The following is a 56,358-nucleotide window of genomic DNA, read 5'->3' on the forward strand; positions in this document are numbered from 1 at the left end:
TCGGCCTGGCCAGTCTGCTGAGCTACTGGGCGGCGACCAGACTGTGGTCGACCGCTCATCAGCGGTACGAGGAAGGGCAACTCGGTGGCATGTGGGCTGCGATCTCCACGATCTTCGTGATCCGGGAATGCAAAAGGGAGAGTGCGATCGCGGCGATCGCTCGCATGTCGGCGACCCTCATCAGCTTCGTATTCTGCCTGGCATACCTCGCGTTCCTGCCCTTTCACGCCTGGGGCCTCGCCCTGCTCGTGGGCTTGAGCGTCCTGGTGCCCGGGCTGATCGGACGGCCCGGCGACGAAGCGACCGCGGCCATCACCACCACCGTCGTCATGGTCGTCGCAGGACTGAACCCGCACGGGGCCTGGAAACAGCCGCTGCTACGTCTGGCGGACACGGCCATCGGCGTAGCAGCAGGCTTGGTCACGCTGGTCATCGTGCATCAGATCGGCAAGTGGACAGGCAGAGGAAGCGGCCCTCCACCGGATCGATCACCCACGAGTCAGGCCGGCTGACTCCGCACACTCTCGCGACGTGGGCTGTCAGGACGGACGAGTCCCAGTGATTCACCCCAATTGTCCCGCCGAGGATCCGAGCCCGCGGCTCCGAAGTGCGCGACGGCAATGGCCCGCTTAGCGTGCGAAGTGCGCGGGGACTGCCCAGCCGTGGTCGCGCCTGCGCGCGAAGGTCGGGACGAAGGAGCATGGGGTATGGCGAAGGTACTGTTCATCGTCAGCGGTGCCAGCTACTGGGTGCTTAAGGACGGCACGAGGCATGCCACGGGTTACTGGGCGGAAGAGTTCGCGAACCCGTACAAGATCCTCACGGATGCCGGTCACCAAGTGATCATCGCCACTCCGGGCGGCGTGATTCCCACCGTCGACATGATGAGCCTGCGCCCGTCCTTCAACGGTGGTGAGGACGGGGCCCTGCAGCAGGAGAACATCATTCGCGACGCCGAGGGGATGCGGCGGCCGCTCAAGCTCTCGGACGTGCGGCTCGAGGACTACGACGCCGTCTACCTGCCGGGCGGTCACGGGCCGATGCAGGACCTGGCGTTCGACCCCGATACCGGGCGCCTGCTGACCGAGCAGCTGCAGTCGGGCAAGCCGCTGGCGATCGTGTGCCACGCCCCGGCCGCGATGCTGGCCACCCGGATCCACGGTGTCTCGCCGTTCAAGGGCTACAAGATCACGGCCTTCACCAATGACGAGGAGGAAGGCGTAGGGCTGGCCCCCCGAGCCCCGTGGCTGCTGGAGACCGACCTCAAGGAGAAGCTCGGGGTCGACTTCAGCCGGGGTCCGAACTGGGAGCCGTACATGGTCGAGGACCGCAACCTCATCACCGGCCAGAACCCGCACTCGGCCGGGGTCCTCGGCAAACGACTCCTCGAAGTCCTCGCCTGACGGCGTCGCGGCGGCTCAGCCCGCGACCGGGGTGCGACCACGGTCCCGGCACCACGGGGCGCGGCCGGGTCGTGGCCCGCGTGCCATCCGCGCGTCCAGGCTCCGGTAGCGCCGCGTTGGTGTCGTGCGCCCCTGCCGTCCTTGCCGGGGGCCGCCACGTTGATGCGATGCCGGTTCAGGCCGAGACCGGTGTCTCCGGCTTCATCTTGTAGGCGTTCTTGATGGCCTCATGCCGGGTACCGAGGCCATCGGTGACCTTGCGCTCCCACGGAACCCGCTGCAGCTGTTTGGTCTCGTCGATCATGGACTTCGGCTCCAGGTTCCGGAAGCTGTCGACCTCGCCGGCCGCCACGGCCGTCAGCGTGGCGAAGACGGCTTCAGGGTCGAACTGCGCCCGCGGGAAGGCGAGTTCGGAGTAGTCGAACAGTCGCTCCGCGGGGTCGTCCTCCCAGCTCTCCCACGTCTGGAACATCCGGTCGTTGAAGCCGGTCAGGAACGGCCCCGGATTCACCGTGGCGACCTCTATGTTGTACTCCTGCAGCTCGTACGCCATGGTCTCGGCGATCGCCTCGATCGCGTGCTTGGACGCCGAGTAGATACCCGTGAACGGATTGACGTTCAGGCCTTCCCGTGACGAGACCCAGACGATACGGCCCTCGCCGCGCTTGATCATCTGCTTGGCGATCCCCTGGGTGAGCAGAAGCGGCCCCGTGACGTTGACCTCGAACTGGTGCCGGATGTTCGCGCCGGGGATGTCGACCGTCGAGCCTCCTTCTCCGACGCCCGCGTTGTTCACGAGGATCTCCACGCCCCAGTCGAGAGCCTTGCGCCGGTCGCCGTCGTTGGTTACGTCGAGCTTCTCCACGTGCAGGTCGACCTTCCGCTCGGCCGCCTGCCACTTCAGGGTCTGCACCTGGGCGTAGATCTCGACGCTGGCGATGACGTCGAATCCCTTCTGGGCCAGCCGCATGGCCGCCTCGAAACCGAAGCCGGAACCGGCTCCCGTGATGAGAACCTTCTTCAGCGACGAATTCGACATGGTGACGCACTTCCTTTTCGTCTGTCCGGTTCGCGGTTATCGACTTGTCGATGGTGTTCTCGGAGCTGTTTTGCATTCAAACGGCGAGAGCGGTGCTGCCGCTTGCGACCGCGCCCCGCGGGGGGAAAGGCCAAGAACGGGATCGCGTGTCAGATGATGTCGAGGCGGTCGAGGAACGGCTCGGCGACAGCGGCGTCTCCGGTGATCTCGCAGTGCTCGCGCCACGGAGTGCGGGTGGTACCCCAGCAGATGAAGTCGGCCGCGCTGCTGTGGACCTGGGTCGAGCCGAGGGCGCCAGGCGCAACAGTCAGCCCGGCGGGCCCGCCCTCGGCGGGCAGTATCGTGACCGTCGTGGCACCGGGGCCGGTCAGGTCCAGCACGAGCGGCTCGGTGACCGCGGCGTCCAGGTCGTGACCTTGCATCTGCGGCACCCCGGCGAGCATGAACTCCACGGCCGGAGCCACCAGTTCGTCTGTCGGCGCCGGAACCGTGAACGGCAGCGGCCCCCGCGGGCCGAGCAGGTCGTAACGCAGATGGCAGAGCACATTGAACGCCATGGTGTCGGCCAGCAGATGCCGCGGATAGGTTCCCAAGCCCGGCACCGGTATCGGGTCGTCCGCTCGCGGCGTCTTCTGGCCCGCTTCCAGGAGCTCCAACTGCCGGGGGGTGTAGCGCCTCCACTCGTCGATCACCTCACGGTGATTCCAGCCGCGGCGCTCGTCGACCCGCATGTCGTGGTAGCGCTCGCGAACCTGCGGCCAGGACGGGTCCGGTGTGGGGGGTTCGACCGCTTCATGGGCGAGGGCCGCCAGGTGGGCGATCACATCGATGACCCGCCAGCCTTTGCAGGCGGAGGGCGACTCCCACTGCTCGTCGTCTACCCGTGGAACGATGTCCGCGAGCTGCGCGCTACTCGTCCGCGCCGACGCGACTCCTGCTCGTGTCATCAATGCCTCCTTTCGGCGGGCCCGAACCCGGACCGGTGTCCGGGAGACGGCCCGATCAGGCCGCCCGTCGCGACAGCCGGTACGTGGCCGCCACGTCCGCCCGCCCCTGACCGTGCGTGGCAGCCGACTGCAACCGGTCACGTACGACTTCCGCGATGCCCAGCCGCAGCCCGGCACCGTGAGCAGACTCGGTGATCAAAGCGGCGTCCTTCGCCGCCGCCTCCAGCGGGAAGGACGGTGTGTCGAGGTCGTCGCTGATCATCTTGGGGCCCTTGGACTGCACGTACTTGCTGTCCAGCGCACTGCCGCTGATGACGTTGATCAGCTGGTGGGGGTCGACACCCAGCGCCTCGGCCAGGGTGAGGGACTCGGCGATGCCTTCGACGGTCGTCAGCACCCACGCGTTGTAAGCGAGCTTGAGGCTGCTGGGCTGCCCGATGTGGTCCAGCCAGACGGTGCGCGTGCCCACCGCGTCCAGGACCGGCTGAACACGCTCGCCGGCACACAGGTGCGACGCGGCGGCCAGAATGGTCAGGGTGCCGGCGACGGCCGGCTCCCTCGTGCCCAGCACCGGCGCCTCGACGAAGGCGACGCCGAGTCCGTCGGCCTGCTCCGCCAGGCGCAGGCTGCCCTCGGGCGAGACGGTGCAGCACTGCAGCCACACGGCGTCCCGGTCCAGACCGTCACGGGCCTGGTCCATCACCTCGGACACCACCCGCTCGTTGGCGAGAACGGTCAGTACGACCTTGGCCCCGCGGCAGGCCTCAGCCGCCGTGTCGCACACCACCGCGCCGACCTCGGTCAGCGGCTCGGCCGCCGCCCGCCGGCGGTTCCACACCCGAAGCCCCAGCCCGGCCGCGGCGATGTTCCGCGCCATGGCGTCGCCCATGGTTCCGATCCCGAGGACCGCCACCTCCGGACGGCCCCGGGCCGTGTTGCTGCCGCTCATGCTCCCACCTCCGTGGGGACAGTCCCGCCCGCGCTCAGGCGGCGTCCTGCCCGATCCAGACGGTCTTGGCGTTCATGAACTCACGCATCCCGAGGTCGGACAGTTCGCGTCCGTAGCCGCTGCGCTTGACCCCGCCGAAGGGGATTTCGGGGTAGCTGGTGGTGTTGCCGTTGATGAAGGCCATACCGGACTGCACATCCCGGACGAACAGGTCCCGTTCCGCCTGGTCCTCGCTCCACAGGTTCGAACCCAGACCGTACGGGTGACCATTGGCGATCTCCAGGGCCTCCTCCAGGGACGCCACGGTCCACACCTGGGCGACCGGGCCGAAGACCTCCTCGTGGAACATCTTCATCTCGTCCGTGATGCCCGTCAGCACGGTCGGCGGGAAGAACCAGCCGGGCCGGTCCGGACGCCTCCCACCCGTCAACACCGTCGCGCCCTTGCCGACCGCGTCGTCCACGTACGCCTCGACGTCCGCCCGGCCGGACTCGGTCGCCAGCGGACCGACATCCGTGGCGTCCTCCATCGGGTCCCCCACCACCAGGGCCGCCATCTTCGCGGTGAACTCCTCCAGGAACGCCTCGGCGACGTCCTCATGGACGAAGAACCGCTTGCCGTTGATGCACGACTGCCCGTTGTTGAGCGTCCGCGCCCTGACCGCCACGTCGGTCGCCCGGTCCAGATCCGTGGACGGCATGACGATGAACGGGTCGGAGCCGCCGAGTTCGAGCACGACCTTCTTGATCACGTCACCGGCGATCCCGCCCACCGAACGTCCCGCCGGCTCACTGCCGGTGAGCGTCGCGGCCGCCACCCGGTCGTCGCGCAGGACCTCCTCGACCCGGCGCGCGGAGATCAGCAGCGTCTGGAACACGTCGTCCGGGAATCCCGCTTCACGGAAGAGCCGCTCCATGTACAGCGCGCACTGCGGCACGTTCGAGGCGTGCTTGAGCACCCCGACGTTCCCCGCCAGCAACGCGGGCGCGGCGAAGCGCATCGCCTGCCACAGCGGCAGGTTCCACGGCATCACCGCCAGTACCACGCCGATCGGCTGGTACGTCACGAAGGACTCCTTGGCGCCGACGTTCCCGGCGTCGTTCCGCAGATCCCGCAGGAAGTCCGGGCCGTGGGCGGCGTAGAAGCGCAGTCCGTGGACGCACTTGGCCACCTCCTCGCGGGCGGCCCGGAGCGTCTTGCCCATCTCCGTGGTGATCATCCGGCTGACGTCGTCGGCGTCCTTCTCCAGCACATCGGCTGCCTGGTTCAGCCATTGAGCGCGCTGCTCAACGCTCGTGAGGCGATAGGACCTTGCCGCGGCGGCGGCCCGCTCCAGCTTGTCGTCCAACTGCTCGGCGGTGAGTTCCTCGAAGGTCCTGATGACCTCGCCCGTCACAGGATTCGTGGTCGCGATAGCCATAAAATGAGGCTAGTTCCGTCGTTCATTTGTAGCAAAAGGTGTCACGTCGCCCTGCGTGAGACACCATGACCCCCTGTAGGCGAACGCCATTGGCGTCGCGCCGCAATCCGGGGCGGATCAACGCTGCGGGCGATAGCCGGTGACGGCAGAGAACAGGGTCGGGCCCGGATCGGTCAAAACGAGTGATGATCTGCTGGAAAAGGCTTCCTCAGCACGCGAAAACGGACTTCAACGATGCCGAGCGGCACTACAGCTGCGCCATTCTCCAGGCACCGTTCCCGGTGGACGGATATGGCTCGGCCCTGCGGGTGCATTCGCTGTGAACTTCTTACTCCCCCCTTCAGCAGTACGTCGACGTAATACCGCAGTCCCCCAGGAATCACGAAGCAGGTCTACGAGGCGGACAGGTGCCATAAGCCCGATACCCTCGGCTACGATCGTGACATAATGCCTTTCCCCCTTTCGTCTCGATAAATAACATCGATCGAAGAAATGTTGGCGTTCCAGCTCATACCGCCACGCCGACCCTCGGTCCGAACTCCTCTCCTTTTGAGGATCCGCACGATTCCCAACCCAAAGAACACCAACGCTGGCACATACACAAAGAAGATGCCCAAATCGGCACCTTTCGCGTCAATAGAGCTCTCGCTGTCAGCGGCAGCGGATCAAGGAATGGCGTATCGCGTGTCGCCGCGCGGATCAAGTGGTCGGTAGAGCCTTCGTGGGCGAGTCCAGTTCCGTCGAGCGCGATCAGTAGTCGAAGAAGTGACGTCAGCCCGAACCGACCTCGCGCCATCGACGTGGGCACAGCGCTGACCTGTGCTCGCGGGGTGGTCATTGGTTGTTGATGGTCGCTGTGGGCCACTCTTCGACGGCCCACAGACGGCCCAGCCCTCACCTCCCGGCGACGCGGCGCCGCGCATGCGGGGCAGATGCGTCGTTCGTACGCTGGTGGTGCTCGGGGCTACTGCGGAGGTTGGCCATGCCCCGAACCATCTGGTCCGGCGCGCTCGGTTTCGTCCACTCCGGCCACGAACTGTCTTTCGTCCTCGACATCGCCGACTTGTACAAGACGGAGATTGGCATCCCGCTCGCCTTCGACGTCGCAGCCGAGGACGACGAAGACGTCGGCCCGCGCACCCGCCGTGCTCTACGGGATCGCATCAACGAGACGTCCCTGCTGGACCGCTGCGTCAACGACATCAAACGCCTCCTGCTGCCGGAGGCTGCCTCGGCTAGGGCGACGAACGACGACCTCGACGTCGTCACCCTCCAGAGCGACAGCGGCCACACCGTCGCTGCGGGCCGCAACTACGGCGGCGGAGCCGATGAGCACGACGCCTACGGCGACGTGGAGCTCTCCTGGTGACCGTCATCGTCCTCACCAACTGCCCGCCGGGCCTGAGGGGCTTCCTCACCCGCTGGCTCCTTGAGATCTCCGCCGGCGTCTTCATCGGCAACCCGTCCGCCCGGATCCGTGACCTGCTCTGGAATGAGGTCCAGCAGTACGCCCACCAGGGCCGTGCCCTCCTTGCCCACACGACGAACAATGAACAGGGCTTCACCTTCCGCACCTACGACCATGCCTGGCACCCGGTCGACCACGAGGGCCTGACCCTGATCCGCCGCCCCAACACCCAGAGCTCCTCAAATGCCGTGAACGCTCGGCGGAAAGGCTGGAGTAACGCATCCAAGCGACGGCGCTACGGCAAGAACTGATGAGCGCAGTAATGCACCTTATTGGCGATTTGGCGGAATCAGTGAAACTGCTTCAGAGCGGCCCACCTCCGTTACAAAGCCGCAGATCACGAAGCGTGCTCCCCGCGCCCGCGGGGATGGTCCCGGCGGGCGGTCCGGCGGGCAGCGCGGGCGGCAGTGCTCCCCGCGCCCGCGGGGATGGTCCGAGGTCGACGCCAGCCGCCTTCAGCACGGTGTCGTGCTCCCCGCGCCCGCGGGGATGGTCCCGTGCGTGCCTAGTCTTCGCGGTAGCCCTGAGTAATCGGCGAGCGGTGTGACCGGGCTGGCCGTAGGAGCCTGCTGGTTGCAGTCCCGGTTGCAGTTCACCGTCGTACGTGGGCATCCGAAATCGAACACGCGGCAGGACACTCTTGGGGATGAACCTCGGTGAATCGAACGCCGTTACGCCCCAGGGGGCTCAAACCTCGCTGCCCCTTCGCGGGCGTGCCGGTTCAAGTCCGGCTCCGGGCACCAACCGCGCTCCTGTCGCAGGGGCGGACCTCGTAGCTCCTCACCCCTCGTACACCGTCAGTACCGCTCCGTCCACCTCGATGCTCCGGCCCGCCCGGAGCCCGTCCGTGCGCAGGGTGCGCAGGCAGGCGTGGAACAGCTCCAGCTCGTCCGCGTCCAGGATCGCCGCGGCCAGGTCCAGCAGCTCGGTCACCGCGGCCTCGGTGAGCACCTCGGGCAGCTCGCCGGAGAGCAGGACGACCGATTCACCGGCGGGGCCCCGCACCACCGCGGTGGTCGGCCCGCCATGCACGAACAACACGTTCCCCCCAAAGAGCCCGGGTGGTCGTACGGCTCTCGCTCCTCGGGCAGGACGAGAGACTAGCGGGGGACGAGGGCCAATTCGGGGGAAGTCGCATGATTTTTCCGGCGCGGTCCACGAGTGGGCCGCCGGATCACTTCTCCGGTGCCGGGCGAGCGGAGCGGCCGAGCAGGGACTCGACCAGGGCGGCGACATGCCGGCGGTCCTCGGCCGACAACTGCTGCACGCTGGCGATGAGCAGATCCACCTCGGGATCGGTGGTGCGGGCGGCCGTACCGTCGGCGTCCTCGGCGGCCGGGGTGCCGTAGACGTGGATGCCGCAGGCCTCGGCCGCGGCCCGGCGCACGGCGTCGAGTGACAGTTCGAGGCCCTTGGCCAGGCCTTCCAGCGTGCTGGCCTGGGGCATGCGGACAACCCGGTCGGCGGTGGCCAGGTGGTGGACGGTGGAGCGGGGCACACCGCCGCGCCGTGCCACGTCGCCGTAGGACCAGCCCTTGCGGTCGAGACGCTCACGGATCAACTGCTGCAGTGCGTTGGCCACCGAAGTCCACTTCCTGCTCGCCGCTCGACCTGACCGTGCCTGTCAGCGCCGATTCTACGGTCGGGTAGCGGGGGCGCCGAAAGGGTGATTCACCGGATCGGGGTTGCGGAGCGGTGTCACGGGGCCCTAGTGTCCAATCTCGTTGGACAGCTCGTCCGACCAAGTTGGACAGAGTGCGGGGGGAACCTGACTCTCTCCGACCGGAAGCGCCTGTTTCCCGAGGGGGAATCGACCATGTTGAACGCCCACGAGCTCGACGCCGAGTCCGCGGAGCTGCTGCCGGGCCGCGAGGCCCTGGGTCGGCTGAAGTTCAGCTTCGGCAAGACGGTCAACGTCACCAAGCACGTCGCGAACATCAGCGCGCACAACGAGTCCGCCGCACTGAACGACCACTCCTCGTGGTCCGTGGCCGACTCCGGCGCCGGCCAGACCATCAGCGTCAGCCAGTAGCCCGCGTACCCGACCCACCCACCACGAAAGGACAACCACCATGAGCATGGACATGCGCGAGCTGGACGGCGAGTCCGCGGAGCTGCTGCCGGGCCGTGAGGCCCTCGGCCGGCTGAAGTTCAGCTTCCACCGGACGGTCAACGTCACCAAGCACGTGGCGAACATCAACGCCCACAACGAGTCGGCGGCCCTGAACGACCACTCCTCGTGGTCGGACGCCGAGTCGTCGGCCCAGCAGACGATCAGCGTCACCCAGTAACGGCACCACGGCCGCGGGGACGGATCGCACCAGCCCGAAGGGGCGCCGAGCGCCCCGGAGGGCAACAAGGCACAGGGCGTGCGGGTGGTCCGTCCCCGCGGTCTTTTCCGGGGGGAACGTGGGGGGAGAACCACAGATGACGGTGCTCGACGACGGCACCAGCGCGCTGTACGACACCGGTCCGGTACCCGGACCCGGCGGCTGGCCGGTGACGTACGAACAGGTGACGACCGGCAGCCTGCCGGTCGTCGGAACGCCGGTCCGGCCGGCCCCGCGGCTCAGCGCGGGACTGCGACTGCACGGCGAGTACCAGGGTTCGGGCTTCACCGAACCGAAGTACATCGCCCGTCGGGGGGACGGGCAGGTCGTCCAGTTGTCGCGGCTGCTGTACCTGGTGGCGTCGTCCGTCGACGGCGTCCGTGACGTCGAGACGATCGCCCACCGGGTCAGCGCCCGCTACGGCCGCGAGGTCAGCGGCGAGAACATCCGCTACCTGGTGGAGAACAAGCTCGAACCGCTCGGCGTGTGCGTGCCCGAGGGCCAGGAGGACGACGAGGTCGACGCCCCGCGCTCCGACCTGCTGCTCGCCCTCAAGGGTCACCGGGTGATCTTCGACGAACGCCGTACGGCGCGGATCGCGCGGGCCCTGACCTGGCTGCACCGCCCGGCCGTGGTCGCCGCCGTCCTGCTCACGGCGCTCGCGATGGACGTCTGGCTGTTCGGCTTCTTCGGGGCGATCGAACCGGTGCTGGAGGTCCTGGACCAGCCGGTGCTGATCCTCATCGTCTTCGCCCTCACCGTGGCCTCGCTCGTCTTCCACGAGTTCGGCCACGCCTCGGCCTGCCGGTACGGCGGCGCCCGGCCCGGCTGCATCGGCTGCGGGCTGTTCCTCATCTGGCCGTCGATGTACACCGACGTCACCGACGTCTACCGGATCTCCCGCGCCGGCCGGCTCCGCACGGACCTCGGCGGGGTGTACTTCAACGTCGTCTTCATGCTGGCCATGGCCGGGGCCTACTTCGCCACCGGGGCGCAGTTCTTCCTGGCCGCCGTCTACCTCGGGCACTTCGAGATCCTCGAACAGCTGATGCCGGCCGTCCGCCTGGACGGCTACTACATCCTGGGCGACCTCGCCGGAGTGCCCGATCTCTACGGCAAGATCAAGCCGATCCTGCTCTCGCTCGTGCCGGGCGCCAAGGGCCGGGCGGCGCGCGCGGAGGTCGCCGGGCTGAAGAGGTCCGCGCGCACCATCGTGGCCGGCTGGGTGCTGACGATGGTGCCGCTGATCGTCGGCGAGATGGGCTACGCGCTGTGGAACCTGCCCCGGATCCTCACCACGATGGTCCGCTCGCTGACCGAGCAACTCCTCGGCACCGGCGGGGCGTTCGCGCACGGCCAGATCGTCGCCGGGCTCGTCGGGGTGATCGGTTGCGTGATGCTGCTGTGCCCGATGGCCGGTGTCGTCTATCTGTCGGTGAAGATCGGCGGCCGGCTCTTCCGGGCCGCGAAGCGCTCCACGGCCGGACGGCCCTGGCTGCGGCTCGCGCTGTGCGTGCTCGCCCTCGCCGGACTGACCGGGCTCTCCTACGCCTGGGTGTCCGGGGTGACCCCGAAGCCGCTGCCGAAGAAGCCGCCGATCGCGCCGATCCTGCAGCCCGGGGTGCCCACCGAGGAGCCCTCGCCGCGGGACGCCTCGACCCCGGGCCACGGCGGGCACGGCGGGTACGGCGCCGGCGGCGCCTCCGTGTCGCCTTCGGCGGTGCCGGGGGCGTCCGCGTCGGCGTCGGGCGACGGGCCGTCGCCGGGCACCTCGATGAGCGCGTCCGCCTCCGCGCCGCAGTCCTCGGCCTCGGCTCCGGCACCGGGCACGCCGACCGGCTCGAAGTCCCGTGAGCCGGACTCCTCCACCGGCGGTGGCACCGCGAGTACGCCCCCGCCCACCAGCCCGGACCCCGGAACCCCGACCTCCCCGACCCCGTCGGAGAGCATCCCCACGTCACCGACCGCAAGCCCCACACCCGCACCGTCCGGCGACTCGCCCGCGCCGGCGTCGTCCTGACCTCTCGAAGTCAATTTCCCGAAGTCCACTGCCCGAAGCCCGCTCTTCGCAGGCAGTCCTCATGACATCGCAGGAGAACCCATGAGCAGCCATCGCAAGGCACGCTCCAGCAACCACCCCCTCGCCCGCCGCGCCCTGGGCCTCGGCCTGTTCGCGGCCGGAATCGCCGGTGCGGCCACCGCCGTACCGGCCCAGGCGGCGACCGGCGCCTCGCACGCGGCCTTCGCCTCCGACCACGTCTTCAGCCACGCCGACCGGGCCCATCACACACGGGCCGAGGACTCCTTCACCGTCCGCCAGTTCGGCACCGTCAACGCGGCGGGGGTGCGCAACCAGGCCAACGCCGTCTCGGCCGGCTGCTCGGCCGACGACCACTGCCGGTCGGTCGCGCTGTCCTTCCAGATCGTCACGATCGCCGGTGAGCGCACACACCTGAACGCCGTGAACCTCAGCGACGCGGCCAACAAGGAGTGCACCGGCTGCCAGACCCTCGCCGGCGCCTACCAGTTCGTCGTCTCCACGCCGGCACCGCTCACCCTCGACGCCGACACCCGGCGGCGGCTCGCCGACATCCATCGCCGGCTGGACGCGCTGACCCGCTCCACGCTGCCCGCGGGCGAGCTGAAGACCCGGGTCGACGGCCTGGCGGGCGAGGTGAGCGCGGTCCTGCGCGATGCCGTCGCCCACGCGCCGAAGGCGGACGCGCAACCCACCGTCACCCTGCACCGCCATCTGGACGGCTGGCCGGGTCACTGAACGCCGCGCCGAGCGACGGCCCAATGGGGCGCGATGCGCCCCATTGACATCGGTCGGCTCCCGGCGCAGACTCTGCCGCAAGTTAGTGAAGAAAAGTTCACTGTGCGAACGCCGTAGAGTCGACCCGAAAGGACGAACCGATGCGCACCACCGTCGCCATCATCGGAGCCGGGCCGGCCGGACTGCTGCTCGCGCGGCTGCTGTACCGCGCCGGCATCGACTCGGTCGTCCTGGAGAGCCGCGACCGCGCCTACGTCGAACATCGGCAGCGCGCCGGAATCCTGGAGCAGGGCACCGTCGACGTGCTGCGCGCGGCCGGCGCCGGGGAGCGGATGGACCGGGTGGGCCTGCGGCACGACGGCATCGAGCTGCGCTTCGACCGGCGCCGCCACCGCGTCGACTTCCCCGGTCTGACCGCCGGGCGGTCGGTGATGGTGTACGCCCAGACCGAGGTCTGCAAGGACCTGATCGCCCTTCAGCTGAAGGAGGGCGGACCGCTGCTGTTCGAGGCGGAGGCGCTGGCGGTGGAGGGCGCCGACGGCGACCGGCCGCGCGTCCGGTTCCGGCACGAGGGCCGCGAGGACGTGCTGGAGTGCGACTACGCCGTCGGCTGCGACGGCTTCTGGGGCGTGGCCCGGGCGGCCTTCCCGGCCGCCCTGTCCCGGGTGTTCGAGCGGACGTACCCCTACGCCTGGCTCGGCATCCTCGCCGATGTCGCGCCCTCGCACGACGAACTCGTCTACGCCCGCCACGACCGCGGCTTCGCCCTCCTGTCCATGCGCTCCCCGTCCGTTTCCCGCCTCTATCTCCAGGTGCCCGCCGGCACGGACGCCGACGAGTGGACGGACGACGAGATCTGGTCGGAGCTGGAGCGCCGTTTCGAGACCGCGGACGGCTGGCGGCTGGAACGCGGCCTCATCACCCAGAAGTCGGTCACACCGATGCGCTCCTTCGTGCACGAGCCGATGCGTCACGGCCGGCTCTTCCTCGCCGGTGACGCCGCTCACATCGTGCCGCCGACCGGGGCCAAGGGGCTGAACCTCGCCGTCGGTGACGTCGTCACCCTCGCCCGCGCGCTCGTCCACGAGAAGGAGACCGGCTCGGCGGACCTCCTCGGCGCCTACTCCGCGACCTGTCTGCGCCGCGTCTGGCAGGCCGAGCGGTTCTCCTACGACATGACGACGATGCTCCATCCGGGCCCGGACGCCACACCCTTCGACGCCCGCCTCCAGCGGGCCCGGCTGGAGCGGATCGCCTCCTCCCGCGCGGCCGAGACCGACCTGGCCGAGGCGTACACCGGATTCCCGCTGGGTTAGCGGCGGGTCTCGGCGAGGTAGCAGGTTCGTCATGGAAGGCGATCACCCATGGCCGGGAATCACTCGTCCGCGTAGCGTGTTGGGCAGCACGGCAGGGGAAAGATCCTCCTCAAGTATCATGGTCAGTCCTTTGCCAATCCATTACTCTTGAGCCAAGGCTGTGCATGGCAGCCATGGAGGAGTGAAATGAGGAGCAGCAACCCGGTCTTCTCGCGACGGGGGTTCAGCCGCGACAACGGCTACGCCGGCTTCAACACCGCACCGCAGGCCGGGTACGCACAGGGCAACCCGTACGCGCAGAACCCCTACGCCCAGAACCCGTACGCCCAGCAGGGTGTCGGCGCCCCGCCGCAGGCCCCCGCCACCACCGACCGGATGACCATGGACGACGTCGTCGTCCGCTCGGCCATCACGCTCGGCACCGTCGCCGTCGGCGCCGTCCTCGCCTGGGCGCTGCTGCCGGTCACGGCGACCAGCTACGGCCTGGCCGTCGGCTCGGCGATCGTCGCGTTCGTCCTGGCGATGGTCCAGAACTTCAAGCGCACCCCGTCGCCCGCGCTGATCCTCGGATACGCCGCCTTCGAGGGCGTCTTCCTCGGTGTCATCAGCGAGATGTACAACAGCCGCTGGAGCGGCGCCCCCTTCCAGGCGGTGCTCGGCACCATGGCGGTCTCGGCCGCGACCCTGCTCGTCTACAAGGCCGGCTGGATCCGCGTCACCGCCCGCTACGCCCGCATCGGCATGGCCATCGCCATGGCGTTCCTGGTGGTCATGGCGGTCAACCTGCTGCTGGTCGTGTTCGGCGTCGCCGAGGACGGCGGTCTGCGCAGCTTCGGTCCGCTCGGCGCGCTCGTCGGCATCATCGCCGTCGTGCTCGGTGCGTTCTTCCTGACCCTCGACTTCAAGCAGATCGAGGACGGCATCGCCTACGGCGCCCCGCGCAACGAGTCCTGGCTCGCCGCGTTCGGTCTCACCGTGACCCTGGTGTGGATCTACCTGGAGATGCTGCGACTGGTGGCGATCTTCACCAACAACGACTAGCGCTGACGCCGGTCATGAGGAGGGCCCCGGGTTCCGACCCGGGGCCCTTCGCCGTCTTCGGCGGCGGCTAGAGCAGCTTGCGTGCCGCCCTCCTCAGGTCGTACTCGTGGACGATCGCCTTCGCGTGGCCGTAGGCGAGGTCGTACTCGTGCCGGAGCCAGCTGACCTTCTCCTCGAAGCGGAACAGGGCGGGGCCTTCTTCAACGGTGCGCAGCCAGTCGGACACTTCGCGACCGGTGCAGTGGGGGATGCGGGCGAGCAGATTGCGGTGGGTCTCCTCCGAGAAGAGCTGGGACATCGGCGCCTCCGAACGCAAAGGGGATGTAAGCCGGTCCTTCACGTCACCGTGCCTGAGCGTTCGCGTATTGGCAACAGTGCGGCACGTTACGCTCGGCGCGTGGTTGATACGACGCCCTTGACCCGAGCAGTGGATCACTTCGCCGACAAGTTGCGCGCGGCGCCGCAGAGCCGGCTTCAGCGGGGTGCCGCGGCCGAGGCTCTCGAGCTGGCCAGGGAGTTGGCCCGGCGGGCCCAGGCCGTCGAGGAGCCTGGGAGCGAGCCGCGGGAGATGCCGGACGCCGGGATGTTCGCCGCGGCTGATCAGATTCTCGTGGCCGCGCATGACTTGGCGGTGGTGTTGCGCAGTGACGACGAAGTCGCCGAGGCGGTGCGGGTGGTTGAGGAGGCGCGGCAGAGGGCGGGGGTCTGAGGCGCCCCTTCGGGGCGCGCGGTCCCTCGCCCCGTGTCAAAGGGCCCTCAGAGTGACGCGATGACCCTGTCCGCCAGGATGTAGACCATGTTCTCGTCGTCCTCGCCGTAGGCGAAGGTGAGCGAGTAGGCGCCGGAGACGCCGGAACCGCCGAGCAGATACGGGGCCTCGCCCGCGTCCACCGCTGCCGCCAGGCGTTCGGCGGTCTCGCGGTGGCCCGGGGTCATGCAGAGGGTGGTGCCGTCGGCGAAGACGTAGACGTCGAGGGTGCCGAGGGGGCCCGGGCGGACGTCGGAGAGCTCGACGCGCTCGGCGGCCAGCTGCTCCAGTGTGGTCACGGTGCGCTCGTGATCGTTCACCGCCGGCGACTGCACCGGGACGAAGTCGGGGTGCGAGGGGTGACGGCGGCGGGCCGCGGCCCGTTCCGGGGACTCCCCGGCGAACTCGTCGGCGTCGGCGGTCGGCTCGGACACCGGCTCCAGGCCGGCGAAATCGGTCTGCCGGGGCAGGAACAGCTCGGTGTCAGGCAGTCCGAGCAGGGTCGGGGTGTCGGAGGCGTCACGGGCCTCCTGCGCGGCCCAGAAGGCACGTGCCTCGGCCAGCTCGCGCTCCCGCTCCTCGGCGAGCGCCTCGGCCACGGCGGCGCGTATCTGGTCGGCGTCGGCGCTGCTGCGGGCGTGCGGCAGCAGCGCGCGCATGGCGGCCGACTGGCGCTCGGCGAGCTGGGCCTGCAGCTCTGCCAGCTGGCGGCGCAGCTTCAGGACGGTGCGCAGGACGGCGACGCCCACGGCGCCGGTGGCGGCCGTGGTGAGCAGCAGGGCGATGGGCATGGCGCTCACTGACGTACTCCCGGTTCAAAGTCGACCCCCGACTTCCTACATCAGCTTGAAGGGTGGACTAAGCAGCTGTCAGTGCGTAACGTCACGAAACGGACAGGACTTTGGCCTCGTGCTTTCGCTGCGAACCGCGCTGACCCGCGCTGACCTGCGCCGATGTGTCCGTCGAGCGAGATAGGTCACATCCTGGGGGAGATTGGATCACGAAAAGGCCCGGAACCGTGGAGTTTTCTCGGTTCCGGGCCGTTTCCTGACGTAAGGCGCCTGCCTCGCTACGGACGGTGGATCAGCTGAGGCGCTCGATGACCATCGCCATGCCCTGGCCGCCGCCGACGCACATCGTCTCCAGGCCGAACTGCTTGTCGTGCCACTGCAGGGAGTTGATGAGCGTGCCGGTGATCCGGGCGCCGGTCATGCCGAAGGGGTGGCCGACGGCGATGGCGCCGCCGTTGACGTTCAGCCTGTCGAGGTCGATGCCGAGTTCCCGGTAGGAAGGGATCACCTGGGCGGCGAACGCCTCGTTGATCTCGACCAGGTCGATGTCGTCGATGGTGAGGCCGGCACGCTGCAGCGCCTGCTTGCTCGCCTCGACCGGGCCGAGGCCCATGATCTCGGGGGAGAGGCCGGAGACGCCGGTGGACACGATCCGGGCGAGCGGGGTGAGGCCCAGCTCGCGGGCCTTGGTGTCGCTCATGATGACGACGGCGGCGGCGCCGTCGTTGAGCGGGCAGCAGTTGCCGGCGGTGACGAGTCCGTCCGGGCGGAAGACCGGCTTGAGGCCCGCGACGCCCTCCAGGGTGACGCCGGGGCGCGGGCCGTCGTCCTTGCTGACGACCGTGCCGTCGGGGAGGGTCACCGGGGTGATCTCGCGCTCCCAGAAACCGTTCTTGATGGCCTGCTCGGCCAGGTTCTGCGAGCGGACGCCGAACTCGTCCATGTCCTGGCGGGTGATGCCCTTGGCGCGGGCCAGGTTCTCGGCGGTCTGGCCCATCGCGATGTACGGGTCGGGCAGCAGGCCGTCCTCGCGCGGGTCGTGCCAGGTGGAGCCGGTCGACTCGGCGGTGGCCACGGTGCGGGCCTCGGCCTCGGCGAACAGCGGGTTGTGCGTGCCGGGCATGTCGGAGCTGCCGTGGGCGTAACGCGAGACCATCTCGACACCGGCCGAGATGAAGACGTCGCCCTCGCCGGCCTTGATGGCGTGCAGGGCCATGCGGGAGGTCTGCAGGGACGAGGAGCAGTACCGGGTGATCGTGCAGCCCGGAAGGTGGTCCATGCCCATCTGTACGGCGACGATCCGGCCGAGGTTGTGGCCCTGCTCGCCGCCGGGGAGGCCGCAGCCGAGCATCAGGTCGTCGATGTCCTTGGGGTCCAGCTCGGGGATCTTGGCGAGCGCGGCCTGGATGATCGTGGCGGTCAGGTCGTCGGGGCGCAGGTCCTTCAGGGAGCCCTTGACGGCGCGGCCGATGGGGGAGCGGGCGGTCGAGACGATGACGGCTTCGGGCATCACGGCTCCAGTGAACGGGGTTTGCTTTTCGGGCAGGGCCGGTTGGGAAGTTACCGCTACGTATGGTCCAGGTCACCGGTGTCGGGGTGTGACACTGACCGCAGTTTACTAAGCGCTTGCTTGGGTCTCCGGCGGCTTGGCCGACATCGTGCGGGTGGACCCGGTTGCCACCCCAGGGGGTTCCGCCCCCCTGGACCCCCGCTCTCGCCCACCCTCCCACCCGTTTCGGTCGGCTGAGAAGGCGCCGCGAGGGGTCTCCGTGGGCGGGCACGTCGTGGCGGGGTCGGGGTGGGTGCGAAAGGGAAGTGACGGGGTCGCTGTGTGTGGGGAGGCGGCGTGGCGGGGGGTGTGGTGGGTGCGAAGGCGGCGTCATGGGGCGCGGTGGGTGCGAAACGGGCGTGGCGGGATCGGGCTGGGTGGGAGGCGCCGTGGCGGGTCGCGGGGAGCGAAGGGCGCGTGATGGGGCGGTGATGGAAGGCGTGGTGGCCGGGCGCGGTGGGGTGGGAGGGCGGCGTGGCCGGGGCGCGGCTGGTGGGCTGGGCCGGTCGATGGCGGTGGGGGCGGTTGGGCCGGGGGCCGGGGCGGGGCGGCTCAGGGCGATGGGGTGCCCCTTCCCCCGCCTTCCAGCCGACCGAGTCGGGTGGGCAGAGTGGGGGTCCGGGGGCGGAGCCCCCAGGTGGGTCACAAGGACGGGCGGGCGGGCTCGGCCTCCGGTACGCGGCGCCGGCGGCGTCGCTTCAGCAGCGCCCAAGGACCCCGCGGCCCCGTCGGCATCGCCGCCGTAACCTCGGTACCGGCCTCCGACGCCGCCTCGGCGGCAGCGCGGGCGACCGGCAGGAAGCCCTCGCGCCGCGACACGTCCGGCCGTTCCTCCTCCGCCGGCCACAGGCCCAGCGCCGCGCACACCGTCGGCAACACCGCCATCGCCGCCGTCGCGTACCCCTCCGCCGAGGGGTGGTAGTTGTCCGGCCCGAAGAGTTCACGCGGGTTCGCCTCGAACTCGGGGCCCAGCAGGTCGCCCAGCGACACCGTCCGTCCCCCCTGCTCCACCACCCCGATCGTCTGCGCCGCCGCCAGCTGCCGGGAGGCGCGCCGGGCCAGCCAGCGCAGCGGCTGCTGCACCGGCTCGATGGTGCCGAGGTCGGGGCAGGTGCCGACCACCACCTCCGCGCCGGCCGTGCGCAGCCGGCGTACCGCCGCCGACAGATGCCGTACGGAACGGGTCGGCGGCATCCGGTGGGTCACGTCGTTCGCGCCGATCATGATCACGCACACGTCCGGGACCGGCGACGCCCCCGACAGCACCGACGCCACCTGGCGGTCCAGGTCGTCGGACTGGGCGCCCGGCAACGCCACGTTCCGCAGCTCCACCGGGCGTTCCGCCACCGCCGCCAGGCCCGAGGCCAGCAGCGCGCCCGGTGTCTGGCCCGCCCGGTGCACGCCCTGCCCGGCCGCAGTGGAGTCGCCGAGCATGATCAGACGGAGGGGCGGTTCTCCGGGGACGTCGTAGGCGTGGCCGTACACGCCGTCGGCCACCGGGACGCGGCCGCCGCTGTGGTTGCCCACATGGCGCCGGGCCAGCCGTACCTCCGCGAGCAGCAGACCGACCGCGGCCGCGCCGACCAGCCCGACCCCGCCACCGCCGTACGCCGCTCCGGCCGCGATGCGCCGGGCCACTCTCGCCCTCGACATGCTGGTCATGCGTCGCCGCCACCTCCTCGTAGCCGTACACCCACTCCTTGCCCCGTACGGACCGTGCGTCAATCTCAACGGGGAGTGAACGGCCGCGTCAGCCACACAGCTGGCCTTAGGCTGGCGACACCACTAAGACCACATCTTTTGCAGCATCCGGAGACAACGGTGCAATTCCACGACTCGATGATCAGCCTCGTCGGCAACACCCCGCTGGTGCGGCTCAACAACGTGACCAAGGGCATCCAGGCCACCGTCCTGGCCAAGGTGGAGTACTTCAACCCGGGCGGCTCCGTGAAGGACCGCATCGCCCTGCGCATGATCGAGGCCGCCGAGCAGAGCGGTGAGCTCAAGCCCGGCGGGACGATCGTCGAGCCGACCAGCGGCAACACCGGTGTGGGGCTGGCCATCGTGGCTCAGCAGAAGGGGTACAAGTGCATCTTCGTGTGCCCCGACAAGGTCTCCACCGACAAGATCAACGTGCTGCGGGCCTACGGCGCCGAGGTCGTCGTGTGCCCGACCGCCGTCGCTCCTGAACACCCGGACTCCTACTACAACGTCTCCGACCGGCTCGTCCGCGAGACCCCGGGAGCCTGGAAGCCCGACCAGTACTCCAACCCCAACAACCCGCTCTCGCACTACCACTCGACCGGCCCCGAGCTGTGGGAGCAGACCGAGGGGAAGATCACCCACTTCGTGGCGGGCGTGGGTACGGGCGGCACCATCTCCGGTACCGGCCGCTACCTGAAGGACGTCAGCGACGGCAAGGTCAAGGTCGTCGGCGCCGACCCCGAGGGCTCGGTGTACTCCGGCGGGTCCGGGCGGCCGTACCTGGTCGAGGGCGTCGGCGAGGACTTCTGGCCGACCGCCTACGACCGCACCGTCGCGGACGAGATCGTCGCCGTGTCCGACAAGGACTCCTTCCAGATGACCCGCCGGCTGGCCAAGGAGGAGGGCCTGCTGGTGGGCGGCTCCTGCGGCATGGCCGTCGTCGCGGCGCTGCGGGTCGCCGAGCGGCTCGGGCCCGACGATGTCGTGGTCGTGCTGCTTCCGGACAGCGGGCGCGGCTACCTCAGCAAGATCTTCAACGACGAGTGGATGGCCGACTACGGCTTCCTGGAGGACGAGGGCCCGAGCGCCCGCGTCGGTGACGTCCTGAACGACAAGGCGGGCGGCACCATCCCCTCCCTGGTGCACATGCACCCGGAGGAGACCGTCGGCCAGGCCATCGAGGTGCTGCGCGAGTACGGCGTCTCGCAGATGCCGGTCGTCAAGCCGGGCGCCGGTCACCCGGACGTGATGGCCGCCGAGGTCGTCGGGTCCGTGGTGGAACGGGAGCTGCTGGACGCCCTGTTCTCCAAGCGCGCCTCCCTCGAGGACCCGCTGGAGAAGCACATGTCCGCCCCGCTGCCCCAGGTCGGCTCCGGCGAGCCGGTTGGCGACCTGATGAGCGTGCTCGGCTCGGCCGACGCGGCGATCGTCCTGGTCGAGGGCAAGCCCACCGGCGTGGTCAGCCGGCAGGACCTGCTGGCCTTCCTGGCCAAGGGCGGAAAGCAGTAGCGAACCCCCGGTGAACTGCGGGTTCACGGGCGCCTCTTGAGGTGAGGCGGGGTTCGCGGAAGTGGTACGAGCGTGTCACGTGCGCGCAGCACCCGCTTAACACGCGTCCGGCACATTAGTGGGTGTCGGCAGGGCGGGAGCGGCTCCCCGCCCCGGCCGGCGCCGAACGGCGTCAAGGACCTCCGGAGCGGCTCCCGGACCTCCATGGACGCCACGGACGCGCAAGCCCGGCCCTGACCCGGCCCGCGTCCCTCGCGGGGACCGCCGTCGTCCCGCCCCCCGGCAACGGGGGTGCGGCGGTCCCCGCGCAAATCTTTTTCCAGGGACTCGGCGAGCGGTGCTGGATTCCCAGCTCCCCAGCAGAGCGTGGTGGAGAAGATCCGGGCCGACGGCGGCGAGGCGCTCGCGGTGGTCGCCGACGTCACCGACGACGCGTCGGTGGAGGCCGCCCGTGACCTGGTCCACGAGACCTTCGGCGCCGTCGACCTCGTCGTCGACAACGCCGGCGTCATGCTGCCGAACCCGATCGACGAGGGCCGGCTCGACGAGTGGCAGCGGATGCTCGACACCAACGTCACCGGAGTGCTGCGGATCATCCGCGCCTTCTCCGCCGACCTGGTGGGCGCCGCCGCCGAGGGCCGCACCGCCGACCTCGTCGACGTCTCCTCCATCGGCGCCCACCTCACCTTCCCCAACTACGCGGTGTACGGGGCGACCAAGGCCGCCGGCACCCATCTCTCGCAGAACCTGCGCTCCGAGTTCGGGCCGCGTGACGTGCGGGTGACGAACATCGAGCCGGGGCTGAGGGAGACCGAGCTGGCGGCCCACGTGAGCAGCGCGGAGCCGTCCGGGCAGCTGGACGAGATGTTCGGGGCGATCGGCGGGCTCACGGCGGCCGAGGTCGCGGACGTCGTCGCCCACGCCTCCAGCCGGCCCCGGCACGTCAACCTCCGCCAGATCATGGTCCTGCCGACCCGGCGGGCGTGAACCGGCGCCCGTCCAGGCCTGCCGACCCGGCAGGCGCGAGGGGGGTCAGTCGTCGTCGGAGGGACGGCGGCGGCCCAACAGGCCCGGATTGGTGCGGGCGGCCTGGACGAGGTTGACGCCGACGACGCCGCCCCAGGAGATCAGCAGGCCGGACAGGCCGGCGTTGTAGGCGCCGATCGCCGACAGCGGGATCGCCAGCACCAGCGAGACGACGGCGAGGCCGAACCGCTCGGCCCAGGAGTCCGCGCCGTCCCCTGGGCGGTTGCCGCGTGCCACCTGTATCCGCTGCTCGGCCAGTGTCCGGCGCAGCCGGCGCTCGACCGCCCCGTCGATGCGCTGGTCGACCTTCTCCAGGAAGGAGTCGACCAGCACCGACTCGTACTCCTCACCCAGTTCCCTGCGGGTCTGGAGGGTGGCGTCGAGTTCTTTTCTCAGGTCGGTGTCCCGCCCGTCCGTTCCGGTCATGAGGGATACGTTAGAGAGCGCTCACGCCCTCCGCACGGGGGACAACCCCCCTCTTGCCGTCCTCGGGCGGGTACGCCGCGTTCCGCCGGCCCACCAGCCAGTACAGCAGCGCCGGTACGGCCAGGCCCACGATCCAGGAGATGTCCGCGCCGCCCAGCGGCTCCACCAGCGGGCCGGTGTAGAAGCCCGTGGCGAGGAACGGCAGCTGGGCGAGCAGGCCCAGCGCGTACACGGCGAGGGCGTCCCAGCGCCAGGCGCCGTAGCGGCCGTGCGGGTCGGACAGGGCCGGGATGTCGTAGCGCTCCTTGGAGATCAGGTAGTAGTCGACCAGGTTGATCGCCGACCAGGGGGTGAAGAAGGTCAGCAGGAACAACAGGAAGTCCTTGAAGGAGGACAGGAAGCTGTCCTTGCCGAGCAGGGCGACCGCCGTGCCGGCCACCATGACGAGCGCGATGTACGCGGCCCGCCCGGCCCGCGACAGCTGTCGCTGCCCGCGGAAGCCGCTCACGCTCGTCACCATCGACATGAAACCGCCGTAGGTGTTGAGCACGTTGATGGTGAGCTTGCCGAGCGCGATGACGAAGTAGAAGAAGGAGGCGACGAGTCCGGTGCCGCCGAGCGCGACGACGTAACCGACCTGGCTGTCCAGGAACTTCGCGCCCGCCGTCGCCGCGACCAGCACGCCGAAGGTCATCGACCACTGGCTGCCCAGCGCCGAGCCGGACAGGGTCCACCAGAAGGTCGCCCTCGTGGACGTCGTGCGCGGCAGGTAGCGCGAGTAGTCCGCCACGTACGGCCCGAACGCCAGCTGCCAGGACGCCGACAGGGACATCGCCAGCAGGAACATCGGCAGCGAGAAGTGGGCGTCGTGCACAAGGGCGGTCAGATCGGCGCGGTCGAGGAGCCGGATGCCGAGGTAGACGAAGGCCAGGGCGCAGATCGCGCTGGCCACCCGGCCGAGGGCGTGGATGACCCGGTAGCCGACGGCCGCCATGACCGCCGTGACCGCCGCGAACACGACGATCCCGGTGGTGTCGTTGGTGTGCGTCAGCTCGCCCACCGCCTGCCCGGCGAGCACACTGCCGGACGCGAAGAAGCCGACGTACATCACGATCACCAGCAGCAGTGGTACGACCGCCCCGCGCACCCCGAACTGAGCCCGCGACTGGATCATCTGTGGCAGACCGAGCTTGGGGCCCTGCGCCGAGTGCAGGGCCATCACCGCGCCGCCGAGCAGATTGCCCAGCAGCAGGCCGGTCAGCGACCAGACGACGTCCCCGCCGAAGACGACCGCGAGGGCTCCGGTGACGACCGCCGTGATCTGCAGGTTGGCGCCCAGCCAGAGCGTGAACTGGCTGAAGGCGGAGCCATGGCGCTCCTCGTCCGGGACGACGTCGATGGAGCGCATTTCCACCAGGCCGCTCATCTACTTCACCAGCCCGTGCTGCTTGGCGTAGGCGTTCGCCACGTCCTCGGGGTCCTTCTTGTCCTTGTCCACCTGCCGGTTGAGCTCGGTGAGCTGGGCCGTGGTCAGCAGGTTGCCGAGCCGGGCGAGGGCCTTGCGGACGGTGTCGTCGGCCTTGCGGTCGGCGATGAGGGGGACGATGTGCTGGCTGGGGATGAGGTGCTGGGGGTCGGTGAGCACCACCCAGTCGTTGGCCTTGATGTCGGTGTCGGTGGTGAACAGGTTCGCCACGTCCACGTCCCCCTTCTTCAACGCGCCCTTGACCAGCGGCCCGTCGGAGTCGAGCGACTTGAACTCCTTGAACTCCACGCCGTACACGTCCTTCAGGCCGACCGCGCCGACCTGGCGCTTCTTCACCTCGGGGGCGGCGCCGATGACCAGCTTGCCGTTCTGCTTCCTCAGATCGGCGAGGGATGCCAGGCCGTACTTCTTCGCCGTCTCGCGGGTGACGACGAAGGCGTCGGAGTCCTCCGCCATACCGTACGGCAGCACCTGGAGGCCGGCCGGGAGGGCCTGGGTGAGGGCGTTCTGCATCTCGCCGGACTCGGTGGCCGTGACCTTCGGGGCCACGTAGTTGAGGAGGGCGCCCTGGTACTCGGGCAGCAGGTCGATGTCGCCGCCCCTGAGGGCGGGGATGACGATCTCGCGGGTGCCGAGGTTGGGGCGGACGGTCGTCTTCACGCCGGCGCCCTGGAGGGCTGCCGCGTAGAGGTAGCCGAGGACCTGGTTCTCGGTGAAGTTGGCCGTGCCGATGGTGACTCCGCCCTTGCTGGAGCCACCGCCACCGGCGGAGGAGCCCTGGCCGTTGAGGGAGGTGATGCCGCCCGCGCAGGCGGAGAGGGCGGGGACGGAGGCGACCGCGAACAGGCCGCCGAGGACAGTACGTCGGTTCATTGGTCGTTTTTCCCTACGCGGTGCGGTGACGGAAGAGGAAGCGCTGGAGCGAGGCCAGGGCCACGTCCAGGACGACGGCGACGACGGCGACCAGCACCGCGCCACCGAGCACCTGGACCAGGTCGCGCTGGGCGAGGCCGTCGAAGACGTAGCGGCCCAGGCCGCCGAAGGAGACGTACGCGGCGATGGTCGCCGTGGCGACGACCTGGATCAGGGCCAGGCGCAGGCCCGTCATGATCAGCGGCAGCGCGAGCGGCAGCTCGACCTGGAAGAGGACCTGGTGGCCGCGCATGCCCTGGCCACGGGCGGCGTCCTTCACGTCCGGGTCGACGGCCGTCATCCCGGCGTAGGTGTTGGTGACGATCGCCGGGACGGCGAGGGCGACCAGCGCGACGTACACCGGCAGCATCGACAGGCCGCCGGCCAGGAAGACCAGGACGACCAGGCCGACGGTCGGCAGGGCGCGGCCGAAGGAGGCGAGGTTGATCGCGAGGAACGCGCCCTTGCCGGTGTGGCCGATGAGCAGGCCGAGCGGCAGGCCGATGGCGGCGGCGATGAGCGTGGCCAGCAGGGAGTACTGGAGGTGTTCGGCGAGGCGGTGCGCGATGCCGTCCGGGCCGGTCCACTGGGAGCCGCTGACCAGCCACGTCCCGAGGTTCTTGAGCAGTTCGTACATCAGGCTCGCCTCCTGGCCCAGGGGGTGAGGGCGTACTGGACGGCGACCAGGGCCGCGTCCGCGACGACCGCGAGGAGCAGGGTGAGGACCACTCCGGCGATCACCGGGGTCGGGAAGTTGCGCTGGAAGCCGTCGGTGAAGAGCTGGCCGAGGCCGCCGTCGCCGATGTAGGTCGCGACGGAGACCAGCGAGATCGACATGACGGTGGCGATCCGGACGCCCGCCATGATCACGGGGAGCGCGAGCGGGAACTCGACGGTGAGGAGCGTGCGCAGGGGCCGCGTGCCCATCGCCTTCGCCGCCTCCTTCACCTTCACGGGGACCGAGTCCAGGCCCTCGACGGTGTTCCGCAGCAGGACGACCAGGGTGTAGACCGTCAGGCCGGTCACGGTGGTGGTGCGGGTCAGGCCGCTGACCGGCAGCAGCAGGACGAAGATCGCGATCGACGGGATCGTGAAGAGGACGTTGGACGCGCCGAGCAGGAAGCCGCGCAGCCGGGGGATCCGGTGGGCGACCACGGCCAGCGGGAGCGAGATCAGCAGGCCGAGGGCGACGGCCGTCAGCGCGGCCTGGAGGTGGGAGAGCGTGAGGGTGGTGAGGTCGTCGGTGTGGGCCGATATCCAGGACCAGTCGATCGTCATGCGGCCACCCTCACTTCGGCGTGGGCGCGCCCGGCGTGCTCGTGGATGTCGTCGCGGGAGGAGACACCGGTGAGGACGCCCTCGGCGTCGACACGCGCGATCAGGCCGGTGGGGGAGGCGACCGACTCGTTGAGGGCCGACAGCAGGGAGTCGGAGTCCTTCAGCGGGCGTACCGGGAGCTCGGCGTCCTTCGAGGCCCAGTGCAGGGGCTTGTTCTTGGCGTCGAGGACCAGGGTCCAGGCGCCGCCCTCCGGTGCCGGGCCCTGGGGGACGTCGGCGAGGGTCTTCAGGGACAGCAGCTTCAGGCCGCGCTCGGCGCCGAGGAAACCGGCCACGAAGTCGTCGGCCGGACGGGCCAGGAGTTCCGCGGGCGGGGCGCACTGGACCAGGTGGCCGCCGGTGCGGAACACGGCGATCCGGTCGCCGAGCCGTACCGCCTCGTCGATGTCGTGCGTGACGAAGACGATGGTCTTGTTCAACTCCGCCTGAAGCCGGAGCAGTTCGTCCTGCAGCTGGGTGCGGACGACCGGGTCGACGGCGCCGAACGGCTCGTCCATGAGCAGCACCGGCGGGTCGGCGGCCAGGGCGCGCGCCACACCGACGCGCTGCTGCTGGCCGCCGGAGAGCTGGTGCGGGTAGCGCTTGCCGGCCTCGGGGGCCAGGCCGACGGTCTCCAGCAGTTCGGCGGCGCGGGTCCGGGCCTTCCTGCGGTTCCAGCCGAGCAGCAGCGGGACGGTGGCGATGTTGTCGAGCACCGTGCGGTGCGGGAAGAGGCCGGCCTGCTGGATGACGTAGCCGATGGAGCGGCGCAGCTCGGCCGCGTCCTGCCGGGTGACGTCCTGGCCGCCGACGCGGATGGTGCCGGAGGTCGGCTCGACCATCCGGTTGATCATCCGCAGGGTGGTGGTCTTGCCGCAACCGGAGGATCCGACCAGGACGGTGATACCGCCTTCCGGCATCTCGAGGTTGAGGTCGTGGACTGCTGTCGTGCCGTTGGGGAAGCGCTTGTGGACCGCGTCGAACTGGATCATGAGATGTCCCTTGCCCGGCTGTATAACGTCATGCAGAGTTCTTGGTGTGTGAATAGCTTGTCAACGGTTCGGCGTTAATCCGCTGTAACCGATGACCGAAAAGCAAGAAAAGGTGTCCGAATTGAGGGGAGTTTGGGCGTGATGTCGTCTCGCATCGTGGACGCACCGGTGTCGCCGCCGTCCGCGCGGTCCGCGGCCGTGGTCCTGGACGGGTCCGGACTCGACGTCGAGGACGTCGTGCGGCTCGCCGACGGCGCCGTGCGTCCCGTCCCGGAAGCCGACGCGATGCGGCGTGTGGAACGCTCCTGGAACGCCGCCCGGCAGATCGCCGCCACCGGGCGCGTCTACGGCCGCTCCACCGGCGTGGGCGCCAACCGGAACGAGGACGTGCCCACCGAGGCGGCCGCCGGCCACGGTCTGCGCCTGCTGCGCAGCCACGCCGGCGCCATCGGCGAGGAACTCCCCGCCCGCCAGGTGCGCGCCATGCTCGCCGTCCGCGCCAACCAGCTGCTGGCCGGCGGCGCGGGCCTGAGGCCCGGCGTGGTCACCGCCCTGTGCGAGGCCCTGGAGACCGGCGCGTATCCGGTCGTCAACGAGTTCGGCTCCGTCGGCACCGGCGACATCGCGGCCCTGGCCCAGGTCGGGCTCGCGCTGGCCGGGGAACACCCGTGGCGTGGCTCGGGCGCGCCCGAGCCGCAGCCCCTCGACAACAACGACGCCCTCGCCCTGATCAGCAGCAACGCCCTCACTCTCGGCCAGTCCGCGCTCGCCCTGCACGAACTGCGCGGGCTCATCGGCGCCACCCAGGTCGTCGCGGCCCTGTCCCTGCTCGCCGTCGACGGCTCCCACGAGGCGTACGCCGCCCCCGTGCACGCCGCCCGGCCGCACCGGGGCAGCACCGAGGTGGCCCGGCGGATGCGGGAGCTGATCGGCGCCGCCGACCGGCCGACCCCGCCGCTCGGCCGGATCCAGGACCCCTACGGCTTCCGCTGCCTGCCCCAGATCCACGGCCCGGCACACGACGCCGCCGACGACCTGGAGCAGGTGCTGGCCGTGGAGATCAACGCGGCCGCCGAGAACCCGCTCATCGCCCCCGAGGACCTGGCCGCCTACCACCACGGCGGCTTCTACCAGGCCCAACTGGCCCTCGCCCTGGACCACTTCAGGCTCGCGCTCACTCAGGTGGCCCGGCTGTCCACATCCCGCCTGTCCACCCTCAACGAGCCCGCCTACACCCGGCTGCGCCCCTTCCTCGCCGACCACGAGCCGGCCTCCTCCGGCGTGATGATCCTGGAGTACGCGGCCGGAGCGGCCCTCGGCGATCTGCGGGCCTTCTCCGCGCCCGCCTCGCTCGGCCACGCTGTACTCTCCCGGGGCGTCGAGGAACAGGCGAGCTTCGCCTCGCTCGCCGCGCGGCAGACCCTGCGCGCGTGCGGTGCGTATCGCCTGGTGGTCGGCTGCGAGCTCGTCGCCGCCGTCCGCGCGCTGCGCCAGCGCGATCTGCGGCCCGACCCGGGGCTGCCGGCCGGCCGGGCGTTCGCGCTCGCCGAGTCGGTCCTCGATCCCGACCCGGCCGACCGGCCGCTCACGGACGACGTGACGGAGGCGGCCGCACTGCTCGACCGGTTCACGGACATCTGGAGGGGGAGCGCGTCATGAGCGTGGACAGGATCACCGAGGCGGCGGGACTGACGGACAGCCCCGCCAACCGGCTGCAGGCGCTCTTCGAGGGGCACCGGCTCACGCCGACCCAGCGCCGGATCGCGCACAGCATGGTCCGGCGGGCCGCCGACGTGCCCTTCCTGTCCAGCGTGGAGCTGGCCGAACTGGCCGGGGTCAGCCAGCCGTCGGTGACCCGGTTCGCCGTGGCGCTCGGCTTCGACGGCTATCCGGCGCTGCGCAAGCACCTGCGCGAGGTCGTACCCGCCGAACCGGCCGCCGAGGCCGGCGCCTTCAACGAGTACCAGCAGGCCGTCGAGGCCGAGATCGAGAACCTGAGGCACCTCGCCGAACTGCTCGCCGACCCGCGCCCGGTGCAGAAGGCCGGCCGGATCCTGGCCGCCTCCCGCCCGCTGCCGGTGCTCGGCCTGCGCGCCGCCGCCTCCCAGGCGTACGGCTTCGCCTACTTCGCCGCCAAGGTCCACCCGGACGTCCGGCTGCTCAACGAGGGCGGCACCATGATCCAGGACCGGATCGACGCGGCCGTCCGCGCGGGCGCCTCCGCGCTGCTGTGCTTCGCCCTGCCCCGGCATCCGCGCGAGGTCGTCGACACCCTCGCCTACGCCAAGGACGTCGGCCTGACGACCGTCACGGTCGCCGACTCCGCGTTCGCGCCGGTCGCCAGGTACTCCGACCTGCTGCTGCCCGCCGCCGTCGGCACCGGGCTCGCCTTCGACACCGCGTGCGCGCCGATGCTGCTCGGACGGGTGCTGCTGGAGGCGGTCTGCGACGACCTGCCCCAGGCACAGGCCCGGCTGGAGGAGTTCGACGCGAAGGCGGCGGCCCGCGGGCTCTTCGTCGAATGAGGTCCGTCCGCTCTCAGATTCGTCTCACGTTCGGCCACTAGCGTCTTCACGACACTCAAGGTGCCTTGTGGACACGTGACACGGGAGGCTGACGTGGCGCGCGGAGGACAGGGGCTGGCCCGGGTGGCCGTCGTCGTACGGGCGGGGGCCGCACCGCTGTGGTGGTTCGGGGTGTGCGCCGCCGGGATCGGGGTGCTGCCGCCCGGACTGACCGGGCGCCGGATCGGGGTGCTCGCCGGGGCGGCGCTGTTCCTCGTCGGCGCGGCGGTCGTGGCACTGGTGCGACGGGGCCGGTACGGCGCCCTCGCCCGCGGCGTGGCCCGCGCGGGCAAGTACGACGTGCTGCAGGACCGCGCGGTGACCGTGCGCAACTGGCGCCGGGGCCACCGCTGGTGGCTGCTGCTGGCCTTCGCCGTCGCGCTCGGCTCCTCCTTCGCGGTGCCCGTGGCCGGCGGCATGCTGCTGGCCGGGCTCGGCACCGGGCTGCGGCTGAAGGCCGCCTGGATCGGGCGCCGCGAACGCGCCGAGCAGACGCTGCTGTGGGTGCGCGTCGACTGGCTCGGCCGGCGCGGCGGATGCCCGGCCGGCAAGGCCGTGAAGGGCCTGCGCGGTACGGGCATAGCGGCCGGCGACGCGGCCCCGGGCGGAGCCCGCCGCCGTACCGCGGCGCTGGTCTAGACCTCGACGGGTCTCAGACCTCCAGCTCCTGCTCGATCTTCCTCAGCTGGTGCCGGGCCATCGCCAGATTGGCCCGGGAGGCGTCGAGGACCAGGTAGAGGAACAGGCCGTTGCCGCCCCGGCTCTTGAGCAGACGGATCAGGTGGTACTGGTCGGACAGCGTGATCAGGATGTCCTCGATCCCGCCCTTGAGGCCCAGCATCTCCATCGCGCGCATCTTGGCGCGGACCACATCGGTGTTGCCCGCGGCGGCCACGTTCAGGTCGAAGCTCTTGCTGCCGCCCATCGTGCCCAGCGCCATGCCGCTGGTGTAGTCGACGAGCGCGACGCCGGTGGCGCCCTCGATGGAGGTGAGGGCTTCCTTCAGCGCGGTCTCGGTGTTGGCCATGGTGGATCCTCTCGAACGGTTCAACTGTCGGTTGCGGTGCGCGCGTCGGCGCTTGCCGCGCGGGGCGTGCGGGTCGTGCGGGTACGGGTCGGGGGTGTGGGGCTGACGGCGCCCAGCGGCCGCCCGGCCCGCCGGGCCTCCCGGGCGGCGGCGTCGGCGGCGTCGAGCAGCTCCCCGATGCGGGCCCCGGAGCGGCGGCCCTCCAGGTGCAGCCGGCCGACGTTGACCCGGTCCTGGGCGAGCAGGGTCAGTACGGCCGTGCGGCCGGCCGCGTAGGTGGCGACATAGCCGCGCTCGCCGCGCACCAGCAGTTCCCGGAAGCCGCCGTTGGCGGTGGCGTCGGCGACCCGCACGGCGACGCCGAGCGCGGCGGCGGTGAGGGCCGCGAGGCCCTCCGGGTCGACTCCGGGAGTGTCGTGGGCGACGACGAGACCGTCGACGCCGGCCGCCAGGGCGCCGGTGAGCTGCGGTACCCGGTTGCGCAGCTGGTGCAGTTCGGCCAGGACGGCCTTGAGGTCCTCCTCGGACACCATCAGCTCTCTCCTCTCGGCGGTGCGGTGCCGTTCAAAGTGCCTCCAGCGCATCCCTGAGCCTCTTCAGCAGCGCGATGTCGGGGTCGGTGACCGGGGGTAGGGGCGGCGGTGCGGGCGCCACCGGCCGGGGTGCGACATGGCCGGCCGCCGCGAGCCGGCGTACGTCGACCAGCGTGTGGAAGGCCTGCCGGCCCAGGTTCCGGGCGATCCCGGTGGCCGTGCGGACGCCGTCCACGCGGTCCAGGACCGCCCGCTGCCGGGGCGTGACCGGCGCGGTGGCGGCCCGGCCGGCCGGGGCCGCGCGGATCAGCGGGGCGCTGTCGGCGGCCGGGTCGGGCCACAGCCGGTGCAGCAGCAGGCGGCGGCGCAGCGTCTCGCGTTCCAGGGCGACGACCGGGACCGAGGGCAGCGGGCCGAGGCGGGGCGCGCGGTCGTAGCGGAAGCGGCCCGGGGCGCTGCTCGGGGCGAGCGCGAAGTACCCGGCGTCGTAGAGCGCGTCGAGATGGCACAGCTCCAGCGCGCCCGCGGGCAACAGCCCGGAGTCCAGGAGGAGTTCGGCGGCGTGCAGCGGGCCGGAGGTCTCGGCGGCGGCCTGCTGCCAGGCGGTCGCCGCGAGGGTGCCGTGGGCCGTGAGGAGCACGTCGAGTCCGGGGGCGAACGGGCTCTCGGCGTGCACCACCCGGCCCTCGGCGAGGTACAGGGTGCCGTGCTCGCGGACCAGGACGCCGGTGGCCTGCTCCTCGGCCAGCCGCGTCAGCATCGGCGACAGCGCCCGGCCGGCCGACTTGTCCCGCACCGGCAGGGGCGGCGGAGGTATCTGGGCCACGGTCATCCCAGCACCAGCCGGGCCGCCATCTCGCCGAGCCGGATCCGGGCGAGCGCGAGGTTGCCCTCCTCGCGGCCGAGCCACAGGTGCAGGAAGACGCTGCTGTCGAAGGACGTGTCCACGAATCGCAGCAGGTGGTAGCTGTCGTGGTTGCTGACGATCACGTCCTCGACGGTCGGGTGCCCGTCGTCGGCCTGGGTCGCGAAGGCGCCGTGCTCGGCGGCCATCCGGGCCAGCTCGGCGGCCTCCGCGGCGGTCGTCTCGTGATCGCCGCCGGGCGCCTCCCCGACCGTGCCGAGGGCCAGTCCGCTCGTCCAGTCCACCAGTGCCGCTCCCCGGGCACCGGGCAATCGCATCGCTTCCAGCAGGCACTCGTCGATTCCGGGCACCGGTGGCTCCCCTCCCGCCTGGTTCTCCGGCTGAGTGACAGCGACACTACGCACCGTGCGCGAGGAAGGTGGAGCCTTTGGCATTTTCCAGTGGAACATGCTTCCGGCGTACTAGTGTGGGTCAACTAGCCTCTGAACAAAGCGAGTTGATCCATTTGTTCGAGGGGTGCCCGGGGTGCGTCAATGGCTTCCCGGGGCTCGGAGGGTGGTGAGCGCGTCCGCGTGCGCCCCGCCGGACTCCGCCACCACCTCGGCGATGGTCTGCGGCTCCCGTACGGTCGCGAAGGCGACGCCTGACGAGCCGTCCGGTGCGAAGCCGTAGATGCCCGGCCGGACAAGGGAGTTGTAGGCGTAGTGGTGGGCGAAGTAGTACGCGCCCGTGTCCAGCGCCGCCGCGTAGTCGCCCTGCTCCAGCAGGGGCAGCGCCCGCCCCTCTGCCAGCAGGTCGCCGGAGAAGCAGGCCGGCCCGGCCACGTCCTGCACCACCTCCGGCCCCGGCTTCGGCCGCCCCTTGGCGTCGTACGCGGCGATCCGCAGCGGCCACGTCCCCGGCGCGTACACCGTCCGCGTCGCCACCTGCACGCCGGCGTGCGTCACCGCGATCCGCCGCCCGCCCGCGCTCTTGGCGTACTCCACCCGGGCCACCACCGTCCCCTGCTTGGCCAGCAGGGACCGCCCGAACTCGGTCACCAGCCCGTACCGCCCGTCGAACAGCCCCGGCACCTCCTCGGCCAGCAGCCGGGCGTACCGCGCGTACGAGGGTGCCGTCGCCTCGGCCGCGAAGTTCACCGGCAGTCCGCCGCCGATGTCGAGCGTGTCGATCTGCCGCCGCCCCGCCCGCTCGTTGATCTCCTCCGCGAGCGCGTACGTCTCCGCCACTCCCCGCGCCAGCAGGGCCAGCGGGATGCCCTGCGAGCCGGTGTGCGCGTGCAGCCGGGTCAGCCACGGCCGGTCCAGATACGCCCGAACGACCCACTCGCGCGCCCCCTCGTCGCGCAGCGCCACCCCGAACTTGGAGGTCTCCGTCGCCGTCGAGGTGGCCCCGATCGTGCCACCGCCGACCTGCGGGTTCACCCGGAGGCCGAGCGGGGACCCGGTCGGCGCGGACCGGACCAGGGCGTCCAGCCGGTCCAGCTCCTGCGGGTTGTCGGCGTTCACCGCGATGCCCAGGGCCAGCGCCTCGCGCAGCTCCGCCGGGGTCTTGGCGGGCGAGTCCAGCACGGTCCGGGCCGTCGGCACCCCGGCCGCCCGCACCAGCGCCAGCTCTCCCGGGCTCGCCACCTCCGCTCCGATGCCCGCCTCGTGCAGCAGCCGCAGCACGGGCACCAGCGGGGTCGCCTTCACCGCGAACGCGTGCAGCACCGGCGTCCCGGGCGGCACGACCGCGTCGAACGCCGCCCGCAGGGCCGCCGCGGACTCCCGGATCCCGGTCACGTCCAGCAGTCCCACCACGGCCGCGTCCGGCCCCAGCAGCCCCTGCTCCACGGCGGCCCGCACCGCCTCGTCCCGCCGCGCGGCGCGCTCCCGCGCCTCGGTCGCCCCGGCCTGCGCACCGCCGTTCCGGATGTCCCGCTCCACGGCCTCTCCCCTCGGGTCCCCTCGTGGTCCCTCTCGCGTACATCCAGCCAAACACCCACGACGCGCGGACGGGGACGCCCCGGTGTATTGACTAGTTCTATTCAGAAGGACAGGATGTGAATAGACAGAGCAACAGGAGGAGGCAGACGATGTCGGGACCCCGCCCCGTACGAGCACTGCGCGGCACGGAACTGAGCGCCCTGGGATGGCAGCAGGAAGCCGCGCTGCGCATGCTGCAGAACAATCTCGACCCGGAGGTCGCGGAGCACCCCGACAAGCTCGTCGTCTACGGCGGCACCGGCAAGGCCGCCCGTGACTGGCGCTCCTTCGACGCGATGGTCCGCACGCTGAAGACCCTCAAGCAGGACGAGACCATGCTGGTCCAGTCCGGCCGCCCGGTCGGCGTGATGCAGACCCACGAGTGGGCCCCGCGCGTCCTGATCGCCAACTCCAACCTGGTCGGCGACTGGGCCAACTGGGAGGAGTTCCGCCGTCTGGAGGCACTCGGCCTGACCATGTACGGCCAGATGACCGCCGGTTCCTGGATCTACATCGGCACCCAGGGCATCCTCCAGGGCACCTACGAGACCTTCGCCGCCGTCGCCGCCAAGAAGTTCAACGGCACCCTCGCCGGGACCATCACCCTGACCGCCGGCCTCGGTGGCATGGGCGGCGCCCAGCCGCTCGCCGTGACCATGAACGACGGAGTCGCGATCTGTGTCGACTGCGACCCGCGCGCCATCGAGCGCCGCATCGAGCACCGCTACCTGGACGTCAAGGCCGACTCCCTCGACCACGCGCTCCAGCTGGCCGTCGAGGCCCGCGACCAGGGCAAGCCGCTGTCCATCGGCGTCCTCGGCAACGCGGCCGAACTGGTCCCGCAACTGCTCGCGATGAACGCCCCCATCGACATCGTCACCGACCAGACCTCCGCCCACGACCCGCTGTCCTACCTGCCGGTGGGCGTGGCCTTCGAGGACATGGCCGACGCCGCCGCGAAGGACCCGGCCGGCTTCACCACGCGCGCCCGCGAGTCCATGGCGAAGCACGTCGAGGCCATGGTCGGCTTCATGGACGCCGGCGCCGAGGTCTTCGACTACGGCAACTCCATCCGCGGCGAGGCCCAACTCGCCGGTTATGACCGGGCGTTCGCCTTCCCCGGTTTCGTCCCCGCCTACATCCGCCCGCTGTTCTGCGAGGGCAAGGGCCCGTTCCGCTGGGCGGCCCTGTCCGGCGACCCCGCCGACATCGCCAAGACCGACAAGGCGATCCTGGAGCTGTTCCCGGAGAACGAGTCCCTGGCCCGCTGGATCAAGATGGCCCGCGAGCGCGTCCACTTCCAGGGCCTGCCCGCGCGCATCTGCTGGCTCGGCTACGGCGAGCGCGACAAGGCCGGCGAGCGCTTCAACGACATGGTGGCCTCCGGCGAGCTCGCCGCTCCGCTGGCGATCGGCCGCGACCACCTGGACTGCGGGTCGGTGGCCTCGCCGTACCGCGAGACCGAGGCCATGCTCGACGGCTCCGACGCGATCGCCGACTGGCCGCTGCTGAACGCGATGGTGAACGTGGCCTCGGGTGCGTCGTGGGTTTCCATTCACCACGGTGGTGGTGTGGGCATGGGGCGGTCCATTCACGCGGGTCAGGTGACCGTGGCCGACGGTACGAAGCTGGGTGGCGAGAAGATTCGCCGGGTGCTGACGAACGACCCGGGCATGGGTGTCATCCGGCACGTGGACGCGGGGTACGACATCGCGGAGTCGGTTGCGGCCGAGCGCGGGGTGCGGGTGCCGATGCGTGAGGGTGACGGCGCGTGACCCAGGATGCAGGCGGGCACAGCGGAAACGCTCCGGTGGCGGCTGAGCTCTCGTCGCCGGGTGCGGGTCCGGCTGTGCCCGCCCTCCCCCACTCTCAACTTCGTTCGAGCGGGGGTACCCCCGTCGCCCTGCGGAACGACTGCCCACAGCCTGTGCCCGGCGCGCGTTCCTTCCACGAGATGTGGCGCGAGCTGCTTCCCATCGGCCGAAACCGCGACTCCGGTGGATACCGGCGTTACGCCTGGAACGGTGCCGACGGCGAGTGCCGGGCCTGGTTCAAGGAGCAGGCCGAAGGCCGTGGGCTGACGTACGAGGTGGACCGGAACGGGAACCAGTGGGCCTGGCTCGGGGATCCGGCGGCCGGGGACGCCGTGGTCACCGGGTCGCATCTGGACTCCGTGCCGGACGGGGGTGCCTTCGACGGGCCCCTCGGGGTCGTGTCCTCCTTCGCCGCCCTGGACGAGCTGCGCGGGAGGGGAGTGCGGTTCGCGAAGCCCCTGGCCGTCGTCAACTTCGGGGACGAGGAAGGGGCCCGGTTCGGGCTCGCCTGTGTCGGGTCGCGGCTCACCGCCGGGCAGCTGACCGTCGAGCAGGCCCACCGGCTCACCGACGCCGACGGGGTCGGCCTCCCGCAGGCCATGGAGGCCGCCGGATACGACCCCGAGGGCATCGGGGCCGACCCGGAGCGGCTGGCCCGGATCGGCGCCTTCGTCGAGCTGCACGTCGAGCAGGGACGGGCCCTGGACCTGTCCGGCGACCGGGTGGGCATCGCCAGCGCCATCTGGCCGCACGGCCGCTGGAGGTTCGACTTCCGGGGCGAGGCCAACCACGCCGGCACCACCCGGCTGGTCGACCGCCGCGACCCGATGCTGTCCTACGCCGAGACCGTGCTCGCCGCCCGCCGCGAGGCCGAACTCGCCGGTGCCGTCGCCACCTTCGGCAAGATCGCCGTGGAGCCCAACGGGGTCAACGCGATCCCCTCCCTCGTGCGCGGCTGGCTCGACTCCCGCGCCGCCGACCAGGACACCCTGGACACCGTGGTCGGCGGGATCGAGAAGACGGCACGGGAGTATGCCGACGCCCACGGCATCGACCTGGACGTCGTCCGGGAGTCCTTCACCCCGGTCGTCGAGTTCGACCACGCCCTGCGCGACGAGCTCGGCCGCCTCCTGGGCCAGGACACCGGCCTGAAGGTGCCCGTCCTCGGGACCGGGGCCGGACACGACGCCGGAATCCTCTCCGGCAGCATTCCGACCGCCATGCTGTTCGTGCGCAACCCCACCGGTGTCTCGCACTCCCCGGCCGAGTTCGCCGCCGAGGACGACTGCGTGGCCGGGGTGCGCGCGCTCGCCGACGTACTGGAAGGGCTGGCCTGCAGGTGACCAAGCGGACCTACTGGTTGGAGCACGCCTGGCTCGGCACGAACGTCGAGCCGGGGGTCGTCGTCGAGACCGAGGGTGGGCGGATCGGTGCCGTGCGCACCGAGGCGCCCACCCCGCCGCCCGGAGCCGAGGTGCTGCGCGGCCTCACGCTGCCGGGGCTCGCCAACGCCCACAGCCACGCCTTCCACCGGGCGCTGCGGGGCACCGTCCAGGTCGGCTCCGGCACCTTCTGGACCTGGCGCGAGGTGATGTACTCCGTCGCCGACCACCTGACCCCGGAGACCTACCACGCCCTGGCGCGAGCGGTGTACGCCGAGATGGCCCTGGCCGGTGTCACCTGTGTCGGCGAGTTCCACTACGTGCACCACGCGCCCGGCGGTACCCCGTACGCCGACCCCAACGCCATGGGCGAGGCGCTGATCGACGCCGCCGCCGAGGCCGGCATCCGGATCACCCTCCTCGACAGCTGTTACCTGTCCTCCGGCTTCGGCGAGTCGCCCAACACCCACCAGCTGCGGTTCTCCGACGGCAGCGCGGAGGCCTGGGCCGAACGCTGTGCAGTTCTCAAGGAGCGCGATCACGCGCGGATCGGGGCGGCGATTCACTCCGTACGGGCCGTGCCGGCCGGGCAGTTGGCGACTGTGGCGGGGTGGGCCGAGGAACGGCGGGCGCCGCTGCATGTGCACTTGTCGGAGCAGACCGCCGAGAACGACGCCTGCCTCGCCGCGCACGGCTGCACGCCCACCCGGCTGCTCGCCGACCACGGCGTCCTCGGGCAGCGCACCACCGGTGTGCACAACACCCATCTCACCGACGAGGACATCGCCCTGCTCGGCGGCTCGGGCACCGGCACCTGCATGTGCCCGACGACCGAGCGCGACCTGGCCGACGGCGTCGGTCCGGCCGTCGCCCTGCAGCGGGCCGGCTCCCCGCTCTCCCTCGGCTCCGACAGCCACGCCGTCATCGACCTGCTCGAAGAGGCGCGCGCGATGGAGCTGAACGAGCGGCTGCGCACCCGCACTCGGGGGCACTGGACGGCGAACTCCCTGCTGCGGGCCGCCGCCGCCGACGGCCACGCCGCCCTCGGCTGGGACGAGGCCGGCGCCCTCGAGGCTGGCGCCCTCGCCGACTTCACCACCATCGCCCTCGACTCGGTCAGGACAGCGGGCCCGCTGCCCAGGCTGGGCGCCGAGACGGCCGTATTCGCAGCGAGCGCGGCGGACGTACGGCATACGGTCGTGGGCGGCCGGCACGTCGTACGGGACGGGGCGCACACGCTCGTACCCGACGTGCCGCAGGCGCTGTCCGCCGCCGTCGAAGCCCTCCGCGGCTGAACCCCGTCGCCCCCCACAAGGACGAGACCATGAGCAGCAGCACCGTCATCACCAACATCGCCACGCTGGTCACCAACGACCCCTCCCTCGGAGGGGGGTCCCCCCGCTCGAGCAAATTCGAGAGTGGGGGAGGCTCCCCCCTCGGTCTGATCCAGGACGCGGCCGTCGTCATCGACGGCGACCGTGTCGCGTGGACCGGTGAATCCAGCAAAGCACCCGCCGCTGACAACCGGGTCGACGCGGGCGGCCGGGCGGTGCTGCCGGGCTTCGTGGACTCGCACTCGCACCTGGTCTTCGCCGGAGACCGCACGCAGGAGTTCAACGCCCGCATGTCCGGCCGCTCCTACTCGGCGGGCGGCATCCGCACCACGGTCGCGGCCACCCGGGCGGCGAGCGACGCGGACCTGGAGCGGAACCTCACCCACTACCTGGCGGAGGCCCTCCGCCAGGGCACGACGACGTTCGAGACCAAGTCGGGCTACGGCCTGACCGTCGAGGACGAGTACCGCGCGCTGCGCCTGGCGGCGCGGCACACCGACGAGGTGACGTACCTGGGCGCGCACATCGTCCCGCCCGACTACGCCGACGACCCGGCCGCCTATGTCGCCCTGGTCACCGGCGAGATGCTGGACGCCTGCGCGCCGCACGCCCGCTGGATCGACGTGTTCTGCGAGAAGGGCGCCTTCGACGGCGACCAGGCCCGCGCGATCCTCACGGCCGGCAAGGCGAAGGGCCTCCACCCCCGCATCCACGCCAACCAGCTCTCCTACGGCCCCGGCGTCCAGCTGGCCGTCGAGCTGGACGCGGCCAGCGCCGACCACTGCACCCACCTGACGGACGCGGACGTGGACGCGCTCGCCAACGGCAACACGGTGGCCACGCTCCTGCCCGGCGCCGAGTTCTCCACCCGCGCCGAGTGGCCGGACGCCCGCCGCCTGCTGGACGCGGGCGTCACGGTCGCGCTCTCCACGGACTGCAACCCGGGCTCGTCCTTCACCTCCTCGCTGCCCTTCTGCATCGCCCTGGCCGTGCGCGACATGCGGATGACCCCGGACGAGGCGGTCTGGTCGGCCACGGCGGGCGGCGCGGCGGCCCTGCGCCGCACCGACATCGGCCGCCTCACCCCCGGCGCCCACGCCGACCTGACCCTCCTGGACGCCCCCAGCCACGTCCATCTCGCCTACCGCCCGGGCGTGCCCCTGGTCAGCGGGGTGTGGCGGCGCGGCGAGCGGGTGGTCTGAGCGGGGATCGCCGGTGGAGGGCGGTCCGGCTCACCGTGCCCCCGCCCGCCACCGCTGGTCCCCGCTGTCGTCCAGGGGCCGCAGGGACACGCCGTATCTGCCGTCCGGGGTCACCGCCGTCTCGATGGCGATGTTCGGGCGGATCGTGCCATCGGGGTCGACGGTGAAGCGGAGGTTCTCGCCGTTGCCGCCGTAGACCGAGTCACACGTCCAGATGCCCACGCCGCGGTCGGTCGAGCCCCGGCTGTCCAGGCAGAAGTCGTCGTCGGCCGCCGAGCGCAGCACGCCCAGGTAGGTGTCGAACCTCCAGCGCTGGGTGTCGGCGGAGGAGCAGGGGGCCGTGATGACGTCGTTGCCCTGCGACAGATCGCCGTCGCGGATGTCCAGGCAGCGGTCCGTGGCCAGGTTCACCACCTGGGCGAAGGAGGTGCCGGGTGGTGTGAACGCGGGTGTCGGCTCGGGAGTGGGCTTCTGGGTGCGCGGCGGGTGTGTGGCCGGGCGGGACGGGGTCGGCGTGGGGGATGGGGACCGGGGGGAGGGGGAGTTCGTGGGGGAGGGCGACGGGGACGGGGTGATGGAGACCGTGGCCGTCACCGTCACCGGTGGCGGTGTGGGTGTCGCGGCCGTCGGCTGCTGGTCGTCGGTGTGGGCCGGGGTGAGGACGAACACCAGGAGCGGGGTCAGGGCCACGCCCAGGGCCGCCGAGGCCAGCAGGATGCGGCGCCGGGGCGGCCAGGACGGACGCACGGCAGCGGGGCCGGGGGCGGCCGGGGGCTCCTCGGCGCGTATGTACGCCGTTCCGCTCCACGGCAGCAGGCCCTCAGCCAGGGTCTGCCGGGGCGCGTCCCGCAGGGCCCGCAGGTCCTCGAACGCGGCCGTGCAGTGCGGGCAGCGGACCATGTGGGCGTCCAGGTCGGGGCTGTGGCGCGGGCCGTCCGGCCGTACCGCCTCCTCGATCAGCCGGCGGAAGTCGGCGCAGCGCGGGTCGTCGGAGGCGGCGAGACGGTCGCGCAGGCAGGCCTGGGCCAGAGCCTTGAGGGCCTGCGGGGTGCCGTAGGCCACGTCGACGCCGCTCAGGCCGAGGAAGGCGGCGGTGCGGTCCTGCGGCTCCGCCTCCAGCACGCCGTACCAGATCAGGCCCTGGGTGCGGGAGGGCAGCGAGCGGAACGCCGGGAGCAGGGGCGGGGTGGGGCCCTCGGGCAGGCCCGACGCGTTCAGGACGAGCAGCAGCCCGGGGTCGACGCCGGCGGAGCGCTCGTCGCGGGCCCAGCCGGCCGCCAGCCGCGCGGTGAGCAGCAGCAGCCGGTGGCGCAGCGGGACGGCCGGGTCGACGCCCCGGGCCGTCTCGCGGGCCGCCGTGGTGAAGACCTCGGCCGCCAGCCGGCGGGCGGCGGACTCGCCCGCCGCGCACAACCGGGCGTAGGCCAGGACCGCCGGGTGGTGCCGGCGGCGCAGTTCCTGCAGCGCGGGGTACGCCGTCGCCGTGGGGGAACGGAGCAGCTCGGTCAGCCGGGCGTCCGGCGCGTCCTCGTGCTCCGCGGGCGTCCCGGTGCCGCCCGCCTCGGTTCCGCCCGTTCCGGCCCCGTCCCCCTCAGCCATGCGTCCAGCCTCCTCGCACCCCGGGGAACCGCGCCGTTGCGTCCCCGGTCTGACATACCGGCCAGTAGCCAGTTAGGGGGGCCATAGTGGTCGAGGGGGACCGCCGGGAAAAGAGGTTTCCGTGGGTAACCACATAACGGTTGGGACCACAGGGCCAGTTGAGCGAAAGAGCGGCCGGGAACCGGGAATGGCGGGCGGAATCAGGGATACCCGCGGCACCCGGAGAGGTGGGTCCGGCGGCAACGCCGCAGCGGCCCGGCACCGGTGGCCGGGCCGCTGCGAAGGCGTCACAGCAGCGGACGCGGAGGTCACTCCTCGATCGTCAGACCCTTGCGCAGCCGTACCAGCGTGCGCGAGAGCAGCCGGGACACGTGCATCTGGGAGATGCCGAGTTCCTCGCCGATCTCCGACTGGGTCATGTTCGCCACGAACCGCAGGGAGAGGATCTTCCGGTCCCGTTGCGGGAGTTCGGCGATCAGCGGCTTGAGGGACTCGACGTACTCGATGCCCTCCAGTCCGTGGTCCTCGTACCCGATGCGGTCCGCGAGCGCGCCCTCGGTCTCGTCCTCCTCGGGCTGGGCGTCCAGCGAGGAGGCCGTGTACGCGTTCGAGGCGGCCATGCCCTCGACGACCTCGTCGTTGGAGATGCCGAGCTTCTCGGCCAGCTCCTGGACGGTCGGGGCGCGGTCCAGCCGCTGGGCCAGCTCGTCCCCGGCCTTGGCCAGGTCCAGGCGCAGCTCCTGCAGCCTGCGCGGAACCCGCACGGACCACGAGGTGTCGCGGAAGAAACGCTTGATCTCGCCGATGATGGTGGGCATCGCGAAGGTGGGGAATTCCACCCCGCGGGCGAGTTCGAAGCGGTCGATCGCCTTGATCAGGCCGATGGTGCCGACCTGGATGATGTCCTCCATCGGCTCGCTGCGGGAGCGGAAGCGGGCGGCGGCGAACTTCACGAGGGCGAGGTTGAGCTCGACGAGCGTGTTGCGGACGTACGAGTACTCGTGCGTCCCTTCCTCCAGCGACTGGAGGCGCTCGAAGAGGGTTTTGGACAGGGCCCGCGCGTCGACCGGGCCGATCTCGTCGTACGGGGGGATCTCCGGGAGTCCCTCGAAGGGGTCGAGGGGGTCGATGGGATGATCCAGTGGTTCCGGTGGGGGTGTCGACGTCGCGATCGGGGTATGCGATGCGTCGAGCCGGGGTGACATGGTGTCCTCCATCGTTCTCGGCATATGGCTGCCGAAGCCATGCGTGCACTGCGGTGTGCGGCGCCTCCGAAGCCGGCGTGTAGGGGTAGGTGTACTTACTAGCCCTACCTGCTCGACCGAGCCGATCGCAAGTGCGTTCTGTTCGGGTATGTCCGGTTCTGTGAGGTTCTTCGGGTGCCGGAGTGTGCAGGGAAGGCGTAATGTTCGAGAGCAGTCAGCGTCCACGACCTCGGGAGAGAGACGGCATGGACCACGGGACGGTCGGCAGCGCACAGTCGGGCCGGCTTCTGGTGGAGGTGCGGGAAGAGGGCTCCAGCGCCGTCGTGACACCGGCGGGTGAGCTCGATCACCACACCGCCGATCTTCTGCGCGAGCCCCTCGACGACCTTCTGGCCAAGGGCTTCTCACGCCTCGTCGTGGACTGCACCCGCCTGGAGTTCTGCGATTCCACGGGCCTGAACGTCCTGCTCGGCGCCCGGCTGAAGGCCGAGGCCGCAGGCGGCGGGGTCCATCTGGCGGGGATGCAGCCGGTGGTCGCTCGCGTGTTCGAGATCACAGGGGCCGAGGCGGTCTTCACCGTGCACGACTCCGTGGAGGCGGCCCTGGCCGACGGCGCCGACTGAGTCCGCCGTCCCCGCCCTCGCCCGTGTGCCGCCGGCCCCGGGCGCCCGCACCCGGCACGCCGAAAACAGGGGTGTTGTGCCGGATCGGCCGGGCAGGAGAGGGCAGGAGAAGGCGGGGCACACCCCGACGACCGCCGGCCCCGACCGCTCCGGGACCGGCGCAACGACTGGACGGACGTACGTGCGACGGACGGGCGAGCAGGACACCCCGCGCGGACGACGGGCGGACGACGTACGGACCGGCCGGCACGGAGCGATGCCGGCCATTGAATCGTGAACCGGTGAATCGGTGAGGTGAAGCGCTGATGAGCACCACCCGGCCTTACCCGCCGGGCGACCGCGGCCCGGAGCCCAGCGGCGCTTCCGGGGCGTCCGAGGGGGGTGCGCCGACGCCTGGCGCGCCCACGGGGGCAGCCGCGCCGTCCGTGCCGCCCGGGCCTGCCGGCGGCGCTCAGAGCACCGGCGGGCCGCAGGTCCGCAGAATCGGCCTGCGGGGCGAGAGCGGGGTCGTCCCGCTCGCCCGCGACTTCACCCGCCAGGCGCTGTACGCGTGGGGCTGGCTGCCCGCCGCGGGCGCCGACCAGCGGGCGGCGGCCGAGGACGTGCTGCTCGTGGTCTCCGAACTGGTCACCAATGCCTGCCTGCACGCCGAGGGCCCCGACGAACTGCTCCTGGCCTGCGACAACAAGGTGATCCGGATCGAGGTCTCCGACCACGGCACCGGCCAGCCGGCCCCCCGCACCCCGCACCGCGCCGGCCGCCCCGGCGGCCACGGCATGTTCATCGTGCAGCGGCTGTGCCTGGACTGGGGCGTCGTCCGCGCCGCGGGCCGGCCGGGCAAGACGGTGTGGGCGGAGCTGGGCGCACCGGCGTGAGCGCTCCGCCACGGCGCCCGCGGAAATTCGCTTTGCTGTGGGTACGTCCCTTCCTATCCTGGGCGCAACGCGCTGACGGAGACGAGTAGCCCGGGACTCAGCGAGCCGAGAGAGCCGCCAGTCGCTGTGAAGGCGGCCTCGCACCCCAGGGTGAATCCCCTCCCGAGTGCGGGGAGGAAATGCCCCGCCGGCCGGCCCCCGTCATCGGGCCCGACGAGGCCGTCGTAGGACGGCGAAGGCGTGGTGGCACCGCGAGCACCCTCTCGCCCACGCCCCGAGGGAACCGACCCGGGGCGGACCGTGCCGCCCCGCCGACCAGTTGGGCAGCACCATGCTTGACGTCACCCTCATCCGACAGCACCCCCGACGCGTCCGCGAAGGCCTCGCCAAACGCGGCCTGGACGTGGACCTCGACACCTTCCTCGCCCTCGACGAGCGGCTGCGCGAGGCCCGTACGGCCCTGGAGCGGCTGCGCGGCGAACGGCGCCGCGTCTCGGCGGACATCGCGGCCCGCCGCCGGGCCGGCGAACCGGCGGACGAACTCCTCGACAGGGCGGTGGAACTGGCCGACCGGGTCGCCGAGACGACCGCCGCGCACGGCAGGCTGGACGCCGAACACCGCGCGTTCCTCGACGGCCTGCCGAACCTCCCCGACCCGGACGTGCCCGCGGGCGGCAAGGAACACAACGAGGTCGTCCGCACCGAGGGCGCCCGCCCGGAGTTCGGTTTCCCGATCCGCGACCACGTACGGCTCACCGAGGACCTCGCACTGGTCGACCACCGGCGCGGCGCCGCGCTCGCCGGCAGCGGCAACTGGGTCTACCGGGGCGAGGGCGCCGCGCTGGAGTGGGCCCTGCTCAACCACTTCCTGGACCGCCACCGCCGGGCCGGGTACACCTTCGTGCTGCCGCCCCACCTGCTCACCTGGCAGGCCGGCTACGCCGCCGGCCAGTTCCCGAAGTTCACGGACGACGTCTTCGTCACCGACCGCGGGGCCGACGGCCGTCCCGAGCGGTTCCTGCTGCCCACCGCCGAGACCGCGCTCGCCGCCCTGCACCACGGCGAGACCCTCGACGAGCGCGAGTTGCCGCTCAAGTACGTGGCCTACACGCCCTGTTACCGCAAGGAGGCCGGTGGCTACCGCACCGCCGAACGGGGCACCCTGCGCGGGCACCAGTTCAACAAGGTCGAACTGTTCCAGCTCACCCGGCCCGCCGACTCGGACGCGGCCCAGCGGGAACTGCTGGCCATGGCCGGGCAGTTGGTGACCGACCTCGGCCTGCACCACCGGATCACCCGGCTCGCCGCCGGGGACACCAGCGCCGCGCAGGCCAGTACGTACGACGTCGAGGTGTGGCTGCCCAGCCTCGGAACGTACGCGGAGGTCAGCTCGGTGTCGAACGCCCGCGACTACCAGGCGCGGCGCGGCGGCATCCGGTACCGGCCGGCCGGGGGCGGCAGAGCGGCGTACGTCCACACCCTCAACGCCTCGGGCCTGGCCACCAGCCGTCTGGTGCCGGCCCTCCTGGAACAGCTCCAGCGGCCCGACGGCACGGTCGCCGTGCCCGAGGTGCTGCGGCGCTGGGGCCTGCCGGAGGTACTGCGCAGGCCGTGAGGCCCCGGGCCCACCCTCCACTCCGGCCACGCGTCACACACGCCGGATCGCCACAACTCCGGCGTGTGATGCGTCTTCCCTCCTCGCGACGCCGGGCGTACCTTGACGGCCAAATCTGATACACCGTCAGGAACTGCTCGTCCGAATGAATCCGGAACGAATGGGGTGGACCGACCGTGTCGTACCCGAAACGAACCGCCGCGCTCGCGTCCGCCGCGGCCCTGGCCGGCTCGGCGGTGCTGCTGTCCGCGCCGGCCGCCCACGCCGACGTGGTCGACGTCAACTACCGCTGTCAGACCCCGATCGGTGTCAAGAGCGCCGTCTCGCCCATCGACATCGAGGGCGTCAAGAGCGGCAGCGGCTACAAGATCACCATGTCTTGGCAGAAGGGCGTCTCCTCCAGCCCCGTCGAGCTGGGCAAGGGCGCGATGACCCCGAGCGCGAGCATCAGGCTCGGCGGCGCCGACAGCGGCACGCTGCCGGTCAGCGGTCCGCCCAACTCGGCCGCGATCCCGGCCAACACCTCCATCAAGATCAGCGACCTGACCGGCACCTACACGCCGAAGAAGACCGGCAAGGTCACCTTCACGCCGAGCACGCTGATCATCAAGGCGCTCGGCACGACGACGACCTGCACGCCGACCAACAGCCCCAAACCGGGCCTCACACTGGATGTGACCGCGGCCGGCGGCTCCTCCTCGTCCTCCTCCGGCGATTCCTCGTCCTCCGGCGGACAGCTCCCGCAAACCGGCCCTGAGGACAACGCGATCGCCCTCGGCACACTCGGCGGCACGGTGCTTCTCGCCGGTGCGGCGGGCACCCTTTGGCTGACACGGCGCGGCCAGCTGTCGCGCCGCTGACCGGGTTCGACGCCTGTCGGGGCGCCGGCCGACTGCTGGAGCTCGGGTAGCTGCTGAGTCCGGGTAGCTGCTGGAGCTCGGGCAACTGCTGGAGCCGGGGTAGCTGCCGAAGCCGAGGTCGTCGCCGCGGCCAGGTCGTCGGCGAAGCCGCGGCAAATCGCAGAGGACCAGGCAAACCGCCAAGGCCCGGGCAACTGCTGAAGCCCGGGTAGCGGCTGAAGCCCGGGTAGCGGCTGAAGCCGAGGTTGTCGTCGAAGCCCGATTCGTCGCCGAAGCGCAGGTCAACCGTTGGAGTCCAGGCCAACCGCCGGAGCCGCCCATGCTGTCCCCAGCCCGCGCCCTGACCCGCGCGCTGAGTTGTGCGCTGCCGCGCCGCCGACGCCTGCCAGGGTCGCGCGCCGTGATCAGCCACCGGCGCCCGCCCCGGACCGAGCCGCTGTTCTCGGCCCGCCTCACCCTGCACGCGAGCGGCTCGCTCCCGGGTTCCGTCGCTCGGATCCGGGTTCGCGCTGTGCGCCCGCGCTGGACCAGGACGCTGCTCCCGGCCCGCGTCGCCTGGCACACGGCGCGCACCCTGCTCCCGGCCCGCGCCGCCCAGCTCTCTGCCGGCGCCGCCCGGCTTCGCGCTCGCCCCGTCCTGCTCTCTGCGCGCGCGGCCCTGCCCGTGGCCCTGTGCCTGTGCGCCCTGTTGGGTGCCGCACCCGGTGCGTCCGCCGCGCCTGCGGAATGGTCCATCGCGCCCGCGGGTGGCGGCCGCCCGTCCTTCTATGCCGAAGGCTCGCCCGGGACGGTTCTGCAGGACACGGTGGTCGTCACCAACCCCGGGCGGGCGCCGGTCGTCGTACGGCTGTCCGGAACCGGTCTGCGGACCGTCTTCGCCGGCAAGGCCGAGAACGGGATACGCGTCCCGGCCCGCACCCGGGCCGAGGTGCCCTTCACGGTGAGCGTGCCGACCGGGTCCGCGCCCGGCGACCGCTCCGGTGCCGTCGTCGCGCGGGACACGCGGGGGCGTACGGCGACCGTCCCGGTCCGACTGCGCGTCGGTGGCCCGGCGCTCGCCGCGCTGACCGTCGAGCACCTGGCCGTGCGCGCCGACCGCATCACGTACGAGCTGGTCAACCGCGGTACGACCGTCCTGGTTCCGAGGCTCGCGGTGCGCGCGGACGGCGTCCTCGGCCGGGTCCTGGACCGCGCGCCGCGCACCCTCTCCGTCCACCTGCGCCCCGGCGCCCGCGTGAAGCTCACCGAGCCCTGGCCCGACCGGCCCGCGCTGGACGCGGTCGACGTACGGCTGACGGTGACGGCCCCGGGTGGAGCCCACGACACGGCGACCACGTCGGCCCGGTTCGTGCCGTGGCCGACGGTGGCGGGCGGCGCGTTGCTCGCGGGGACGGTCGCGGTGTTCGCAGTCCGCAGCCGGCGGCGCCGGCACACGCTCCCCGACGATCCGGCGGCCGAGGATGCGAGCCCGGGTGTCCCGAATCCGGGCCGTCCGACGCCCAGCGGCCCGGTGCCCGGTGTCCCGGCCCCCGACGGTTCGACGGCCCGGGGCTCCTCCTGTGATCCGTTGACGTCCGGCACCCTGGCCTTCATCGCCCCGCCACCCATCGGCCCGGCCCCCGAAGGCCCCGTGCCCGGCCCTCTGACGACCGGGGTCCCGAACCCCGGCCGCCCGACGCCCGGCCGCCCGTCACCCGAACCGGCGAGGCCCGACCGCCCCGAACCCGTCGGACGGCCACCCACCGGCCCTGCATCCGGCGGTGTGCAAGGGGCTGTTGCCGCCGATGTCCCGTACCCCGGCGGTGAGTTGACGGAAGGTGCGGTGAAGTGAGCGGAGAGGCAAGGATTCTGCGGGCGGCAACGGTGCTGCTGGCGGTGCTTGCGCTGCTTGTCGGTGGCCCGGCCTACGCGGCGGACGGTCCCGTCGTGAAGCTGTCGGTGACTCAGGCCGGTGCCGGGGGCTCGGTCACCGTCAGCGGTAGCGGCTGGAGGGCGCATACCTTGCTGATGGTGTTGGTGTGCGGGCGGGCCACACCGGCCCGGGGTGTCATCGGCGGCACCAACTCGTGCGCCAACGGAGACGGCCGGGCCGTGACCACCGACGCCCAGGGGGCCTTCAGCCGGAAGCTTCCGGTCGCCGAACCTTCCGTGCCCTGCCCCTGTGTGGTGCACGTGGCCACCGTCACCGGCGCCAAGGCGGAGGCGGACGCCGTGCTGCAGGTCGCCGGGCATCCCGTCGCCCCGCTGCCCGCCGAACAGTCCGGGGGACGTCTGGCGATCCTCTCCGACACGCGGCTGACCGGGTCGAGCGGACTGCTCACCTGGTTCGGGGCCCCACCCAGCCGCACCCTCGTCCTCACCGTCGGCAACACCGGCACCGGCGCGATCAAGGACCCGGTTTTCCAGGTCGGCTCCGCGCACGGCGTCTTCGCCCCGCAGTGGGACGACCGGCAGTGGCACGGCACCCTGGCCCCCGGCCGGAAGGCCGAGGTCAGGCTGCCGGTCGAGCTGACCGCCGGGGCGCACGGCGACTACACCGTCTCCCTGAAGTACGACGGCAGGATCCTCGCCGAACAGCCCTGGGGCGTGGGCCGCCCCTGGGGCGTGACGCTGTTCTGGATCCTGCTCTGCCTGGTCGTCCCGGCCGCGCTGTTCCGCATCGGCATGGCCGTGGTCGACAGGGTGCGGCCGCGCCGACCGGGCGCTGCCCGCCTCACCCGCACCCTGCGCCTGCCTCAGCTGCCCCGCACCGGCGGCCGTACCACCGAACCGCCCCCCACGAACCCGACCCTGCCGTGGTTCGCCCCGGACTCCGTCCCGGGCGACCCGGCCGGCCGGCTCTCCGCACCGCACCCCGACAGCCCGACGAGTCCCACGACTCCCACCACGAAAGGACCGACGTGAGCATCCGAAGGAGAGGTACGGCCGCGGGCGCCGCGCTGGCGCTGAGCGGTGCGGGCGTCCTGCTGGGCCTCGCCGCGAGCCCCGCGCAGGCGGCCGAGGTGTCGTACGCCACCCACTGTGTGCCGCCCGCGGGCATCAGCCCGATCGACGGCACCACGAAGGTCGAGGTCACGGCCCCGGTCACGGCGAAGGTCGGCGACACGGTGGACGTCGTGTGGACGTTCGTCCAGGCCGCGTCCAAGAACCCCGACATCATCGACCTGCCCGCGAACTCCGTCCAGCCGTCCGGGATTCTGAAGGCGGCCGGTGCGCAGGTCGCCGACATCGCGATGCAGGGCACGCGCACGAACCCCGCGATCCCCAAGGGCGGCGCCATGGTGCTGTCCGACATGAAGGGCAGCATCAAGCTGACGACGGCAGGCGAGGTGACGCTGACGCCGGACGCGTACACCGTCAACGCGATGTCGACCGACACCAAGTGCACGCCGAAGGAGACCGTGCAGAAGGCGGCGACCATCCAGGTGACGGGTGGGGGCGGGGGCGGCACGTCGAGTGCGACGCCGACCCAGTCGACGACCCCCACACAGTCGGCCACGCCGACGAGTACGGCCTCCCCGACGGCGACCGGCGGCAGCGGCCAGACCGACTACACCGGCAAGGAGGTGCAGGTCCCCTACGCCTGCAAGACCCCGATCGGCGACAAGAACGCGACCTCGCCGGTGCAGATCAACGCCAAGAAGAACGGCGGGAACTTCGACCTCACCGTGCAGTTCAAGAAGTCGGTGATGAACAGCCCCGCCGACATCCCCAAGGGTTCCGTGAAGCCGTCCATGGAGGTGGTGCTGGGCGGTGCCGACAAGGGCACGGTGCACGTGGAGGGGCCGACGAACGCCAAGGACATCAAGTCCGGCGACCCGATCGAGATCCCCGACCTCACCGGCACCTACAAGCCCGGCGCGAGCGGCACCTCGACCCTGTCCCCGGGCGTCCTGACGGTCAAGGCGCTCGGTACGACCACGACGTGCACGCCGACCAGGACCGAGGTCTCGCTGACCCTGGACACCAGCCAGCAGCCGGGCGGCACCTCGGGCGGCACATCCACCTCCGGGGGCTCGACGGGCGGCGGCAGCAGCACCTCCGGCTCCGGCGGCCTCGCCGAGACCGGCGCGAGCGACCACGGCGCCCTGAAGGCCCTCGGCCTGGTGGCGGGCACGGCGATCCTGCTGGGCGGCGCGGTGTTCACGTTCATGCCGAAGCGCCGGACCCGTTAGTTTCCGGACACACGACAGTTTCCGGACATGTGAAAGAGGGCCACCGCATCCGAAGATGCGGTGGCCCTCCTCAGGGAGCCGCCTCAGCCGAGGTCAGCAACGTCCGTGCACGTCAGTGCACGTCTCCCATGAGCTTGTTGACCTTCTTGCGGTACATCCACACCGCCGCACCGGCGACGACGGCGAGCACGGCCTCCAGGGCGACGAAGCCCATCTTGTCGAGGTTGACGCCGCCGATGGCCGGGTTGGACACCAGCGCGGTGACCGAGTCGCCGGCGGTGACCGCGAGGAACCAGACACCCATCATCTGCGAGGCGTACTTCTTCGGCGCCATCTTCGTCGTCACCGACAGACCCACCGGAGACAGCGTCAGCTCACCGACGGTCTGCACGAAGTAGATCGCGACCAGCCACATCGCCGCGGCCTTGTGACCGCCCTCGGCGATCGACAGCGGGGCGAGGAAGAGGAAGAAGGACGCACCGATCAGCACCAGGCCGGAGGCGAACTTCACGATCGTGCTCGGCTCCTTGCCGCGCCGGTTCAGCCACAGCCACGCCCAGGCGAACACCGGCGCCAGGGCCATGATCATGACCGGGTTGACCGACTGGTACCAGGAGACCGGGAACGTCCAGCCGGCGATCGAGTTCTTGGCCGAGCCGTCCGCGAAGAGCGACAGGGTCGAACCACCCTGGTCGTAGATCATCCAGAAGACGGCGGCGGCGACGAAGAACCAGATGTACGCCGACACCTTCGACTTCTCGGCCGAGTCCAGGTCCTTGTCCCGGCGGATGCGGGCGATGACCAGGATCGGAATGATCAGGCCGATCAGGGTGAGCGGGATGAGCGCCCAGTTCAGGGTGAAGTGGCCGGTGCCGCCGACGAGGCCGTAGAAGACCACGGCGATGGCGAGCCAGATCAGGCCCTTGCGCAGGGTGGCGGACTTCTCCGCGGGGGTCAGCGGGGTCGGGACCTCGCTGCTCTTCGGGCTCAGGTGGCGGCCGCCGAGCAGGTACTGGGCCAGACCCAGCGCCATGCCGAGCGCGGCCAGCGCGAAGCCCAGGTGCCAGTTGACGTTCTCACCGACGGTGCCGATGACCAGCGGAGCGGCGAAGGCACCGAGGTTGATGCCGATGTAGAAGAGCGTGAAGCCACCGTCCCGGCGCGCGTCGTCCGGACCCTTGTAGAGGTGGCCGACCATCGTGGAGATGTTGGCCTTCAGCAGACCCGAACCAATGGCGACGAGACCCAGGCCGACGAAGAAGCTGGCGGCCACGGGGAGCGCGAGGCACAGGTGGCCGAGCATGATGATCACGCCGGAGACGGCGACCGTCTTGCGGGGGCCGAGCACACGGTCGGCGAACCAGCCGCCGGGCAGGGCGAGCAGGTACACGAGCGACACGTACACCGAGTAGATCGCGGTCGCGGTGCCCGCACTCAGGTGCAGGCCGCCCGGGGCCACCAGGTACAGCGGGAGCAGAGCCCTCATGCCGTAGTAGGAGAAACGCTCCCACATCTCGGTCATGAAGAGAGTGGCCAGGCCGCGGGGGTGGCCGAAGAAGGTCTTCTCGGAACCGGGGGTGCCCGGGCGGACCGAGTCCTTCGTCAGGCTGGACGCCATGGTCGTTCCTTGCTGGTCGGGACGCGCGGCAGGAGCGTTGCGCGCCCGGTGGGGGTGCGGCCGGCACCGGCAGGGTCGGTCGTCCACCCCCACGCCCAGGGGGAGTCCGCTCCGGATCGCGAAGCGGCGGACGGCGACCACCGGGATCCACGCCCCGCGACGCGTCGGTGCGTCCGGAGCCCGGCCAGAGGGCATTCCTTTCAAGGCTGATCTTGATCAACCCGCACACAAAAGAGACCTTCAGCGTCGTCTGCCCGCCGAAGGTCCCCTGGTGTACTACAGGCGTTAAGGTCACTGTAAGGCAGGACACTGCCGGATATGGAAGGACTTGAGACGCGGATCACAGGTGCCGAGGGAACCGCAGGACCTGAATCGAAGGTCCTTCCTACGATCGCATCCCCAGAGCGATGGTTCGTACCAACGACGTGCCGGCGGCGTACGAAGGTAAGAGTTCCTGGCGGCGATCACACCCCAGCACCGTGCGCGGGCGGTCTACCATCACCTCATGACCCGTGTACTGCTCGCCGAGGACGACGCGTCCATCTCGGAGCCGCTGGCCCGCGCCCTGCGCCGGGAAGGTTACGAGGTCGAGGTGCGCGAGGACGGACCCACCGCGCTGGACGCCGGCATGCAGGGCGGCGTCGACCTGGTCGTACTGGACCTGGGCCTGCCGGGCATGGACGGCCTGGAGGTCGCCCGCCGGCTGCGGGCCGACGGCCACACCGTGCCGATCCTCATCCTGACCGCGCGCGCCGACGAGGTGGACACCGTCGTCGGCCTGGACGCGGGCGCCGACGACTACGTCACCAAGCCCTTCCGGCTCGCCGAACTGCTCGCCCGGGTACGGGCCCTGCTCCGGCGCGGTGCCGCCGAGCCGCAGCAGCCGCCGGCCACGCACGGGGTGCGGATCGACGTCGAGTCGCACCGGGCGTGGATGGGCGACGAGGAACTCCAGCTCACCGCCAAGGAGTTCGACCTGCTGCGGGTGCTGGTGCGGGACGCCGGCCGGGTCGTCACACGCGACCAGCTGATGCGCGAGGTCTGGGACACCACGTGGTGGTCCTCCACCAAGACCCTCGACATGCACATCTCCTGGCTGCGCAAGAAGCTCGGCGACGACGCGGCGAACCCCCGCTACATCGCCACGGTGCGTGGAGTGGGCTTCCGCTTCGAGAAGAGCTGAGCCCCTTCCGGAGCCCCTTCCCAGGGCCAGCGATCACCTCAGGTAACGGAACATGCGCCGACGTCTCATCCAGTCCACCCTCGCTGTCGTCCTCGTGGTGATCGCTGTCTTCGGCATCTCCCTGGTGATCGTCGAGACCCGGACGATCAGCAACAGCGCCCAGGAGCGGGTGGACTCCGAGGCGGTGCGGCTGGCCAGCATCGTGGACAGCCGGCTCCTCGCCGCGGAGAAGGTCAACGCGGACGCGCTGCGCAATCCGGTCAGCAAGGAGCAGTACGCGGTCATCCGCATGCCCGGCCAGGAGCCCATCGAGATCGGCACCAAGCCGCAGGGCGACGTGATCCGCGCCACGCAGCGCGGCGAGGAGGGCGAGGCCGTCACCGTGGAGGAGCCGCGCTCCGCGGTCACCCGCGAGGTCGGCCGGACCCTGCTGATCATCGGCCTGGTGGCGCTGCTCGCGGTGATCGCGGCCGTGCTGCTCGCCGTACGGCAGGCCAACCGGCTCGCCTCCCCGCTGACCGACCTCGCGGAGACCGCCGAACGGCTCGGTTCCGGCGACCCGCGCCCGCGGCACAAGCGGTACGGCGTCCCCGAGCTGGACCGGGTCGCCGATGTGCTGGACTCCTCCGCCGAGCGGATCGGGCGCATGCTGACCGCCGAGCGGCGCCTGGCCGCCGACGCCTCCCACCAGCTGCGCACCCCGCTGACCGCGCTGTCCATGCGCCTTGAGGAGATCACCCTCACCGACGACCCGGACATCGTGAAGGAAGAGGCGAACGTCGCGCTCACCCAGGTCGAGCGGCTCACGGACGTGGTCGAGCGGCTGCTGACGAACTCCCGCGACCCGCGCACCGGCTCCGCCGTCACCTTCGACCTGGACGAGGTCATCCAGCAGCAGCTCGCCGAGTGGCGGCCCGCCTACCGCAGCGCCGGCCGGGCCATCGTCAGCTCCGGCAAGCGGCATCTGCACGCCGTCGGTACGCCGGGGGCGGTCGCCCAGGTGCTGGCGGCGCTGATCGAGAACTCCCTCATGCACGGCGGCGGCACGGTCGCGCTGCGCACCCGCGTCACCGGCAACCAGGCCGTGGTCGAGGTGACCGACGAGGGCCCCGGCGTCCCCGCCGACCTCGGCGCGCGGATCTTCGAGCGGACGATCAGCGGACGGAACTCCACGGGGATCGGCCTGGCCGTCGCCCGCGACCTCGCGGAGGCCGACGGGGGGCGCCTGGAGCTGCTCCAGGCCCAGCCGCCGGTGTTCGGGTTGTTCCTGTCGCGCACGCCGCCGGCCCGCAAGACGGAGGAGGACCTGCCGACGGTCCGTTGAACCGGGTTACGGCACCCGCTGGGACTTCGGCTCGGGCTCGTTGTGCGGCTTCTTCGCCTCGGCCACCAGGATCGACTCCGCCTCCTGCGAGGGCATGGCCCGGAACACCCAGGTGCGGTACGACCAGAAGCGGAACAGGGTCGCGATGCCGATGCCGACGAACTTGAAGACGTTGCTCTGCAGCGGGCTGTCCCAGCCCAACCCGTAGGTCGCCGCATACAGCACGCCGTTCTCGATCACCAGGCCGATCGCGCTGAAGAAGAGGAAGAGCGTGAGTTCCTTGGTGCGGCCGTTCTTGTCGCGGTCCCGGTAGGTCCAGTACCGGAAGCCCACGTAGTTGAAGGCGATGGCGACCACGGTCGCGATGATGCTGGCGCGCACCACCGGCAGGTCGGAGACGTGCCGGACCAGGTTGAAGACGCCGAGATTGACAAAGATGCCCGCAACGCCGACGGTGCCGAACTTGGCCACCTCGCGTACGAGCCGTTGCAGCCCCGAGGAACGAGGTTCCATGGCTGTGCAGCTCCCGTCGGTAGGTTTCGTCGGCCCAGCCATGCTATCCAGACGAACCCTCCACCGCCTGTGCACAAGGCCAAGACCAGGAAACAGATCGGAAAGAGCGTGGAAAGTGGCTGGTAAGAGTTCGTGAGAGGGACACGATCCGGCCGTCCCGGTGTGGCCGATACGCTAGGGGTGTGACGTTCCCGGTAGTCGGCATGGTCGGCGGGGGGCAGCTCGCGCGTATGACGCACGAGGCGGGCATCCCGTTGGGCATCAGGTTCAAGCTTCTCAGTGACACCCCTCAGGACTCGGCGGCCCAGGTCGTGAGCGATGTCGTCATCGGCGACTATCGCGATCTGGACACGCTGCGCGAGTTCGCGCGCGGTTGCGATGTGATCACCTTCGATCACGAACATGTACCCACCGAGCACCTCAGGGCTCTGGAGGCGGACGGCATCCCCGTGCGTCCGGGGCCCGGCGCGCTGGTGCACGCCCAGGACAAGGGTGTGATGCGCGCGAAGCTCGACTTGATCGGCATCCCGTGCCCGCGGCACCGGATCGTCGCCGACCCGGAGGACGTGGTCCGGTTCGCGGCCGAGGGTGACGGCTTCCCGGTGGTCCTCAAGACCGTCCGCGGCGGCTACGACGGCAAGGGCGTGTGGGTCGTGGAGACCGCCGAGGAGGCCACCGGCCCGTTCCGGGCCGGCGTCCCGGTCCTCGCCGAGGAGAAGGTCGACTACGTCCGCGAGCTCGCCGCCAACGTCGTACGCTCCCCGCACGGCCAGGCCGTCGCCTACCCGGTGGTGGAGTCGCAGCAGGTCAACGGCGTGTGCGACACCGTCATAGCCCCGGCCCCGGACCTGGACGAGTCCCTCGCCCTGCAGGCCGAGCAGATGGCCCTGACCATCGCCAAGGAGCTGGGCGTCGTCGGGCACCTCGCCGT

General features: G+C 71.2%; 53 protein-coding genes, 2 pseudogenes and 1 CRISPR repeat array (2 of these 56 running past the window's edge). Of the genes and pseudogenes, 30 read left to right on the top strand and 25 right to left on the bottom strand.

Translation table 11 applies throughout. The features are described from left to right. Nucleotides 1-512, top strand: the 3' portion of a protein-coding gene (locus AB0M27_RS19765) for an FUSC family protein (protein ID WP_365723143.1). The gene continues 64 nt to the left of window position 1, outside the view; only the last 512 of its 576 coding nucleotides appear in the window; its start codon lies beyond the left edge, outside the window; the stop codon is at nt 510-512. A gap of 195 nt (nt 513-707) precedes the next feature. Beyond that, entirely contained in the window at nt 708-1,403 is a 696-nt protein-coding gene (locus tag AB0M27_RS19770) for a type 1 glutamine amidotransferase domain-containing protein (protein ID WP_365587765.1), read from the top strand. A 175-nt stretch (nt 1,404-1,578) separates the two neighbouring features. On the opposite strand, the gene AB0M27_RS19775 is transcribed toward AB0M27_RS19770, so the two are convergent. The 4 genes from AB0M27_RS19775 to AB0M27_RS19790 all read right to left on the bottom strand — a co-directional run bounded on the left by AB0M27_RS19775 (nt 1,579) and on the right by AB0M27_RS19790 (nt 5,758). After that, on the bottom strand, nt 1,579-2,442 hold the full coding sequence (locus AB0M27_RS19775; protein ID WP_365723144.1) for an SDR family oxidoreductase: 864 nt from the start codon (nt 2,440-2,442) through the stop codon (nt 1,579-1,581). Between the two features lie 149 nt (nt 2,443-2,591). After that, nucleotides 2,592-3,389 carry a maleylpyruvate isomerase family mycothiol-dependent enzyme gene (locus tag AB0M27_RS19780; protein WP_365723145.1) on the bottom strand — a complete coding sequence of 266 codons (798 nt, stop codon included), beginning with the start codon at nt 3,387-3,389 and terminating at the stop codon, nt 2,592-2,594. A 55-nt stretch (nt 3,390-3,444) separates the two neighbouring features. After that, a complete protein-coding gene (locus tag AB0M27_RS19785; RefSeq protein ID WP_365723146.1) occupies nt 3,445-4,338 on the bottom strand; it encodes an NAD(P)-dependent oxidoreductase in 894 nt (297 codons plus the stop codon). Between the two features lie 34 nt (nt 4,339-4,372). Beyond that, on the bottom strand, nt 4,373-5,758 hold the full coding sequence (locus AB0M27_RS19790; protein WP_365723147.1) for an NADP-dependent succinic semialdehyde dehydrogenase: 1,386 nt from the start codon (nt 5,756-5,758) through the stop codon (nt 4,373-4,375). A 1,006-nt stretch (nt 5,759-6,764) separates the two neighbouring features. On the opposite strand from AB0M27_RS19790, the pseudogene AB0M27_RS19795 reads away from it, so the two are divergent. After that, nucleotides 6,765-7,127, top strand: a pseudogene (locus AB0M27_RS19795) (type I-E CRISPR-associated endonuclease Cas1); the annotation flags it as partial. Then, nucleotides 7,124-7,477, top strand: a complete 354-nt coding sequence (gene cas2e, locus AB0M27_RS19800) for a type I-E CRISPR-associated endoribonuclease Cas2e (RefSeq protein ID WP_365723148.1) — start codon at nt 7,124-7,126, stop codon at nt 7,475-7,477. The pseudogene AB0M27_RS19795 and the gene cas2e, both read left to right, overlap by 4 nt. A 95-nt stretch (nt 7,478-7,572) precedes the next feature. Next, a CRISPR array of direct repeats spans nt 7,573-7,724; the repeat unit is 28 nt; unit sequence GTGCTCCCCGCGCCCGCGGGGATGGTCC. Nucleotides 7,725-8,006: 282 nt separating this feature from the next. Here cas2e and AB0M27_RS19805 read toward each other — a convergent pair. Both AB0M27_RS19805 and AB0M27_RS19810 read right to left on the bottom strand, forming a co-directional pair. Further along, nucleotides 8,007-8,258 carry a hypothetical protein gene (locus tag AB0M27_RS19805; RefSeq protein ID WP_365723149.1) on the bottom strand — a complete coding sequence of 84 codons (252 nt, stop codon included), beginning with the start codon at nt 8,256-8,258 and terminating at the stop codon, nt 8,007-8,009. Between the two features lie 142 nt (nt 8,259-8,400). Continuing rightward, nucleotides 8,401-8,808: a helix-turn-helix transcriptional regulator gene (locus AB0M27_RS19810; protein WP_365723150.1), complete on the bottom strand. Its 408-nt coding sequence runs from the start codon at nt 8,806-8,808 to the stop codon at nt 8,401-8,403. Nucleotides 8,809-9,042: 234 nt separating this feature from the next. Here AB0M27_RS19810 and AB0M27_RS19815 point away from each other — a divergent pair, with 234 nt between their 5' ends. The 6 genes from AB0M27_RS19815 to AB0M27_RS19840 all read left to right on the top strand — a co-directional run bounded on the left by AB0M27_RS19815 (nt 9,043) and on the right by AB0M27_RS19840 (nt 14,689). Continuing rightward, entirely contained in the window at nt 9,043-9,258 is a 216-nt protein-coding gene (locus AB0M27_RS19815; protein WP_153543116.1) for a hypothetical protein, read from the top strand. A 40-nt stretch (nt 9,259-9,298) separates the two neighbouring features. Beyond that, on the top strand, nt 9,299-9,517 hold the full coding sequence (locus AB0M27_RS19820; RefSeq protein WP_365723151.1) for a hypothetical protein: 219 nt from the start codon (nt 9,299-9,301) through the stop codon (nt 9,515-9,517). Nucleotides 9,518-9,653: 136 nt separating this feature from the next. Further along, entirely contained in the window at nt 9,654-11,576 is a 1,923-nt protein-coding gene (locus AB0M27_RS19825) for a hypothetical protein (RefSeq protein ID WP_365723152.1), read from the top strand. Nucleotides 11,577-11,657: 81 nt separating this feature from the next. Continuing rightward, entirely contained in the window at nt 11,658-12,332 is a 675-nt protein-coding gene (locus AB0M27_RS19830; RefSeq protein WP_365723153.1) for a hypothetical protein, read from the top strand. A 140-nt stretch (nt 12,333-12,472) separates the two neighbouring features. Then, on the top strand, nt 12,473-13,648 hold the full coding sequence (locus tag AB0M27_RS19835; protein WP_365723154.1) for a 4-hydroxybenzoate 3-monooxygenase: 1,176 nt from the start codon (nt 12,473-12,475) through the stop codon (nt 13,646-13,648). A 186-nt stretch (nt 13,649-13,834) separates the two neighbouring features. Continuing rightward, nucleotides 13,835-14,689 (top strand): Bax inhibitor-1/YccA family protein, encoded by an 855-nt coding sequence (locus AB0M27_RS19840; RefSeq protein WP_365723155.1) that lies wholly within the window; start codon nt 13,835-13,837, stop codon nt 14,687-14,689. A 67-nt stretch (nt 14,690-14,756) separates the two neighbouring features. Here AB0M27_RS19840 and AB0M27_RS19845 read toward each other — a convergent pair whose 3' ends face one another. Next, nucleotides 14,757-14,987: a DUF4287 domain-containing protein gene (locus AB0M27_RS19845; protein WP_020940491.1), complete on the bottom strand. Its 231-nt coding sequence runs from the start codon at nt 14,985-14,987 to the stop codon at nt 14,757-14,759. Between the two features lie 99 nt (nt 14,988-15,086). On the opposite strand from AB0M27_RS19845, the gene AB0M27_RS19850 reads away from it, so the two are divergent. Then, on the top strand, nt 15,087-15,398 hold the full coding sequence (locus AB0M27_RS19850; RefSeq protein ID WP_365723156.1) for a hypothetical protein: 312 nt from the start codon (nt 15,087-15,089) through the stop codon (nt 15,396-15,398). A 47-nt stretch (nt 15,399-15,445) separates the two neighbouring features. Here AB0M27_RS19850 and AB0M27_RS19855 read toward each other — a convergent pair whose 3' ends face one another. From AB0M27_RS19855 to AB0M27_RS19865, 3 genes are all read right to left on the bottom strand, one after another. Beyond that, nucleotides 15,446-16,237, bottom strand: a complete 792-nt coding sequence (locus tag AB0M27_RS19855) for a hypothetical protein (protein ID WP_365723157.1) — start codon at nt 16,235-16,237, stop codon at nt 15,446-15,448. A gap of 283 nt (nt 16,238-16,520) precedes the next feature. Beyond that, nucleotides 16,521-17,738 carry an acetyl-CoA C-acetyltransferase gene (locus AB0M27_RS19860; protein WP_365723158.1) on the bottom strand — a complete coding sequence of 406 codons (1,218 nt, stop codon included), beginning with the start codon at nt 17,736-17,738 and terminating at the stop codon, nt 16,521-16,523. Nucleotides 17,739-18,419: 681 nt separating this feature from the next. Then, nucleotides 18,420-19,439 carry an SGNH/GDSL hydrolase family protein gene (locus AB0M27_RS19865; RefSeq protein ID WP_365723159.1) on the bottom strand — a complete coding sequence of 340 codons (1,020 nt, stop codon included), beginning with the start codon at nt 19,437-19,439 and terminating at the stop codon, nt 18,420-18,422. 159 nt (nt 19,440-19,598) lie between these two features. Between AB0M27_RS19865 and AB0M27_RS19870 the strand changes: the two genes are divergently transcribed. Continuing rightward, nucleotides 19,599-20,990, top strand: coding sequence for a cystathionine beta-synthase (locus AB0M27_RS19870; protein ID WP_365723160.1), 1,392 nt, complete (start codon nt 19,599-19,601; stop codon nt 20,988-20,990). A gap of 366 nt (nt 20,991-21,356) precedes the next feature. Further along, a complete protein-coding gene (locus AB0M27_RS19875; protein WP_365723161.1) occupies nt 21,357-21,977 on the top strand; it encodes an SDR family oxidoreductase in 621 nt (206 codons plus the stop codon). Between the two features lie 45 nt (nt 21,978-22,022). Here the strand turns inward: AB0M27_RS19875 and AB0M27_RS19880 are convergent, their stop codons facing one another. The 6 genes from AB0M27_RS19880 to AB0M27_RS19905 are packed head-to-tail and all read right to left on the bottom strand — an operon-like array spanning nt 22,023 to nt 27,149. Continuing rightward, nucleotides 22,023-22,442: a hypothetical protein gene (locus AB0M27_RS19880; protein ID WP_365723162.1), complete on the bottom strand. Its 420-nt coding sequence runs from the start codon at nt 22,440-22,442 to the stop codon at nt 22,023-22,025. A gap of 10 nt (nt 22,443-22,452) precedes the next feature. Further along, nucleotides 22,453-23,868, bottom strand: coding sequence for a cytosine permease (locus tag AB0M27_RS19885; protein WP_365723163.1), 1,416 nt, complete (start codon nt 23,866-23,868; stop codon nt 22,453-22,455). Continuing rightward, entirely contained in the window at nt 23,869-24,801 is a 933-nt protein-coding gene (locus AB0M27_RS19890; protein WP_365723164.1) for an ABC transporter substrate-binding protein, read from the bottom strand. It lies immediately after the preceding gene. 13 nt (nt 24,802-24,814) lie between these two features. Beyond that, nucleotides 24,815-25,477, bottom strand: coding sequence for an ABC transporter permease (locus tag AB0M27_RS19895; RefSeq protein ID WP_365723165.1), 663 nt, complete (start codon nt 25,475-25,477; stop codon nt 24,815-24,817). Continuing rightward, nucleotides 25,477-26,118: an ABC transporter permease gene (locus tag AB0M27_RS19900; RefSeq protein ID WP_351807415.1), complete on the bottom strand. Its 642-nt coding sequence runs from the start codon at nt 26,116-26,118 to the stop codon at nt 25,477-25,479. Before AB0M27_RS19900 ends, AB0M27_RS19895 begins: the two co-directional genes overlap by 1 nt. Further along, nucleotides 26,115-27,149, bottom strand: a complete 1,035-nt coding sequence (locus AB0M27_RS19905; protein WP_365723166.1) for an ATP-binding cassette domain-containing protein — start codon at nt 27,147-27,149, stop codon at nt 26,115-26,117. Before AB0M27_RS19905 ends, AB0M27_RS19900 begins: the two co-directional genes overlap by 4 nt. 141 nt (nt 27,150-27,290) lie before the next feature. On the opposite strand from AB0M27_RS19905, the gene AB0M27_RS19910 reads away from it, so the two are divergent. From AB0M27_RS19910 to AB0M27_RS19920, 3 genes are all read left to right on the top strand, one after another. Further along, nucleotides 27,291-28,808: an aromatic amino acid ammonia-lyase gene (locus AB0M27_RS19910; protein WP_365723167.1), complete on the top strand. Its 1,518-nt coding sequence runs from the start codon at nt 27,291-27,293 to the stop codon at nt 28,806-28,808. Continuing rightward, nucleotides 28,805-29,674 carry a MurR/RpiR family transcriptional regulator gene (locus AB0M27_RS19915; RefSeq protein ID WP_365723168.1) on the top strand — a complete coding sequence of 290 codons (870 nt, stop codon included), beginning with the start codon at nt 28,805-28,807 and terminating at the stop codon, nt 29,672-29,674. The genes AB0M27_RS19910 and AB0M27_RS19915 overlap by 4 nt, the downstream gene beginning before the upstream one ends. 93 nt (nt 29,675-29,767) lie before the next feature. Further along, nucleotides 29,768-30,352 carry a hypothetical protein gene (locus AB0M27_RS19920; protein ID WP_365723231.1) on the top strand — a complete coding sequence of 195 codons (585 nt, stop codon included), beginning with the start codon at nt 29,768-29,770 and terminating at the stop codon, nt 30,350-30,352. A 13-nt stretch (nt 30,353-30,365) separates the two neighbouring features. Here AB0M27_RS19920 and AB0M27_RS19925 read toward each other — a convergent pair whose 3' ends face one another. From AB0M27_RS19925 to AB0M27_RS19945, 5 genes are all read right to left on the bottom strand, one after another. Continuing rightward, entirely contained in the window at nt 30,366-30,740 is a 375-nt protein-coding gene (locus AB0M27_RS19925; RefSeq protein WP_365723169.1) for a hypothetical protein, read from the bottom strand. A gap of 20 nt (nt 30,741-30,760) precedes the next feature. Then, on the bottom strand, nt 30,761-31,273 hold the full coding sequence (locus tag AB0M27_RS19930; RefSeq protein WP_365723170.1) for a roadblock/LC7 domain-containing protein: 513 nt from the start codon (nt 31,271-31,273) through the stop codon (nt 30,761-30,763). Between the two features lie 31 nt (nt 31,274-31,304). After that, a complete protein-coding gene (locus AB0M27_RS19935) occupies nt 31,305-32,105 on the bottom strand; it encodes a transcriptional regulator (protein WP_365723171.1) in 801 nt (266 codons plus the stop codon). Continuing rightward, on the bottom strand, nt 32,102-32,488 hold the full coding sequence (locus AB0M27_RS19940) for a hypothetical protein (RefSeq protein WP_365723172.1): 387 nt from the start codon (nt 32,486-32,488) through the stop codon (nt 32,102-32,104). The genes AB0M27_RS19935 and AB0M27_RS19940 overlap by 4 nt, the downstream gene beginning before the upstream one ends. 180 nt (nt 32,489-32,668) lie before the next feature. Beyond that, nucleotides 32,669-34,054, bottom strand: coding sequence for a diaminopimelate decarboxylase (locus AB0M27_RS19945; protein ID WP_365723232.1), 1,386 nt, complete (start codon nt 34,052-34,054; stop codon nt 32,669-32,671). Between the two features lie 161 nt (nt 34,055-34,215). On the opposite strand from AB0M27_RS19945, the gene hutU reads away from it, so the two are divergent. The 4 genes from hutU (at nt 34,216) to hutI (ending at nt 39,837) form a co-directional block, all read left to right on the top strand. Continuing rightward, entirely contained in the window at nt 34,216-35,880 is a 1,665-nt protein-coding gene (gene hutU, locus AB0M27_RS19950) for a urocanate hydratase (protein WP_365723173.1), read from the top strand. 179 nt (nt 35,881-36,059) lie between these two features. After that, nucleotides 36,060-37,262, top strand: coding sequence for an allantoate amidohydrolase (locus AB0M27_RS19955; RefSeq protein ID WP_365723233.1), 1,203 nt, complete (start codon nt 36,060-36,062; stop codon nt 37,260-37,262). Further along, entirely contained in the window at nt 37,259-38,596 is a 1,338-nt protein-coding gene (locus tag AB0M27_RS19960; protein ID WP_365723174.1) for a formimidoylglutamate deiminase, read from the top strand. Before AB0M27_RS19955 ends, AB0M27_RS19960 begins: the two co-directional genes overlap by 4 nt. 29 nt (nt 38,597-38,625) lie before the next feature. Then, the gene (hutI, locus tag AB0M27_RS19965; protein ID WP_365723175.1) at nt 38,626-39,837 is read left to right on the top strand and encodes an imidazolonepropionase; all 1,212 of its coding nucleotides are present in this window, start codon (nt 38,626-38,628) and stop codon (nt 39,835-39,837) included. 30 nt (nt 39,838-39,867) lie between these two features. On the opposite strand, the gene AB0M27_RS19970 is transcribed toward hutI, so the two are convergent. Then, nucleotides 39,868-41,436: an RICIN domain-containing protein gene (locus tag AB0M27_RS19970; protein ID WP_365723176.1), complete on the bottom strand. Its 1,569-nt coding sequence runs from the start codon at nt 41,434-41,436 to the stop codon at nt 39,868-39,870. Between the two features lie 308 nt (nt 41,437-41,744). Beyond that, nucleotides 41,745-42,641 carry an RNA polymerase sigma factor SigF gene (locus AB0M27_RS19975; protein ID WP_365723177.1) on the bottom strand — a complete coding sequence of 299 codons (897 nt, stop codon included), beginning with the start codon at nt 42,639-42,641 and terminating at the stop codon, nt 41,745-41,747. 245 nt (nt 42,642-42,886) lie between these two features. On the opposite strand from AB0M27_RS19975, the gene AB0M27_RS19980 reads away from it, so the two are divergent. From AB0M27_RS19980 to AB0M27_RS20010, 7 genes and pseudogenes are all read left to right on the top strand, one after another. Further along, entirely contained in the window at nt 42,887-43,264 is a 378-nt protein-coding gene (locus tag AB0M27_RS19980; protein WP_225822271.1) for an STAS domain-containing protein, read from the top strand. A 305-nt stretch (nt 43,265-43,569) separates the two neighbouring features. Continuing rightward, nucleotides 43,570-44,139: an ATP-binding protein gene (locus tag AB0M27_RS19985; RefSeq protein WP_365723178.1), complete on the top strand. Its 570-nt coding sequence runs from the start codon at nt 43,570-43,572 to the stop codon at nt 44,137-44,139. A 331-nt stretch (nt 44,140-44,470) separates the two neighbouring features. Continuing rightward, complete coding sequence (gene serS / locus AB0M27_RS19990; RefSeq protein WP_365723179.1) at nt 44,471-45,754, top strand: serine--tRNA ligase; 1,284 nt, start codon at nt 44,471-44,473, stop codon at nt 45,752-45,754. 176 nt (nt 45,755-45,930) lie between these two features. After that, nucleotides 45,931-46,614 (top strand): LPXTG cell wall anchor domain-containing protein, encoded by a 684-nt coding sequence (locus tag AB0M27_RS19995; protein ID WP_365723180.1) that lies wholly within the window; start codon nt 45,931-45,933, stop codon nt 46,612-46,614. Between the two features lie 670 nt (nt 46,615-47,284). Then, nucleotides 47,285-47,986 (top strand): annotated as a pseudogene (locus tag AB0M27_RS20000) (hypothetical protein); the annotation flags it as partial. 455 nt (nt 47,987-48,441) lie between these two features. Next, nucleotides 48,442-49,518: a hypothetical protein gene (locus AB0M27_RS20005; protein WP_365723181.1), complete on the top strand. Its 1,077-nt coding sequence runs from the start codon at nt 48,442-48,444 to the stop codon at nt 49,516-49,518. Then, complete coding sequence (locus AB0M27_RS20010) at nt 49,515-50,789, top strand: hypothetical protein (RefSeq protein ID WP_365723182.1); 1,275 nt, start codon at nt 49,515-49,517, stop codon at nt 50,787-50,789. The genes AB0M27_RS20005 and AB0M27_RS20010 overlap by 4 nt, the downstream gene beginning before the upstream one ends. 112 nt (nt 50,790-50,901) lie before the next feature. Here AB0M27_RS20010 and AB0M27_RS20015 read toward each other — a convergent pair whose 3' ends face one another. Then, nucleotides 50,902-52,407, bottom strand: a complete 1,506-nt coding sequence (locus AB0M27_RS20015) for an oligopeptide:H+ symporter (RefSeq protein WP_365723183.1) — start codon at nt 52,405-52,407, stop codon at nt 50,902-50,904. A gap of 505 nt (nt 52,408-52,912) precedes the next feature. On the opposite strand from AB0M27_RS20015, the gene AB0M27_RS20020 reads away from it, so the two are divergent. Both AB0M27_RS20020 and AB0M27_RS20025 read left to right on the top strand, forming a co-directional pair. After that, entirely contained in the window at nt 52,913-53,590 is a 678-nt protein-coding gene (locus AB0M27_RS20020) for a response regulator transcription factor (RefSeq protein ID WP_020940464.1), read from the top strand. Nucleotides 53,591-53,642: 52 nt separating this feature from the next. Next, nucleotides 53,643-54,914: an ATP-binding protein gene (locus AB0M27_RS20025; RefSeq protein WP_365723184.1), complete on the top strand. Its 1,272-nt coding sequence runs from the start codon at nt 53,643-53,645 to the stop codon at nt 54,912-54,914. Nucleotides 54,915-54,920: 6 nt separating this feature from the next. On the opposite strand, the gene AB0M27_RS20030 is transcribed toward AB0M27_RS20025, so the two are convergent. Further along, the gene (locus tag AB0M27_RS20030) at nt 54,921-55,427 is read right to left on the bottom strand and encodes a GtrA family protein (protein ID WP_365723185.1); all 507 of its coding nucleotides are present in this window, start codon (nt 55,425-55,427) and stop codon (nt 54,921-54,923) included. A 182-nt stretch (nt 55,428-55,609) separates the two neighbouring features. Here AB0M27_RS20030 and AB0M27_RS20035 point away from each other — a divergent pair, with 182 nt between their 5' ends. Beyond that, a protein-coding gene (locus AB0M27_RS20035; protein WP_365723186.1) for a 5-(carboxyamino)imidazole ribonucleotide synthase crosses the window boundary here: on the top strand, nt 55,610-56,358 show its 5' portion. Its footprint extends 391 nt past the window's final position; only the first 749 of its 1,140 coding nucleotides appear in the window; it begins with the start codon at nt 55,610-55,612; its stop codon lies off the right edge, out of view.

This window comes from Streptomyces sp. NPDC052107, from assembly GCF_040680215.1.
Taxonomy (GTDB): Bacteria; Actinomycetota; Actinomycetes; order Streptomycetales; family Streptomycetaceae; genus Streptomyces.

Coding starts and splice junctions, on each gene's coding strand:
- AB0M27_RS19770 (WP_365587765.1), top strand. CDS start 708: ATGGCGAAGGTACTGTTCATCGTCAGCGGTGCCAGCTACTGGGTGCTT.
- AB0M27_RS19775 (WP_365723144.1), bottom strand. CDS start 2,442: ATGTCGAATTCGTCGCTGAAGAAGGTTCTCATCACGGGAGCCGGTTCC.
- AB0M27_RS19780 (WP_365723145.1), bottom strand. CDS start 3,389: ATGACACGAGCAGGAGTCGCGTCGGCGCGGACGAGTAGCGCGCAGCTC.
- AB0M27_RS19785 (WP_365723146.1), bottom strand. CDS start 4,338: ATGAGCGGCAGCAACACGGCCCGGGGCCGTCCGGAGGTGGCGGTCCTC.
- AB0M27_RS19790 (WP_365723147.1), bottom strand. CDS start 5,758: ATGGCTATCGCGACCACGAATCCTGTGACGGGCGAGGTCATCAGGACC.
- AB0M27_RS19815 (WP_153543116.1), top strand. CDS start 9,043: ATGTTGAACGCCCACGAGCTCGACGCCGAGTCCGCGGAGCTGCTGCCG.
- AB0M27_RS19820 (WP_365723151.1), top strand. CDS start 9,299: ATGAGCATGGACATGCGCGAGCTGGACGGCGAGTCCGCGGAGCTGCTG.
- AB0M27_RS19825 (WP_365723152.1), top strand. CDS start 9,654: ATGACGGTGCTCGACGACGGCACCAGCGCGCTGTACGACACCGGTCCG.
- AB0M27_RS19830 (WP_365723153.1), top strand. CDS start 11,658: ATGAGCAGCCATCGCAAGGCACGCTCCAGCAACCACCCCCTCGCCCGC.
- AB0M27_RS19835 (WP_365723154.1), top strand. CDS start 12,473: ATGCGCACCACCGTCGCCATCATCGGAGCCGGGCCGGCCGGACTGCTG.
- AB0M27_RS19840 (WP_365723155.1), top strand. CDS start 13,835: ATGAGGAGCAGCAACCCGGTCTTCTCGCGACGGGGGTTCAGCCGCGAC.
- AB0M27_RS19845 (WP_020940491.1), bottom strand. CDS start 14,987: ATGTCCCAGCTCTTCTCGGAGGAGACCCACCGCAATCTGCTCGCCCGC.
- AB0M27_RS19860 (WP_365723158.1), bottom strand. CDS start 17,738: ATGCCCGAAGCCGTCATCGTCTCGACCGCCCGCTCCCCCATCGGCCGC.
- AB0M27_RS19865 (WP_365723159.1), bottom strand. CDS start 19,439: ATGACCAGCATGTCGAGGGCGAGAGTGGCCCGGCGCATCGCGGCCGGA.
- AB0M27_RS19880 (WP_365723162.1), bottom strand. CDS start 22,442: ATGACCGGAACGGACGGGCGGGACACCGACCTGAGAAAAGAACTCGAC.
- AB0M27_RS19885 (WP_365723163.1), bottom strand. CDS start 23,868: ATGAGCGGCCTGGTGGAAATGCGCTCCATCGACGTCGTCCCGGACGAG.
- AB0M27_RS19890 (WP_365723164.1), bottom strand. CDS start 24,801: ATGAACCGACGTACTGTCCTCGGCGGCCTGTTCGCGGTCGCCTCCGTC.
- AB0M27_RS19895 (WP_365723165.1), bottom strand. CDS start 25,477: ATGTACGAACTGCTCAAGAACCTCGGGACGTGGCTGGTCAGCGGCTCC.
- AB0M27_RS19900 (WP_351807415.1), bottom strand. CDS start 26,118: ATGACGATCGACTGGTCCTGGATATCGGCCCACACCGACGACCTCACC.
- AB0M27_RS19905 (WP_365723166.1), bottom strand. CDS start 27,149: ATGATCCAGTTCGACGCGGTCCACAAGCGCTTCCCCAACGGCACGACA.
- AB0M27_RS19910 (WP_365723167.1), top strand. CDS start 27,291: ATGTCGTCTCGCATCGTGGACGCACCGGTGTCGCCGCCGTCCGCGCGG.
- AB0M27_RS19915 (WP_365723168.1), top strand. CDS start 28,805: ATGAGCGTGGACAGGATCACCGAGGCGGCGGGACTGACGGACAGCCCC.
- AB0M27_RS19925 (WP_365723169.1), bottom strand. CDS start 30,740: ATGGCCAACACCGAGACCGCGCTGAAGGAAGCCCTCACCTCCATCGAG.
- AB0M27_RS19930 (WP_365723170.1), bottom strand. CDS start 31,273: ATGGTGTCCGAGGAGGACCTCAAGGCCGTCCTGGCCGAACTGCACCAG.
- AB0M27_RS19935 (WP_365723171.1), bottom strand. CDS start 32,105: ATGACCGTGGCCCAGATACCTCCGCCGCCCCTGCCGGTGCGGGACAAG.
- hutU (WP_365723173.1), top strand. CDS start 34,216: ATGTCGGGACCCCGCCCCGTACGAGCACTGCGCGGCACGGAACTGAGC.
- AB0M27_RS19955 (WP_365723233.1), top strand. CDS start 36,060: ATGTGGCGCGAGCTGCTTCCCATCGGCCGAAACCGCGACTCCGGTGGA.
- hutI (WP_365723175.1), top strand. CDS start 38,626: ATGAGCAGCAGCACCGTCATCACCAACATCGCCACGCTGGTCACCAAC.
- AB0M27_RS19970 (WP_365723176.1), bottom strand. CDS start 41,436: ATGGCTGAGGGGGACGGGGCCGGAACGGGCGGAACCGAGGCGGGCGGC.
- AB0M27_RS19975 (WP_365723177.1), bottom strand. CDS start 42,641: ATGTCACCCCGGCTCGACGCATCGCATACCCCGATCGCGACGTCGACA.
- AB0M27_RS19980 (WP_225822271.1), top strand. CDS start 42,887: ATGGACCACGGGACGGTCGGCAGCGCACAGTCGGGCCGGCTTCTGGTG.
- AB0M27_RS19985 (WP_365723178.1), top strand. CDS start 43,570: ATGAGCACCACCCGGCCTTACCCGCCGGGCGACCGCGGCCCGGAGCCC.
- serS (WP_365723179.1), top strand. CDS start 44,471: ATGCTTGACGTCACCCTCATCCGACAGCACCCCCGACGCGTCCGCGAA.
- AB0M27_RS20015 (WP_365723183.1), bottom strand. CDS start 52,407: ATGGCGTCCAGCCTGACGAAGGACTCGGTCCGCCCGGGCACCCCCGGT.
- AB0M27_RS20020 (WP_020940464.1), top strand. CDS start 52,913: ATGACCCGTGTACTGCTCGCCGAGGACGACGCGTCCATCTCGGAGCCG.
- AB0M27_RS20025 (WP_365723184.1), top strand. CDS start 53,643: ATGCGCCGACGTCTCATCCAGTCCACCCTCGCTGTCGTCCTCGTGGTG.
- AB0M27_RS20030 (WP_365723185.1), bottom strand. CDS start 55,427: ATGGAACCTCGTTCCTCGGGGCTGCAACGGCTCGTACGCGAGGTGGCC.